Raw genomic sequence first — 54,296 nt, 5'->3', positions numbered from 1 at the left:
CCCACCACCGATGGCCCTGAAGTTCGCGGAGACCTGCGGGTGTTGGTTCTCGAACATCGTCGTGAGCTTGTCGACCGCGTCGGCCCCGTCGCCACCGGTCCACCCGTGAAGCACCTCCAGCGCCGCGCCCGACCCACCCCCGCCGCTCCCGCTACTGCCGTTCCCACTGCCGCCGCCGCTCCCGTTTCCGCCGCCGCTTCCGTTGCCGTTGTTTCCATCGCCCCCGCTCGTACAGCCGGCAAGCCCAGCCATTCCGATGGCGCTCGCCGCAGCTGCACGCCTCAGATACGTTCGCCGCGAATAGTCCGAATCTGTCATGATCCATCGGCTATTTGAAAGTCCGTGCTAAATGTCTTTCGTGATCATATTTCTAATCAAAGTATTAGTTCTAATATCAAACAGATCGAAGCCGGATTTTCCATCAAAATGAACGGCACCATAGAATCCAGAACCGTTCGCCCAGGATAATGTCGTACCGTTCTCGATGCCGCCCGCCTGTGCGCGTCGAACCGATACGAACAGTGTGCTATCGCTCGCTGTCGGGGACGACGACTACCTTGCCGAACCCCTCGCGCTCCTCGAGGAGTTCGTGGGCACGCGCGGCCTCGCTCATCGGGAGGGTCTCCCGGATCCGGGGTTCGAACGTCCCGTCCCAGACCAGCGAGAGCACGTCGTCGACCTCGCCCAGGGTGGCCATCGTCGAGCCCAGGATGTCGATCTGTTTCCAGAACACCCGGTTGATGTTGGTCTCGGCGATGGGGCCGGTGGTCGCCCCGCAGGTCACGAGCCGTCCGCCCTTCGCGAGACACTTCGTAGAGTCGTCCCAGGTCTCGGGGCCGACGTAATCGACCACCACGTCGACGCCGCGGCCCCCGGTCATCTCGCGCATCTCGCTCGCGAAGTCGTTCTCGGCGTAGTTGATGACGTGGTCGGCCCCGCACTCCTCGGCGTAGTCGAGCTTCTCGTCGGTGCTCGCGGTGGCGTAGACCTCCGCGCCCGCGTAGTCGGCGATCTGGACGGCGGCCTGGCCGACCCCGCCCGACGCCCCGAGCACGAGCACCGACTCGCCGGCCTCGATGTCGGCGCGGGTCATCAGCATTCGCCACGCGGTCTGGAAGACGAGCGGGGAGGCCGCGGCGGTCTCCCAGTCGACGTGGTCCGGTATCGGGACGAGGTTCGCGGCGGGGACGGCGGCGTACTCGGCGTGCACCCCGCGGACGTGCTCGCCGATGATGTGGTAGGACTCACACAGCGAGTGCTCGCCGTGGCGACAGAACTCGCACTCCCCACAGGAGACCCCCGCCGTCACTGCCACCCTATCGCCGGGGTCGACGCGACTGACGCTCTCCCCGACCTCCCGTACCACGCCGGCCGCGTCGCTTCCCGGGATGTGTGGCATCTCGAGGTCGACGCCCGGCAGCCCCCGGCGCGTGAAGACGTCGAGGTGGTTCAGCGCCCCCGCCTTCACCTCGATGACCGCTTCGTCGGGTTCGGGTTCGGGGTCCGGGAACTCGCCGTACTCGATGACGTCGCGGTCGCCGTGGTCCGTGAACTGGACTGCCTGCATGGCGCGCCGTTGGGTTCGACGTGGGGTAGTGGTTTCGGTAGCGTGTGCTACTGTGACATGGTGAGTGTACGGACGCCACAGCAAGGACGGTCGGGAGTCACGCTCTACGTGCGCACGAAGAACTCACCATGAGATCCTGCCCGATCTGCAAGACGAGCGAGAACGTCCAGCTGAGTTGGATGACGGGCTACCAGCGCCGCTGTGGGGAGTGTGGCGTGTTGTTCAACGATGACGGCGTCGGTGCGACGCTGTGAGCCACACAGCCACGTCCAAACGTCACGACCGCTCACGCACCCGATGAACGACGCAGTACGTGGCGAGGGGTTGGTGCTCGCCCGGTTCGCCCGCCCGGCCGGCCGGTCGACCACGTTCGCCGTCGTCGCCGACCCGCACGTCACCCCCGAGGCCGAGGGGACCTGGAAGGTCTTCCACCGGACCGAGGCCCGCCTTCGGGGCGCGGTCGCGAGCGCCAACCGACTCGGCGTCGACGCCGTCGTCTCGACCGGCGACCTCACGAGGGACGGCGCGCCCGCGGAGTTCGACCGGGTGGACTCGATCCTCGGCGACCTCGACGCCCCGCTCGTCGCGGTTCCGGGCAACCACGACGTCCCGAAGGCGATGGACGACCACGAGACGCCGTCGGTCGAACGGTTCGCGAAGCGGTACGGGGTGGGCACGCTACCGTACGTCATCGGCGTCGGCGGGGTCGATCTCGTTGGGATCGACACGGCCTCCGACGGGTCGCTGTTCGAGAGCCACGAGGGGGCGGTCTCGGCGGACCAGCTGGCGTGGCTCGACTCGGTGCTCGACGGGTGCGAGACGCCGGTCGTGGTCTGTCATCACCCCGTAGGGCGGGTGGCCGAACGCGTCGACGCGCTCGAACCCAGTCCACACTACCGGCTCCGAAACGCCGACGCGCTCGTGGACCTCCTGGCCGGCCACGGCGTCGGTCTCGTGCTCTCGGGACACGTCCACTGGCCGGCAGTCGACCGGGTGGGAGGGGTTCGCCAGGTCATCGCGCCGGCGGCGTGTTCGTTCCCGCCCGCCGCGCTGCTCGTCCACGTCGAACCCCGCGGGACGACGGTCTCGCTGTTGCCGCTCGCCGGCCGACGGGGGCTCGAAGAGGCCTACCGCCACGTCGGCGGCCAGGGTCGTGGGGCGGCGTTCGTCGCCGCCACGGAGGACGGCTACTTCCGAGGGTTCCCGCAGGTCGACGAGTCCGACGACGGCACAGCGCTCCGTCCCCGGGATCCCCCGGGCGCGCCGGCCCGCTCCCCGTCGAACGGGTTATAACGTCACGAGGACCGCCGCGACGAGTGCGGCCGCGAGCAACACACCGCTCCAGACCGCGACCCGGGTGGCGAACTGTCGGTTCGGGCTGGCGATCGTGAGAGCGACCTTGACGAGCACGCTCGACGCCGTCGCGAGCAGGACGGCGACCACCGCGGTCTCGTAGCCGAGGCTGCCGGTGCGATAGAGCGACACGGTCGAAGCGGTCGCGCCGGCGCTCGAAACCACACCCGAGAGGACCGCGGTCACGTAGAAACCGATCCGGCCGAACTCGGCCTGGGCGACCCCGCCCGCGACCACCACCACCGCGAACATCACGCCGAAGGCGAGCGCGTTCCGGAGGGAGAACGGGCTGTCGAGGTCCATCTCGACGGCTTCGTTCCAGTCGGCGGTGAGCGCGGCGACCACGATGCTCCCGATCACGATGACGACCAGGGGGATCAACGCGCCGACGAGGACCGTCGGAAAGGTGAACGCGAGCACGATGGCGAGGTTTCGGAGCGCCATCGCGGCGTCGGCCAGCAACACGGCGGCGACGGCGTAGGAGGCCGCCGAGGGGCGCTGGCGGACCGCGTCGAGCATCGATCCCACGACGGCTGTCGAGGAGGCGAGACCACCAAAGAAACCCGTGACGGCGATGCCCCGTCCCCCGTAATTCTTCACGATGGCGTAGTTCACGATGCCGATGGCGGCGACCGCGACCACCATCAGCCAGACCACCCGGGGTTCGATCTCGACCGCGAGGCGGCCCGAGCCGAGGGTGACGTCGCCACCGGGGAGCAGCGGATAGACCACGAACGCGAGGACCGCGAACTCGGTGGTCGAGCGGAGCTCCGCCCGCGAGAGCCCGCCGGCGAAGCTGTGGAGTTCGCGTTTGAGCACGAGCAGGAGCGAGGAGACCACCGCGACCGTCACGCCCTCGATGACGTAGCCCGCGGCGACCAGCGCGCCGACGCCGTAGGCCACCAGCATCGAGACCGAGGTGGTGAGCGAGAGCCCGAAATCCACGTCGCGGAGGCCTCTGATGGCGAGTACGGTCCCCAAAACGACGACGAGCAGGCCGCCGACCGCGAGGAGTTCGGGGTAATCGAGGATGGTGAAGACCGCCCCGAGGAGGCTGATCAGCGAGAATGTCCGGATGCCGGCGGGTTTGTCCGACCACTCGCGTTCGAGCCCGAGGAAGAGCCCGAGCGCGCCCGCGAGCACGATGTGCGCGACGGGGTTCGAGAGCGGGACCGCGAACTGCGCGACGGGGGTCACTGTTGGTGTGATCGAACCTCGGTGGGATATAAACCTCCGTCGACGCTGTGTCGTCCTCTCCCGCCAAGTCCCCGTCCGCCGTCACCGCTCGGTTCGCTTCTCGGAGGGCACGTTCGTCGCGACCAGCTCGTCGACTTCGTCTCGATTGTCGGCGTCGCTGTTGATCGCCCGCGCCGCACCCACGAGCGCCACGTCGAACCCCCGTCGTTCGTACCGCTCGGCCAGCACGCCGCTGTTGCTCAGGATGACGTCCACCCCCGCGTCGTCGAGCGCCGCCGCGGCGTCGAGGAGCCGGTCCTGGTCGTCCCGTCCGAACCCGCTCGCGCTGTACTCGGTGAACGACGCGGTCGGGCTCATCGGTTCGTACGGCGGGTCGAAGTAGACCAGATCGCCCGGTTCGGCCGCGTCGAGCACGTACTCGAAGTCCTCGTTTCGAACCTCGACGTCGGCGAGCACACGGCTCGCCGCCCGGATCGCGTCGTCTCGCACCCAGTCGGGGTCGGCGTACCGGCCGATGGGGACGTTGAATCTCCCGCTACGGTTCTCCCGATAGAGCCCGTTGTAGCCGGTCCGGTTGAGATAACACAGCAGGGCGGCCTCCTCGACCGGGTCGAACGCCTCGCCGGCCGGCCGGCGGTTGAACTGCGCGCGTTTCTGGTAGTAGTAGTTCTCGATCGGCTTTCCCTTGCGGTCGACGTCGGCGAACGGTTCGTCCGAGGTGGGGTCGGCCTCCGGGTCCGCGAACGATTCGAGGTGTGCGACGAGCCTGTTCGGACTATCCCGGACCTGCCGATAGAAGTTGACGAGGCGGGGGTTGGTGTCGTTGACCGTCCCGTCCTCGGGCGCGAGGTCGAAAAAGAGCGCGCCGCCGCCGAGGAACGGCTCGTGGTAGCGGTCGTAGCTCCGCGGGAACCGGTCGTAGATCGCATCGAGGATCTGGCGCTTCCCGCCGGCCCACTTCAGGATCGGTGTCGCCATTCGATGTCGGATCTGTCTCGCTCCACTCCATAAGCACCCGGTTCGAATCCTCGAACCGGAACCCGCCCTCAGGGTTCGCCTTCGTCGACGAACCCGAGCCCTGCGGGTGCGGCGGGCGCGACGAGCGGGCTCTCGGGCAGTCCTGCCTGTGGTTCCGGCGCGTTGTAGCCGCTGGGCGCGACGTCGTTCGGGCCGTCGGGATAGAACAGCGACGCCATCGTCTGGATGTGCTCGCGCCCCACGTCGAGTTCGAACTGGCCGCCACCGTAGCACTGGATGTCGCGTTCGAGCGCGTACTCGATGCTGTCGAGCAGCGACTCGACGGTGCCGAACCGCGAGGGTTTGACGTTGAGCCACTGCGGTTCGAACGGCAGCGATTCGATGGACTCCACGCTCGTGATGGGATGGTCCCAGCTCACCCTGCCCTCCTCGCCGTCGAAGAGTTCGCGGGTCTCCTCGGTGAGTCTGGGGTCCTCGATCACGCCCTCGGGGAAACCATCGAGCACGCGCCGGTAGTTCTCGCGGTCGACCGGGTTGTCGACCGCCGTTCCCTCGTAGTCACCCTTCAGGTCGAGGATGCGGACCGCGCCGGTGGCCGCGAGGGTCTCGACCAGGTCGTCGGTCCAGTCCGGTGTCGGGTCGAGTTTGAACTCCGCGTCGGGCTGGATCTCGAGCCACCGCTCGACGCGGTCGGCGGTCGGCGGCTCGCCGAGGCGGGTGCTGACGACGAACCGAACGGGGTTATACCGCCGGTCGAGCGCGCTGCCGAGGTCCGTTTCGGCCTGGCGGAGCGCCAGGTCGAGCGCGGCGCTTTCGAGCCCCCACCGGCGGTAGTACTGGAAGTCCACCCGGTCGGGCTCGCGACCGACGAACAGGTCGCGGTCGTCGAGCGCGTCCGAGAACGAATCCAGTGTGTACTCGCCGGCGAGGTTCCAGTTGGGGTTGGCCTCCTCGAGCGCGTCGTGTTCGTCGGTCTCGTAGGTCACGTCCTCGCCGCGACCCACGTGACCGTCGCCGGCGAGCGAGAACACCGTCGTCGCGCGGGCGAACCCGCTCGACGTCTCGCGCTCGCGGCGCTCGAACGAACAGCCCTCGACCGACAGCGGGAGGTCGGCGACCCGGTCGTAGAACGACATGGGTGGGATTCGGGGTACCGAAGCATGACGGTTCCGGCGGCTTCAGGACCTCGACACAACCGTCGTTCTCCGGGGTGCGCTTCGAAAGCCCCGACTCACACCGGCCACGCCTCCTCGGTGTAGGCCATCTCCCAGAAGGCGGCTTCGAGCCGCGCGCTCCGCTCGAACGTCGCCCGCATCGCGTCGCGTTCGCCCGGGTACTCCTCGGCACATCGGTCGACGAACGACCGCAGCCAGGCCACGGTCTCGCGGAACTCGTCGCCGGTGTACTTCTCGATGAAGGGCGTATAGCGGTGGTCGTCGGTCGCGAGCGTCGCCATGTGGTCGGCGATGTCCAGGTAGCCCTGGCCGCAGGGGTAGACCGCCGCGCTGATCTCGGCGAACGAACCCTGGTGGGCGACCCGGAGGAGGTAGTTCGTGTACGCGACGCAGGTCGGCGTCTTCTCGACCGTTTCGAGGTCGGCGGCCGTGAGCCCGTAGTCGGCGGCGAACGCTCGATGGAGGTCGAGTTCGGTCGCGAGGGTCGTGTGCGCGATCCCGAGCAGCCGCGTCATCGTCGCCTCGTCGCGGGCCCGAACGCCCGCGACGGCGAACGTGCGGGCGTAATCGAGGAGATACCGGTAGTCCTGTTCGACCCAGTGCCGGAAGGCGGCCTCGTCGAGGCTCCCCTCGGCGAGTTCGACCACGAACGGGTGGGCCCTCTGTGCGTCCCAGAGCGCCGCGTGCGAGTCGAGGAGGTCGTCACTGAACGCCATACGCGCACCTCGTAGCCGGTTCGTATATACGTTGATAATACCACTCGATTATATCGCTCGGAACCGCTGTAACACCGGTGAAAATACGTGATCTTCGGCACGTGCCGGCGAAATCTTTAGTAGTTGGCGGGGGACAACTGTGGTGTCATGACGGACTCATCGAAAGCGACGGACGAGACCGATCCGGTCACGATCGACGTCGAGACCGGCGAGAGCGAGAACGACGAGCCGGTCGCCGAGGAACCGGAATCGGAGGAGGGGCCGCGAGCGATCGCCTTCGAGAAGGCGGTCGAGAAACTGGCACCCGACTTCGAGATCGACGGTCGGAAGGGCGAGACCATCACGGACCTCGAGACCACCGAAACCGAGGACGGCCGCCAGGTCGTCGCCACCGTCGAGACGTCGCGCTCGACCATGCTGAGCCACCGGGTAGCGAGCGCGAAACGAACGGGTCGGCGGGCCGGCATCCGTGCCGTCCTCCTCGGGGCGCTGGCCGCGGTCGTCTATGCCGTATTCGCCGGACGACGGCGGGTCAGCGAGAGCGACGCCGACGAATCACCGTTCGACGAACCGATGGACGAATCGACGGACGACGACGTCTCCATCGAGTAATCGAACGGTATCGGCACCGAGTACGCTGTTTTGAGTCGGACGACGAACGACGGGAAGTGAGTACCACGGACTGGCATGACTGGATCGGCCTCACTCCCCGCCGAATCTTCACCGTTCCTCATCATAAAACCATCGTGTATACGGTAGCAATCAAATCGACTCTCGCCAGCGGGGGCCGGCCGACATATAAGTCGTCGTCGGCCGTGGGTAGGGTATGCCGATCTATACGGGCCGGGGCGACGAGGGGCGGACCGACCTCCGCACCATGGACCGCGTCCCGAAGACGAGCCCCCGGATCGAGAGCTACGGCACCGTAGACGAGGTGAACGCCCTCGTCGGGCGGGTTCGCCCGACGGGCTACGAGGACGTCGACGACCACCTCCGGGCGGTCCAGAACCACCTCCACGTGGTCCAGGCCGACTTCGCGAACCCCGAACCGGACGACGACGACCCACAGATGGACGGGGACCGGGTCGAGGCGTTGGAGACCTGGATGGACGCCTACGACGAGGAACTCGAACCTCTCCGGTCGTTCATCCTCCCCGGCGGCGGGGACAACGGCGCGCGACTCCACCACGCCCGGGCGGTCTGCCGGCGGGCCGAACGCCGCGCGGTCGCGCTCGCCGAGGCGGAGCCCGTCAACGAGCACGCGCTGGTCTACCTCAACCGACTCTCGGACCTCCTGTTCACCCTCGCGCGCGTAGTGAACCAGCGCGACGGGGTGGGCGAGGAAGCGCCCGACTACTGAAGACAACGCTTATGATTCGGGGTCGGAAAGGGCGTGTGAAGGGTCGGTGATCTAGGCTGGTTATGATACCTCCTTCACACGGAGGAAGTCGGCGGTTCAAATCCGCCCCGACCCATGAGCATTTTCGCGGAGCGCAGCGGAGCGAAAACGCGCAATGGGGAGGAAGGATTCGAGCCAGGGAGCGGGAGGTGAGCGAAGCGAACGGGAGCGACCGCGGTTCAAATCCGCCTTGCCCTACATCCACTTCGCAGAGTCGCTCGACACGAGACGGTGATGAGGAGTGCATGTTGAGAAGAGCGCTCCACAATACATTCTTCACGGGCCCACCCTTCATGCCGATTTCAGCAACGAACGAACATAAATAAGATGCCGGCCGTGGGAGTTGGAAACTCCACTGTGTTGCCGAACCGTTCGATTCCGATGGATCGCGGCGTAGTGCTCGGGATTCTCGGTGGCGTGGTGACCGCTCTCGTCGGACTTCTCAGATACGTCGTCGTTCCGCTCCTTACCGACGAGTACAACGCCGCTTCGCCCGCACTGGTTCCGTTCTACAAAGTCATCAGCGAGACACCGATCTACCACCTCGAAACACTGACCGTCCCCTCGTTTCTCGCGGTCTTCTTCGCGGTCGTCCTCCTGCGTCGGTGGGGTCGCTCGTCCCGGACGGACGATCTGAAGGTCGTCGGTGGTGTCCTCGCCGTCCCACTGCTGACGGCGTTCGGCTGCTATCTCGTCGGAGCGGTCTGGGTCGCGGTCTTCCCCCTTCGAACCGGAACCTCGCTCGATCCCGCCTCGCTCGTCGTGGTCTTGACGTATTTCACCGTCCTGGGGTTGGCCATCGGATTCGCCTTCGCCGTAGTCGCCTTCGCCGTCGTCGGTCTCACGGTCGGCATCGGTGTCGCTGCCGGCTACCTCTCCGCGTGGGCCGTTCTTCGAATCTCGTCCTGATCTTCGTTTCGTATCGCAACAGATCATTTATCGACCACTCGTCACTGGTTCCCCTATGGACGAATCCCACGGCTACGCCCACCTCTCGGACGTCGTCCTCCACTACGCCGAGGCGGGCGACCCCGAAGACCCGCTCGTCGTCCTCCTCCACGGCTTTCCGGAGTTCTGGTACGCCTGGCGACACCAGATCCACCACCTCGCGGCCGCGGGCTATCACGTGCTCGCGCCCGACATGCGGGGCTACAACCGCTCCTCGAAACCGCCCGGCATCGAACCGTATCGCCTGACCCACCTCACCCGGGACGTCGTCGAACTGATCCACGAAATGGGACCTGAGCGTGCCACGGTGGTCGGGCACGACTGGGGCGGTGTGGTGGCCTGGGAGCTCGCCCATCGGCATCCCGAAACCCTCGATCGGCTCGCGGTCTGCAACGCGCCGCACCTCGACGCGCTCGCGCGCGAACTCCGCTCGCCGCGACAGATCCGACGGTCGTGGTACGCCGGGGCCTTCCAGGTCCCGAAGCTCCCCGAGCTCTTTCTCGGTCGGGGCGAGTACGGCTGGCTCCGGCGGCTCCTCGAAACCGGGCCGGCGAACCCCGAGGCGTTCTCGGCGGGCGACATCCAGCGGTATCGCCGTGCGATAGCCCGGCCGGGCGCGCTTCGAGCGGCGCTCAACTACTACCGCGCGCTCGTCCGAACCCGGCTTCGTCGCCGACTCGGACGGCTCGACCCGCCCGTGCGGGCCACGCGAACGGACGTGCCGACGCTACTGATCTGGGGCGATCGCGACGCCGCGCTCGGGGTCGGTCTGACACGTGATCTCGACCGCTGGGTCTCGAACCTCCGCGTCGAGCACCTCTCGGAAGCGAGCCACTGGGTCCAGAACGACGCGCCGGACCGGGTGAACGACCTCTTGTGTGACTTCCTCGAAGCGGACGTATGAGCGACGAAAACGGCGTTCCACAGGCGTGGGAGACTTTGACCACCGAGACGGCCTACGACTGTTCGGCGTTCGAGGTGGTCCACGAGTCGGTTCGGCTGCCGGACGGCACCGAGACGGGGTTCGACACCGTTCGCGAACCCGAAGCGGTCGTGGTGCTGGCCTTCACGCCGGACGACGAGGTCGTCGTCATCGAGGAGTGGCGACAGGCGGTCGGGCGGACCAACCGTGGCCTGCCGGCGGGGACCCTCGAGCCCGACGAGGACCCGAAAACCGCGGCGAAGCGCGAACTGACGGAGGAGACGGGCTACGTCGCCGGGCGCGTCGAGCCCCTCACCACCGTCGAGCCGTCGAACGGGCTCGCGAACTCTGTCCATCACCACTTCGTGGCCCACGACTGTCGACCGACGGGCGAGCGGAACCTCGATGCGGACGAGTCGATCCGCGTCGAGACCGCCGACTACGACGACCTGCTCTCGGCGCTCGCCGTCGACGACCTCCGGGACGGCCGGAGCGCGCTCTGTCTGCTCTACTACGACCGGTTCGAGGGATCAGAACGGTAGCCTTAGACCGCGCGACGGTCGAACCCGGTCATGAACGACGTCTTCGAACTCCGACGCACCGACGTCGGGGGTCGCATCGGCGAGCTTCGAGTTCCCCGGTCGGGCGTGACTGTCGAAACGCCTGCGCTGATGCCGGTCATCAACCCCAACCTCCAGACGGTCGCCCCCAAACGACTCGAAACCGAGTTCGGCGCGGAGATATGTATCACTAACGGCTATATCATTTCGAAGAACGACGACCTCCGCGAGGCCGCCCTCGACGTCGGCCTCCACGAACTCCTCGATTTCTCCGGGGCGGTCATGACCGATTCGGGTTCGTTTCAGCTCGCCGAGTACGGCGAGATAGACACCACGAGCGCCGAGATCCTCGACTTTCAGTATCGAATCGGAGCCGACATCGGCACGCCAGTCGACCTCCCGACGCCGCCGGACGCCGACCGCGAGCGTGCCGAGGCCGACCTCGCGACCACTCAGTCGCGGCTCGAATCGGTGGAAGCGGTCGACACCGGCGAGATGTTGGTCAACGCCCCCGTCCAGGGGTCGACCTACCCCGACCTCCGCGAGGCGGCGGGCCGCGACGCCGCCGCGACCGGTCTCGACCTGTTCCCGGTCGGGGCCGTGGTCCCCCTCCTGAACAGCTACCGGTACGACGACATGGTGGACGTAGTCGCGGCCGCGAAGCGGGGGCTCGGCGCGGGCTCCCCCGTCCACCTCTTCGGCGCGGGCCACCCGATGATGTTCGCGCTCGCGGTCGCGCTCGGCTGTGACCTCTTCGATTCGGCGGCCTACGCGCTCTACGCCCGCGACGACCGCTACCTGACCGTGCGTGGCACCGAGCGTCTCGCCGACCTCGAGTACCTCCCGTGTGAGTGTCCAGTCTGTGTCGAGCACACCGCCGAGGCGATCGAGGGGATGGAAGACGACGAGCGCGAGACGCGTCTCGCCGAACACAACCTCCACGTGAGCTTCGGCGAGCTCCGGCGGATCAAGCAGGCGATCCGCCGCGGGAACCTCCTCGAACTCGTCGAGACGCGTGCGCGCGGCCACCCCGCGATGCTCGACGGCTACCGCGCGCTGCTCGACCACGCCGACCAGCTCGAAACCTCGGACCCCGCCTCGAAGGACGCCTTCTTCTACCTCTCGAGCGAGAGCGCGCGCCGGCCCGAGGTCCGCCGTCACCACGACCGGCTCTCGCGGCTCTCGGTCGCGGGACGGGTCCTGCTGACCGAGGGCGACGAGAACGACGCGTTCGACGACTCCTGGCGGGTGGTACCGCCGTTCGGCCCGTTCCCGCGGGCGCTCTCGGAGACCTACCCGCTCACCGCCGAGGTTCCCGACCGGCTCGACGACGCGGCCTACGAGCAGGCGGCGCGCGGGGTTCGGGAACTCGCCGAGGCGAACCCCGACGTCGAGTTCGTGCTCGCCCACCACGGCTGGCCGGCGCGCGCGCTCGACCGGGTTCCGGACCGCGTCGCGGTCGAGCGGCTGGGATCGACGGACGAATACGACGGGGAGGACGAGACGGAGCCATGACGGAGTTCTTCGAGGTTCACGAGCGCGACGGCGCGGCCCGGATCGGCGAACTCCGGCTCACCGAGTCGCTGACGACGCCCGCGCTCTGTGACGAAATCGTGGCGGATGCGGGGAGCCTCTGGTCCACGGAACGCGACGCCCCCGAGGGCGACCCGAGCGAGCTGACGGTGCTCCCCCACCGGGCGGCCCCGGCGGGCACCCCCGAGGAGGTCGAGACGGCCTTCGATACGGACCCGACCGACGTCGACGGTCCGAGCGCCGCGGTGGTCTCGACGACGACCGCGAGCGACCGCGGCACCGACGCCTACGTCCTCTCGGACGCACCCGGTCTCGTCGGCCACGCACGGGCCTTCGTCGAAGGGATCGTCGGGGTGAAGGACGCGACCCCCGCCGACACGGCGCTCTACTTCTCGGGGGTGGCGACGCCCGCGAACGCCGCATTGTTGGCCTACACGGGTGTCGACCTCCTCGACACCGCGCGCGCCGAGGTGAAAGGGACCGAAGGCAAGTACCTCACCCGCGAGGGCGAGCACTTCCTCGAAGACCTCACCGAACTCCCGTGCGCCTGTCCGGCGTGTCGGGGACCGAGGGACGAGTTCGACCAAGCTGACTGTGCCGCACACAACGTTAACGCGCTCCAGGCCGAACTCGGGGTGGTTCGCGAGCGGATCCGGCGGGGCCGACTCCGGGATTACCTGGAGGGTCAGGCGCGCCACGCGGCGTGGCTCACCGCCGCGTTCAGGCGTCTCGACCAGCAGTACGCCTACCTCGAAGAGCGTACGCCGGTGATCCGCCGTGCTGACCTGCTGGCGGCCTCGGAGGAGAGCCTCCGACGGGTCGAGATCCAGCGCTTCGCCGACCGGGTGACGACCCGCTACCGAAATCGCTTCTCGAACCCCCTCGTTCTCGTGCCGTGCTCGGCGACGAAACCCTACAGCGAATCCCAGAGCCACGGCCAGTTCCACGACGCGACGGGGTTCCGTGCCCACACCGTCTCGATGACCTCGCCCATCGGGGTCGTCCCGCAAGAGCTCGAAACCACCTACCCCGCCCAGCACTACGATTCGGTGGTGACAGGGGAGTGGACCGCGGGCGAGGTCGAGTTCGTGACGTCGGTCCTCGAAGCCTACCTCGAACGCAACGAGTACCCCCGTGTCATCGCCCACGTCCCCGACGACTACCGGGCGATCACCGAGCGGGTCGAGGACTCCCTGGACACCGAGTTCGAGTACACCGTCGAAGCCCATCCCACCACGGCCGATTCGCTCTCGAACCTCGCGAACGCGCTCGACGGCGAGCCGAAGTTCGGCAAACGCGAACGCGAGCACAACACCGTGCGCGCGCTCGCCGACTACCAGTTCGGTGCGGGGGCGGGCGATGCGCTGTTCGGGGAGATCACCACCGAGGGGCGCTACCCGAAGCTCCGCGTCAGCGAGGACGAGCACCTCGCCACGATGGTGCCCCAGTACGGGGTGCTCGCGCTCACGCTCGCCGGTGGCCGCCGGTGGGTCGAGAGCGAGGTCGAGACGAGAACCGTCGAGATCGACGGCTTCGTCCCCCACGGCAGCGTGCTCGCGCCGGGGATCGTCGACGCCACCGACGGGATCCGCGTCGGCGACGAGGTCGTGGTCTCGGGGCCGAAGGCGTTCGCGGTCGGGCGCGCCGAGATGAGCGGCCCCGAGATGACCGAGAGCACGCGCGGGATCGCCGTCGAGGTGCGCCACGTCGAGGAGCGCTGACGCGGCTCGCGTCCGCCGCCGGTCAGTTGGTCTCCTCGCGGACGGGCGCGTCGGTCGAGGCGCGCGAGATCGAGTAGAGAACGACCCCGAAGATGGCCCAGACCAGCACGATCGCCCAGTCCTTCGGCCAGACCAGCGCGGAGGGTGCGCCCGGGAGGTAGAGCGCGAAGAAGGCGACCGACCCGACGAGCGCGAGGCCGCCGAACAGATAGCCGACGGGGAGCTCGAACGGCCGGTCCATCTCGGGTTCGTCGTAGCGTAGGTAGATGAAGGAGGCGCTGACGAGGATCCACGCGAAGACGATCCCGAGCGAGTTGGCGTTGATGATCGAGGATATCATCTGGGACCCGAGCCAGGGCGCGAGCGCGGTGACCCCGCCGATGAGGAGCACCGCGCGCGAGGGGGTGTTGTACTCGGGGTGGACGGTCGCGAGCGAGCTGGGGAGCATCCCCGATTCGGCCATCGCGAAGATCACTCGACTCGCGCCGATCAGGAACGCGCTCCAGCTCGTCAGGAGGGCGGCGATACCCGCTATCGTCATGAGCCTCCCGGCCAGCGGGTCGTCGAACACCGCGGTCATCGCGGCGGCGGCGGGGACCGGACTCTCGCCGAGCACGGCCGCCGGGAGGACCTGACCCGCCGACCAGATGCTGACGATGTAGAACACGCCGACTGCGACCACCGTGAGCAGGAGGACGGTCGCGAGCGAGCGCGGCGAGGTATCGGCCTCCTCGGCGGCCTGTGGGATCACGTCGAACCCGACGAACAGCCCCGGTACCTGGATCGCCACGACCGAAGCCCCGGCGAGGCCGACGCCCGCGAAGGGTGGGTTCGAGACCTGCGGCGCGATCGTGAGCGAGCCGGTGACGAGTACCAGTCCGGCGAGCGCGACGACCGCCGCGAGCACGAGCTGGAGCTGGGCGGTCGGGCGGACGCCCCGGTAGTTGAGGGCGGTGACGCCGACGACGCCGAGCAATCCGACCGCGACCACGCTGCCGTAGACCGGCTGGCCGAGGATCGTCCAGAGTTCGAACATCCGAAAGCCCGGGATCAGATACGAGACCGCCACCCCGAGGGCGATCGACTGGAAGGCGACGACCCCCACGTAGCCGAGGAGCAGCCCCCAGCTACACGCGAACGAGACCTTCGGGCCGAACGCCCGGAGGCTGTAGTGGTGCTCGCCGCCCGTGTACGGCATCGCCGACACCAGCTCCGCGTAGACGAGGCTGACGAACACGACGAGCAGGCCGCCGCCGGCGAACGCCAGCGTCGCCCCCACCGGGCCGGCCGCGTCGATCCAGTAGCCCATCTGGATGATCCAACCCCACCCGACGATCGCCCCGAACCCGATGGCGAACAGCTGCCACCGGGAGAGGACCCCCTGCAGAACATCACTCGTGGATTCGTCCGACACGAACACCGGTTCGCCCGACGGTCGTTTAGTCTTTCGCCGACGAAATGATCGCAGGAATCACTTCCCGTCGAGCGGGCGGTACCGAGACGTTCGTCCTCCACGACAGGTCCGTTTCGGAAAGGGTCAGATGGATACGTTTCGCGTGTTCGTTCGGGTCGAGGAAGTCGTGCGGAAGCACGTTGGGGACGAGCCGGAGTGGTTCCACGGGTGACGTGGGTCGTCGACGCGAACGTCCTCGTCGCTACACTTATTCTTGGGATCTAAACGACCGTATAGAAACCGAGAGGAGCTCCGGGAGTTGTCCGGTCAACTTCCACACGAGTGGCCTCCGAGAGCACAACGGATGGTCCTGAAAGAGGATACGGCTTGAGTTAGTCCTCCGCTGACCTGTAGTAGAAACGGTCCTCGTCTTCCAGGTATCGAGCTTCGATATCCCCACTGTTCAAAAGCAGTTCGACCCTGACAGCGATGTACTCCCTATCGGGGAAGTCGCTGTTTTTCTCCTTGAACTCCACCATTATGTCACTGATGCTATGCGCTTTCGGATGATCGTTTTCCAAGAATCGCGAGATCTTTCCGACGATAGAGTTTCTTTTCATCCCATCTTCCTCCCAATCTTGTCCACTGACCGGCATGTCGGTGGTACTCTCACCGTAGCTAAAAGTCTGGCTTTCGGAGCGTGGTCCGGCTGCACTTCGACGGAGCGAAGCCCGGGAGACCGAAGGAAGAAGACGAGGGCCACGGGCTGAGACGATCGTTGAGCTACGGTACATTAATCATCAAGACTTCGTTACTTGTAGAACGCATGACCGTGGGGGGTCCGTGTCGTCACAAGTTCGAATCAACGGTCGGGCTGCCGGTACGATCTACGGACTACCTCTACGCCATCCGGCGAATCCGAGGTGACCCACGGAACGAGTGGGCGCTGTAGGATTTGAACCGGAGAGAGACGGTCCGCTCGCTTCGCTCGCGGCTGCGTCTCTCGGGATTCAAATCCTTCGCGGTCCATGATTCGCTCCTCACGTCCGCTTTCCGTGACTTCGCTTCGCTCGTCACGACGTTTCACTCACTTCGTTCGTGAAACCGTTGCAGAATCATGGGCGCTGCAGGATTTGAACCCGCGACAGCTTGGTCCGAAGCCAAGTACTCTGTCCAAACTGAGCTAAGCGCCCTCACCAGCCGTATCCGCGAGCCGTAGTTAAATCCCGCGGTCGGCGCGTTTCGGGTGGTTTATTCCGCCACCGGCGGGACCCCTCGTATGACCGGCGAGCGGGTTCGTGGCTTCGTCGAGATCACGCGTCCGATCAACGCCATCGCGGCGGGCGCGCTGACGTTCGTCGGCGCGTTCGTCGCGAGCGGGCTCGGACCCTGGGGGGCGGTCGGGGCGGCGGCCGGCGCGACCGTGCTCGCCACCGCCGCGGGCAACACCATCAACGATTACTTCGACCGGGAGATCGACCGGATCAACCAGCCCGATCGGCCGATCCCCCGCGGTGCGGTCACGGCCCGCGAAGCGCTCGGATTCAGCCTCCTCCTGTTCGTCGGGGCGGTCGTCCTCGCGCTCACCCTCCCGCCGCTCGCCATCGCCATCGCGGTCGTCAACCTCGTCGCGCTCGTGGCGTACACGGAGTTCTTCAAGGGACTCCCCGGTGTCGGCAACGTCGTCGTCGGCTACCTCGGTGGGAGCACCTTCCTGTTCGGCGCGGCGGCGGTGGGGCGGATCACGAGCGCGGTCGTCGTACTGTTCGCGCTCGCGGCGCTCTCGACGGTCGCCCGCGAGATAATCAAGGACGTCGAGGACGTCGCGGGCGACCGGCGCGAGGGGCTCAACACCCTCCCGATCGCGGTGGGCGAGCGGCCCGCGCTCTGGAGTGCCACCGTGCTCCTCGCGGTCGCGCTCCTCGCCAGCCCGCTTCCCTACCTCCAGGGGACCCTCGGCTGGCCCTACCTCGCGGTGGTCGCGGTCGCGGACCTCGTGATGGCTATCGCCGCCGTCAACAGTTTCACCGACCCGACGACGGGTCAAGAGCGGCTGAGCTACGCGATGTTCCTCGCGGGCGGCGCGTTCGTGGTCGGCCGGCTCGCGGTGGCGTTGTAGGGGATCTTTTTGTCGTCGCCCGACGTAGAAGGGGTATGCCAATCACGGACGACGACGAACTCGCGGCGATCCTCGACCTCGATACCGTGGCGGTCGTCGGCTGCTCGTCGACACCCGGCAAGGACGCCCACGAGATCCCGCGGTATCTCCTCGACCACGGCTACGACGTGGTCCCCGTCAATCCAACCGCCGACGAGGTATTCGACCGTCGGGCCTACGACTCGCTCGCCGACGTCGAGGCGGAGATCGACATCGTGAACGTGTTTCGCCCGAGCGACGAGGTGAGCGGGATCGTCGACGACGCGCTCGACCGCGACGACGCGGACGTCATCTGGACCCAGCTCGGCATCCGCGACCCCGAGGCGACCCAGCGCGCCGAGGACGCGGGTCGGCAGGTGGTCGAGGACAAGTGCATGAAGGTCGAACACCAGCGGCTCGGGTAGGGAGCACTACTCGGCGGCCGCGGTGTCGTCGGCGCTCGGCGCGTCGTCGGCCGTGCCGTCCGTCGCTTCGGCGTCGGCCACCGTCTTCCCGGGTTCGGCCTCCTCGATCGCGGCCGAGGCCGCGGCCGCGTCGACGTCGATCCCCTGTTCGCGTGCCAGCGCGTCGAGCACCGCACGCTGGTCGTCGAGGTCGCGTTCGATCCGTTCGACGCGCTGGCTCGTGGCCTCGACGTGCTCTCTGACCTCGTTGACCTGGCTCCGGAGTTCGTCGATCTTCTGATAGAGCGTCTCGGCCATGTCGGCCACACGCTGGAGTTTCTTCGCGGTGTTTCCGAGTCCCATACCCGCTCCCTTGGGACGGAGTTACCTGGCTTTTGTGTTCGCCCGCCGAACGCGCCGATTAAGACGCCGCCCACCGGAATCGAGCCCATGAACGCCTCGCGGGTCGCCCCGGTCGTCGGCATCGTCGGCTGTCTCGCGGTGCTGGTCGCGCTCGTCGTACCGTATCTCACCACCGAGGCGGGAGCCGCCGGCACCTACTACGCCACCGGCGCGATATCCCCGCTCGTCGGCGGGCTCTTCGCCGTCGTCGCCGTCGTCGTCTTCGCCGCCGGTCGGGCCGGTCGGACCGACCCCGCGACCGCCGCTGGCGTGACCCTCGTCTTCGGTATCGTGGTCGCGCTCGTCTCGTTGGTCTGGGCGCTTACGGTCCCGGAGGCCGTCGTCTTTCAGCTCTCGACCGACTCCGCCCTCGAATATCACCGCTGGGTGCTGGCGCTGTGTTCGCTGGTGATCCCCGCGAGTGGAGTGTGGTACGCCCGCACGCTTGGACTGGTGTAGCCGGGCGGTGCAGGCCTGGCGGATGAAGGGCGAAGCCCACGAACGGAGTGAGTGGGCTGAGGGCTTCGGCGGAGGCGGTGCTGTGCGGTTGCGGTCGCGGAGGTGGTCGGTGATCTCACCGCGAGCGAACGCAGTGAGCGAGCGGGCGCGAGGGTGACCATCGTTCTCGCGAGCGGAGCGAGCGAGATCGCTCGAAACGCCGGAGGCGTTTCGCGATGTGATCAGAACGCGGAGTGTTCTGATTGCAAGCAAGAACTCTCCGGGTTCTTGCACTGCCGAAAACGCGGAGCGTTTTCGAGCAGCACGGGAGAGCCTCGCTCTTCCGGTGGGAACCCGACGCGCTTTTGATCCACATTTTGCGAGTGAAGGAGCGAGCGGCGCGAGGTTCGACTGAAGGGAGAACCTCGGCTGCGAACGGGGAACGAAGTGAGCCGTGAGCGTAGCGACTGAGCGTAGCAAAAGGTGGGTATGTAGAAGGTGGGTATGTGGAAGTGGACGGCCCGGGATTGCCCGGCGTTCCGGCGCGGGGAAGCCCGCGTGCCTCCTCCACCCCGCGATCCGGCGAGCGACGGCTGTCCGGCGGTCCGCTGCTCACTTCCGTGCCTGACGGGCTGCCGCCGATTAACCGCGGCGGGTCGTCCCTGCAGACGAACAGCCGCGGACCGCCGCCCCCGACGGACGAGGCTTCGACGTTGGCTTGCGGGGCCCGCGCCGGTCGGCGCGGACGCACCCGGGGTTCGGCCCCCGCTGAAGACCGTAGTGCGGGTTGCGAGCAGGGCCTAACTGCCCGGCCTAGTCCGATCTCAGGGTAGCCGAGTCGCCCATAAGGACCTTTCGAAACCCACCTTTTGCTGCGCTCGTTCGCTCGCGATGCTCGCTCACTCGCTGGCAAAATGTGGATCAAAAGCCGTCGTCACCCCTTTCAGGGGTTCCTCGGCCCGCTCGCTCACTCCGTTCGCTCGCGGTGAGATCACCGACCACCTCCGCGAACAACTCCGCAACCGCCCCGCACAGCACCGCCGAAGCCCTCGCTCACGCCTTCGGCGTTCGCTCGCCCTTCATCCGCCAGGAATCGCGTCCCGCAACCGCGATCTCGGCTCGCTCCCGCTCACGGTTCACTTCGCTCACGGCTTCCTGCGGTCGCCGTTCGCCTCGTGGTCGTTCGAGAGAGCAAAGCTCTCTCGTGATCGTCAAAAGAGTCTCCGACTCTTTTGGACCTCGCGGAGCTTCGCNAGCAAAGCTCTCTCGTGATCGTCAAAAGAGTCTCCGACTCTTTTGGACCTCGCGGAGCTTCGCTCCGCTCAGTGACGAAAGTCGGAGATTTTCGAACCACCTCCCGATGGTCGGCCACTCCCCGTTCACCGTTCGCGTCGAACTACGACGGTGCGACCGTGACCTGACGATTTCGGTCGATGGCGGCTTCGAGCTCCTCTGCGATGGCGCTCCCACGCGAGACCTGCACCTCGCCGCCGCGCGAGACGGTCGCGGTGAAGAGATACTCGCCGTCGGCTTGGACTTCGACCGTGTTGCCCGCGTGGCCCTCCATCGGGATGACGACGTGACGTGCGGTGATCTCGGGGGTGACGATCTCGCCCGACGTGCTGCCGTTGGTGTTGCCACCGCTACTGCTGTCGCCACCGCCGGAGCCGCTCGATCCTCCCGATCGTCCACCCGGACGCTCGTCGAAGGTCCGAACGTCGATGTCGATCCCCAGCCGATTCTCGATGTCGGTGATCCGACCGCCGCCCTTGCCGATCACGGTCGCGATGTCCGACTCCTCGACGTAGACCACGGCGGTGTTCGACCCGCGGAGTTCGACCTCGCAGTTGCCGCGCGCGGCCGACCGGATCTCCCGCTCGATCTCCTGTTTCGCGATCCGATCCACCCCGGAGTCGTCCGACTCCTCGCCCACCGGCACCGTGACGACCTGCCGGTTGAAGCTGTAGATCTCGTAGGCCGGTTCGTTCGTCTCGGCGTCCATCACCCGAATGACGGGCCGCGCGAGGTCCTCTTCGACCAGGCCCTCGGGAACTTTGACCTCGGTCTTGATGTCGTAGATCGTCGCGATCTCGCCGGCCTCGACGTAGACCACGGTGTCGACGACCTGTGGGATCATCCCCAGCTCGACCCGCCCCACGAGTCGCCCCACCGCATCGATCGCACGCGTGGCGTGGACCACCCCGACCATCCCGACGCCCGCGAGCCGCATGTCCGCGAAGACCGAGAAGTCCTCGGTCTTCCTGACCTCGTCGTAGATGGTGTAGTCGGGCCGGACCATCAGGAGCGCGTCGGCGGTGTTCTCCATCCGACCGTCGAGCGCGGTGTACTGCGTCACGTCGGGACCCACCTGCAGGTCTCTGGGTTTCTCCATCGTCTTCACCGAGAAGTCCGAGTCGGCGAGGAAGCCCGCGACGGCCCCGGCGAGCGTGGACTTCCCCGCGCCCGGCGCACCCGCGACGAGCACCCCGCGCTGGTGGTCGAGCAGGCGCTCGCGGAGGTCGTCGGCGTACTGGTAGTCGTCGAGCTCGGTCGCCGCGATCGGCCGGACGGCGGTGATCTCGATCCCGTCGGCGAACGGCGGTCGTGCCACCGCGATCCGGTAGTCGCGGTACTGGACGATCGTCATTCCGTGCCTGTCGAGCTCCGTGAACCCCTCGCTCGACGTTCGCGCCGCCAGCTCTATCTCCTCGACCCACTCGGTGAGTTGGTCTTCGGAGAGCGGCTCCTCACCCACGGCCTCGAAGCGCATCCCGCCGATCGACCCCCGCTTCGCCATCGGCACCACGCCCGTCTTGAGGTGGACGCTCATCGTCTCGTCGTCGAAGAAGCGCTCGATGTCGAGGCCCTCGACCACCCTGACCTCGGGTTCGAGGTACTCGACGGTCAGCCCCTTCGCCCGCGCGACCTCGCTCTGGACGCGGTCGCTCGTGAGCAGCGTGGCGTCGTGCTCGGCGGCGAGGTCGCGGATCAACGCGTCGACGGCCCCCTCGCCGGCGCTCGTGCGCTCGGCCTCGGCGGGCCGCCGACCGACGTATTCGAGCTCGATCCGGTCGTCGGCCGCGAGCTCGACGAGGGCTTCGAGTTCGGCGAGGCCGTTCCAGCCCGTTTCGATCCCGTCGTTCGCCTGGGATTCGAGCTCGGCCACGACCGCCTCGGGGACCAGCACCGTCGCGCCGTCGGCCGCCCCGCTCTCGACGCGGTCGGACACGCGGCCGTCGATGACCGCGCTCGTGTCCGGGACGATAGTCATGCCCGCACATCGGCCCGCAGAACGGATAAGGATGTTCAACCACTTTTTTCCTCGTCGGGTTCGCCTTCGGCGAACCACTCCTCGCAAAAACCTGGACTAAAAACTCCCGCTCACTCGCGCTTCGCGCTCGTTCGCGGTACAATCACTCACCCTTCCGCCCCGCCACCGTCCCGCAACGGCCACACGCCTCCCCAGCCGACTGCGCTCCTCGGTCGTTCGCTTTGCTCACTCCCTGCGGTGCTCATCCCTCGCACAGTGTCCGCGGTCGCGCGCTCACGTCCGTTCGCGCACGACCGCGAGCGCGCGCCAACCGCTCCGACCGCAACCGCGACCGCACCACCTCCGACCGCTCCCGCCGCGGCGGATGAACAGGTTCGTCTCGTCCGACACCATCCTTATCACGCCGCTCGCCGACCCTCGACGGGATGGACGTCGCCGCCCTCACCCGCGACCTGGTCTCGATCCCGAGCCACGACGACGAGACCGCCGCCGGTGATTTCATCGAGGACTGGCTCCGTGCGGAAACCGATGCCGACGTCACGCGAGATACGGTCGGGAACGTTATCGCCCGCTACGGCGAGGCAGACACCCTCGCGCTCGTCGGCCACCACGACGTGGTCCCGCCGGACGAATCCCAGACCGACGGCGACGAGTACGTCATCGAAACCACCGAAAACCGACTCTACGGCCGTGGCGCGGCGGACATGAAGGGCGCGGTCGCCGCGGCGATGCTGGCCTTCCGCGATACCCCGGAGGACGGACTCGTCTTCGCGAGCTTCGTCGGCGAGGAACTCGGCGGCATCGGCGCGCGCCACGCCATCGACGAGGGCTTCGCGCCCGACTTCGCGGTGGTCGGCGAGGGCTCGACGGGCTACGCGACGGCGGGCGTGACGGACGTCGTGGTCGCCCACAAGGGCCGGCGCGCGAGCACCGTCACCGCCCACGGCACCGCCGTCCACGCCAGCGAACCCGAATCGGGTGAGAACGCGGTCTACCGGGCCTGCGACGCCGTCGACCTCATCAGAGATATCGACCCGCCGAGCGCGACGGTGCTCGACGAGCGCGTCTCCGGGAGCCTCGCCGTCACCGGGATCGAGGGCGGCTCGGCCTGGAACGTCGTTCCCGAATCGTGCGCCATCACCGTCGACGAGCGCACGGTCCCCGGCGAGCGCGCACCCCTCGGAACCGTCGAGGATATCGAGGGGGTCGAGTGGGAGATCGATCAGGACCTCCCGCCGATGGCCTGCGACGACGAGGCGTTCGCCGAAACCGTTCGAACGGTGGCCGACGAGTGTCAGGACGGAGATCCGGAGCTCGTCACGAAGCCCGCCGCGACCGACGGCGGCTGGCTCGCGGCGGCGGACGTGACCTGTGTGGTCTGTGGGCCCTCCGAACTCGGGGAAGCCCACACCAAGGACGAGAGCGTCTCGCTCGCCGCCCTCGACCGCTGCTATCGGATCTACGCCGAGATAGTCGACGCCGTAGGGGAGAATTGATAGGCCGGCGACCCGGGCTTCCCGTATGGCAGCCGACCCCACGGACGACGCCTACGACGACCTCACACGACGCTACGAACGCATCTCGAACATCGAGGGCGCGGCGGGCATCCTGAGCTGGGACCAGGAGGTGATGATGCCGGAGGGCGGCACGCCGGCCCGCTCCGGCCAGCTCTCGGCGCTCTCTGCCGTGAGCCACGACCTCCTCACCGACGAGGGGATGGGCGAGGCGCTCGACGCGCTCGAAAGCAGTGACCTCGACGACCGCGAGGCGGCGGTCGTCCGCGAGGTCCGCCGACAGTACGAGCGCTCGACGCGCGTCCCCACCGACCTCGTCGAGGAGATCTCGCGAACGACCAGCGAGGCGCTCCCGGTCTGGAAGGAAGCGAGGGCGGAAGACGACTTCTCGAAGTTCGCGCCCGTCGTCGAGGACCTCGTCGACCTCAAGCGCGAGTACGCCGAACACATCGACCCGGATAGACCTGCCTACGAGGTGCTCTTCGAGGATTACGAACCCTACCTCGGGCTCGACACCACCGAGCGAATTCTCGAACGCCTCCGCGAGGAGCTCGTCCCGCTCATCGACGAGGTGCGTGAGAGCGACGTCGACCTCGCCACGCCCTTCTCCGGCACCTTCGACACCGACACCCAGGAAGCGCTCTCGCGCGACGCGCTCGACACTCTCGGCTACGACTGGGATCGCGGCCGGCTCGACGTCGCGCCACACCCCTTCTCGATGGGGACCACCTTCGACGCGCGGGTCATGACGCGCTACGACGAGGCGGACATGCTCGGCGCGCTCACCAGCACCGTCCACGAGTTCGGCCACGCGACCTACACCCTCGGCCTCCCGGACGAGGAGTACGGCACGCCGCTCGGCGAGAATCGAAACCTCTCGGTCCACGAATCCCAGTCGAGACTCTGGGAGAACCACGTCGCTCGCTCGCAGCCGTTCTGGGAGCTCTTCCTGCCCCAGGTCAAAGAGCGCTTTTCGGGCCTCGACGACGCGACCCCGCGGGACGCCTACGAGGCCGCGAACACCGTCCACGAGGACAATCTCATTCGCGTCGAGGCGGACGAGCTCACCTACCACATGCACATCGTGCTCCGCTTCGAGATCGAGCGCGAACTCATCGAGGGCGACCTCGACGTCGCGGAAGTACCGCAGGTCTGGAACGACAAGATGGAGGAGTACCTCGGCGTGCGACCCGAAACGGACGCCGAGGGCTGTCTGCAGGACATCCACTGGTCGCACGGCACGTTCGGCTACTTCCCGACCTACTCCCTGGGAAGCGTGCTCGCCGCCCAGCTCTACGCCAGCGCCGACGACGAGATCGACGGCCTCGAGGGCGAGATCGGGTCCGGGAACTTCGACCCGCTCCACGACTGGCTCACCGAGAACGTCCACCGTCACGGCAAGCGCTACACCACCCCCGACCTGATCGAGGAGGCCACCGGGGAACCGTTCGCCGCCGACGACTTCCTCGACTACGTCACCGCGAAGTACGGCGCGCTCTACGACCTCTGAACGGGCCGAACGACTTCCGTTCAGGTGTTGTATACTGCACTGATCGGCGGTTCCTGTGACCACCAATAGACCTATGTCGTGGCGTGCCATACCGTGGCACGTATGGCAACCACACCGAACGAACCCGACATCGACGAGTTCCTCGCCGGACGCGGTCACGAGACGGAGTCGCCGGGGTGGGAGGAGAGTTACAACAAGAAGCAGTGTCCCGACTGCGGCGGGCTCCACGCCGCCGACGCAACCGTCTGTTCGGTGTGTGGCTGGTCGCCGCGACCGTAGGGCGAGCGAAGCGAGTAAGTGAGCGCGCGTTCCAGTCAGCCCGTGGGCATCCTCAACACGCTCGGGCTCGTGGCGACGCTGGCGCTCGCGCTCCCGGTGGCGCTGCTCGGGGTCAACCTCCTCGTCACGGGGCGCACCACGATGGGTGCGGCGCTCTGTATCGTCGCCGGGCTGATGATCCTGCTCAAGCAGTACGTCACGACCCCCGACGACGTGCCGACGGCGGCGGCCGAGAAGGCGGTCGGGGCGGTGGCGAAGGACGAGGAGAACGAGTAATCGGCGCTCAGTCGGCGGCGGGGACTTCGGCCTCGGCGAGGACGTCCTCGACGGTGATCCCCGACGGTTCGTTGTCGAGGAGGACGTCGACCGGGAGCGTCGGCGCGCCGCTCACGAGGTTTTCGAGTATCACGAGGCGTTCACGCGCCCGGCTCATCCCGACGTAGAACACCCGGCGCTCGTTGTCCGTCAGCAGGGGGACCGGGTCGGTGCTCTCAGCGAACGCTGCAGCGTCGGCGGATCCCTCCTCGACGGAGGCGGCCATCTGTTCGACCACCTTCTCGGTGAGGTCGGTCGCCACGAAGACGTGGTCGGCCTCGCGACCCTTCGCGGAGTGGATCGTCCCCACTCGAACCCGGTCACGGTCGACGTCCTGGTAGTCGCCCCCGAAGTAGGCCTTCACCGACTTCTTCTGGAACTGCGAGGTCTTTCTGAGCATGTCCTCGGCGGAGGCGGGGCCGGGCATGAACGGCGCGTGCTCCTTGACGAGGTCGGGCTCGATCGTGAGGTCGACGAACTCCTCGACCCCGGCCTCCTCCTTCAGGTCGTCGAGCGTCTCGTAGAGCGCGTCGCGGCTGTTGGTGCCGAAGGCGGTGTTCATCAGCATGTCCGCGAGCCGGCGGGCTTCGAGCCCGGTGATGGCCTCGCCGGCGGCGACCTTCTCGACGGCGTTGACGTAGTCGTTGAGCCGGTCGGTCCACATCCGCTGGTCGGTGAGCGCCTGGAACGGGATCCCCTCGCCGATGAACTCGTCCATGAACTGGAAGAGCTGGTAGCGCGCCCGGAAGAGCACCATCACGGTCTCGTCGGTGTTCTCGACCGTGGCCCGGACGTTGCGCACGAGGTCGAGCATCGTGGGGCTCTCGACGGCCTCGACGCTCCCGCCCTCGGTCCGGGGCCGGAGGTTCTTCTCCTGGCGTTTCTCGATGTGGCGAACCTCGCGGTTGACGACCGAGAGCACCCGCGATGGCAGCCGGTAGGACGTATCGAGGATCACGTCCTCGCCGCCCTCGTCGAGGAGGAGCTGTGGGTCCGCACCCTGCCAGGCGTAGACCACCTGGTCGTCGTCGCCCGCGATCAGGACGCGCTCGACGTGGGGTTTCCACTCCTCGTAGACGCGGTACTGGAGGGTCGTGATGTCCTGGAACTCGTCGATCACGAGGTAGTCGACGTTCGGGATGAGCGAGCGCTGCTCGACGCGTTCGAGCATATCCGCGAAGCCCACGAGCCCCTCCTCGCCCTTGTAGGCGCGCCAGGCCCGGATCGCCTCGGGGATGTCGAGGCGGTCGTCGTCGCTCGGCCACGTCGGGGTGTACTTGTTGCCCTGCTGGGCGTTGTCGTCGATCTCGGGCGGCAGCCGGACCTCCTCGTCGTTCCACTGGAAGGGGACGTCGTACCAGTCGGCCACGTCCCTGGTCGTGCGCTGGAGCCACTGGCTCGTCGCGATGACCTTGTTGCCGATGGTGGTCGAGCGCGCGCTCCGACGGCGCGACCCTTCGTACTCGTCCTCGAACTCGAGCCCGAAGTCCTCACAGAACCCCTCCTTGTCGCGTTCGCCCACGACGTCGCCGCGCGAGAGGTCGAGGAGTTCGTAGGCCTTCGCGTGCATCGTGGCGACGTTGCCCCGGAGCGAGCGCGGGCTGACGTCGAGGCGCTCGGCGAGGCGCTCGCGGATCTCGGTGGCCGCCGCCCGGGTGTACGAGACGACGAGGACGTCGTCGACGTCGACGCCCGGCTGGTCGAGGATCTCCTCCACCCGGTCGAGCAGCGCCGTCGTCTTCCCGCTTCCCGGGCCGCCGAACAGCCGCGTCACGTGCGAATCCGTGGACATTGCCCACAGCAGGGACCGGTCCACTATAAGCGACGTGGCTCCCGGCCGGCGGCGAACGCCAGCCTCATTCGCCCGGCAACCGTACCGCGACCATGTTCACCGGCATCGTCGAGACCACGGGGGACGTCACCGACGTCCGCGACGAGGAGGGCGGGCGGCGGATCGTCGTCGAGTGCGATCTGGAGGGACTGACCCGCGGCGCGAGCATCGCGGTCGACGGCGCGTGTCTCACCGTCGAGGCCGTTCGGGAAACGGGCTTCGAGCTGTTCTGCTCGACCGAGACCCTCGACCGGACGACGTTGTCGGAGATCGAAGCGGGCACCACAGTGAACCTCGAACGGGCGCTGCCCGCCGACGGTCGGCTCGACGGCCACTTCGTGCAGGGCCACGTCGACGCCACAGCCGAAGTCGTTGGAGTCGAGCAGGTCGGTGACGACTGGGCGTTCGAATTTTCGGTGCCCGAGAGCATCGCACGGTACGTGGTCGAGAAGGGGTCGATAGCGCTCGACGGGGTGAGCCTCACCGTGGCCGAACGCCGCGAGGGAACGATCACTGTGGCGGTGATCCCGACGACCTACGAGTTGACGACGATGCACGACCTCGAACCCGGAGATGGGGTGAACGTCGAGGTCGACGTGATCGCGAAGTACGTCGAACGACTGCTCGACGGCCATCGCTGACGACGGAACAGGGGTGGTGTAGTAGATGGCGGATGCTGTGGCGCGCGCTCGCGGTCGTGTGTGAGTGAACACGAACACCGACCGCGGACACTGTGCGAGGTCTGCGCGAGCGTAGCGAGTGCAGGCTCGGCAGAGCGAAGCTCTGCCGGTGGATGAGCGGAGTGAGTGGAACGAACGGAGCGAATCGGCTGGGGAGGCGTGTGGCGGCTGCGGAGTGGTTGGGGGTGGAGGCGGTAGCTGGTTAGCGATTGTACTGCGAGCGACCGGAGGGAGCGAGCAGCCCTTTTCAGTCCAGGTTTTTGGGCGGGGGTTGAGCGCGAGCGAAGCGAGCGCGATTCCCCCGTCGAAAAAAGTGGGTTAGCAAGATTCTTTGACGCCCACCGACAGGACTCTCCAATGTACGATTTCGTCGTCGCCGGGGCGGGCCCCGCGGGCTGTCGGTTCTCCCGGCGCGCCGCGGAGGCGGGTCACGACGTGCTGGTGCTCGAACGTGGCGAGGTCGGCACGCCGCTCGCGTGTTCGGGCCACGTCAGTACGGACATCTGGCAGTTCACGCCCGAGGGCGCGCGCGAGGAGCTGTTGGAGAACGAGATCTCGGGCGCACGATTTCACGTCGGCGGGCCGGGCGGCGACGGCCACCTGTTCTACAAGGACGAGACCATCTCGAACGTCATCAATCGGGTCGAGCTCGACCGGACGCTCGCCCGCGCCGCACGCGAGGCCGGGGCCGACCTCCGAGAACAGCACAGCGTGATCGGCGTCGAGGAGGGCGCGCGCTCGGCGACGGTGACCGCCCGAACGCCCGATGGAACCGAGGAGTTCGAGACCCGGCTGGTGGCGGGCTGTGACGGGCCCGTCTCGCGCGTCCGGCGCGAACTCGGGATGCCCGAACCCGGCGAGAAACTCCAGGGCGTGCTCGGGTTCTCCACCGAGGACGACCCCGGCGACCACGTCGACGTCCACCTCACGGTCCCGGAGTTCTTCGCGTGGCGTATCCCTCGCGGCTCGGCGGGCGTTGAGTACGGCCTCGCGGCCGCACCGGGCGAGAACGCGACCCAGCTGTTCGACGAGTTCGTCGGCGACTACGGGGTCGAGACCGGCGAGACCCACGCCGGGATGATCCCGATCGGCCCGGCCGACCGCGTCACGAGCTACCGCGGCTTCCTCGTGGGAGACGCCGCCGCCCAGACCAAGCCGTTCACCGGCGGCGGCCTCGTCTACGGGATGACCGCTGCCGACCACGCCGCCCGCGAGGTCGACCCGCACGACCCGGGGACGCTGAAGAACTACGAGGACGCGTGGCGGGCGGACCTCGCGCACGACATCCGGCTGGGTCACTGGGTCCGGCGGGCGTACTCGCTGCCCGAACCCGTCAAACGAGCGGGCCTCGCGACGCTCTCGGGCGAGATCGGGGTTCACATGGACAAACCCACCACGCTGTTCTCGCCGGAGAGCCTGAAGACGCTCCTCTCGCGCTCTTGAACCCCTACTCGTAGGTCGGCAGTCGGGCCGACCGGTCGCTACCCTCGACGAACGGGAGGGGTTCGACGCGTGCCGTTCGTTCCTCGCCGTCGATCCTGACCGTCAGGCCGTCGGTATCGAGGTCGAACTCGACCAGCGCGAGCGCGAGCGGTTCGTCGCGGGTCGGGCTCTCGACCGCGCGGGTGACCTCGCCCACCGTCGAATCGCCGGCGAAGACCGCCGCGCCGGGGTCGGGGAGCGCCTCACAGGCGAGCCCCACCAGCCGACGACTCGGTTGCCCCCGGTTCTCGACGCGCGAGACGACCTCCTGGCCGACGTAACAGCCCTTCTCGAAGTCGAGGGCGTTCCGCAGTCCGAGGACGTTCGGGATCTCGCCACGGAGTTCGGTATCGAACAGCGGCGTGCCCGCCTCCAGGGTGAGGCTCTCCCAGGTTCGCACGCCGAAGGGGGCGGCGTTGAGGCCGTTGTTGATCAAAGCGTCGAACACCGACTCGGCCACGTCCGCTGCACAGACCACCTCGTACCCCTCCTCGCCGGCGAGCCCGTCGCCCCGGATCACGGTGACGCCGGCCTCGTCGATCGAGCCCCGGACGAACGAGAGGTGGCTCTCGGAGGGCGTCGCGTTCGTGAGCACGCTCGCGACCTTCTCGGTCGCCTGCGCACCGTGGACGCCGAAGACGCCGAACGACTCGGTGGCGTTCTCGATATCGACGTCCTGGATGAACGTCTTCTCCGACCACTCGCTCGCGACCGCCTCGGCGCGGTCCGGCGGGGTGAACACCAGCAGGCGGTCGGTGGTGGTGTAGATGTAGAGGTCGGTCTCGATCCGACCCTGTGGGTCGAGGAGGAGCGCGTAGCAACCCCGGCCGTCCTCGGCGGGCACGCGGTTGGTGACGGCGTTGTCGACGAACTCGATCCTGTCCTCGCCGGTGATCGTGAGCACGCCGTAGGCCATCTCGGTGACGCCGGCGACGTTTCTGACCGCGCGGTGGGCGGTCTCGGGGCGGCCGTAGTGGTCGGCGACGCGCGTGCCGCCGCGCTCTACGAACGTCGCGCCGTGGGTCTCGTGAACGGCTTCGACCAACGTCATTGTGGAATTTCGGGTGCGGTGGCGGATAAAGCGTGTGTCTACCGCCCGAACCGGTCGCGGAGCCGCTCGAAGAACGATTCGTCGGTTTCGTCCTCGGGCTCGTCGGGCACGACGCGGTCGTCGGGCATGATATGCAATCGCCCGCTCTCGGTTTCGGTCTCGATGAGGTCGTCCTCCTTGAGCGCCGCGAGGGCGTCCTCGAGGGCGTCGATGCCGATGTCGGCGTGGGTCCGGAGTTCGAACACCGTCATCCCGTCGGGATGCTCCACCAGCGCGTCGAGGACCGCCACCTCCGTGGGGTTGCGGTCCCGGAACGCCCGCTTCGCTTTCATGTTTGCCCGTTCGCTTGGATCGCTCTTATACTGTCGGTCGGGCCGGTTCCGCCTCGCTCGACCGTTCGGTCAACATATCGCCGCTCGAACACGGACGTTTATATCGACCGCTATAGAAACACGTATCGATGGGAGTCATGTGTTCGTTGCTCGGGCACGATTACGGCGACCCCGAGGTCGAGCGCGAGCGCGTCGAGAACGGCGACGAGGTGGTTCTGACCGCGAAACGTGTCGAACGGTGCCGGAGCTGCGGGCACGAACGGGTCATCTCCGAGAACACCGAGGTCACGGCGCTCTCGGCCGCCGCCGGCGTGGTTCGCGAACCCGACGGCACCGTCGTCATCGCGCCGGACGGCTCGGACGAGGGGACCGGTGACGCGTCCGACACTCCGGACCGGACGGTGACGGCCGTCGAGACCATGGGGGACGACCCCGCCGAAGCGGAGCCCGAACCGGCCGTCCGAAACGGCGGGTCGCGGGAGGTCGCCGAGGCCGAGCGCGACGGGACGGAGCCAGCCGACGCCACGGAGCCGACGGACGAGACCGATCGAGGGGTCCGTGACGACGGGGCCGCCCCCGTCGACCCCGCGACCGACTCGTCCGGGTCGGGGGGCATCGAGATCGCGGAGTCGGTGACGGCCACGAGCGCGCTCGACCGGTCGACGAACGGGGGCGAACCGGCGGACGACTCAGCCGACGACGCCGGGTCGATCGACCGCATCGGCGACGAGCCGACGCGCCGCGACCCCTCGGAGCGCGCACCCGGGGAGTGGCCGTCCGAGCCGGAGGGTCCCGGACCGGTGACGACCGGGGCAGGACGGTCGGACGGGAGCACCGCATCGACGGCCCAGTGGCCCGACGATACCGGTCGCGACGACGGGTCGGCGACCGACGAGCCGGACGAGGAGCCAGAACGGCTCACCGGTGGCTCGTTCGGCTGCACGTCGTGCGGGTTCGACGCCGCGGTCATCGACTCGCCCCACCGGGCGGGCGACATCTGTCCCAACTGCCACCGCGGCTATCTGGCGTGGGAAACGCGAAAGGGCTAACCCTCCGGCTCGCAAACGAGCGCTCCATGCGCGAATACAAGATGCGCCGCGGAGAGCACTTGGAAGAGCGGATCCCCGACATGGAGGGTACGATCGAGTCCTACTTCGGGCCGCCGACCGCGACCGAGAGCTACAACGGGAGCGACCTCTACGTCGTCGAGGAGCCCGAGAACCCGGTCTTCGAGCGCGTAGTCGCCGGCGCGGTCGACTACGGTTCGAAGAAGGATACGTTGGCTGTGGACTTCGCCGAGCGCCCCGCCGAGGAGGTCATCGCCGAGGGTAACGCCGACGCCGCCGCCGACGCGGTCGACGCGAAGAACGAGTTCCTGCTCGAAGCCACCGGCCGCGACGCCAAAAGCCGTCGTGAATCCATGAAACGCACCGTGGAAGACGACGCCGAAACGCCCGACGGCGTCTGAGAACTACCGCCCGAGCTTGGTGCGGCTGATGCCGACCGAGCCGGGGGTGATGATGAGCTGGTCGTCGGCCTTCTGGACGATGTCCCCGCCGACCTCGCGGACGATCCCCTGGAGGTCCTGGGTGATCCGCTCCATCGTGCGGTCGGTGGTCGAGTGGCGGGTGATATCGGCGACCACGATGTCGCCGTCGTAGATCGCGTTCTTGATATCTATCACGTCGCGCTGGCCCTCTATCTGGGCGATATGCACCTTCGTCGCCGGCTCGTCCGCCGAGGCCTCGATGTCGTCGGGGCCGAGTTCGACGTAGTCGCCGCCGGGCCCCGGTCGGCGGCTGCGTGACCCGCCACCGCCGAGGATGTCGTCCATCAATCCCATGCGGCCACGCCGGTCGGACCCGGTATATCTCTTACGGCAAGGTCGCCGCGGGGGTGGCTTTTTCCGCTCACCGCCCGATGAAGGGACATGGCAGACGACGTACTCATCTACGGGTCGTACGGCTACACCGGTGCGCTGGTCGTCGAGCGCGCCGCCGAGGCGGGACTGTCGCCGACGCTCGCGGGTCGACGTGCCGAACCGCTCGAACGCCAGGCCACCGACCACGACCTCGACTATCGGGTGTTCACCCTCGATCGTCCCTCGGTCGTCGCGAACCGGATCGAGGAGTTCGACGCCGTGTTGAACTGTGCGGGGCCGTTCTCCGCGACCGCCGACGCGCTGGTGGCGGCGTGTCTCGAAACGGGTACTGACTACCTCGACATCACCGGCGAGATCGACGCCTTCGAGGCGACCGCCGAGCGCGACCGCGACGCCGAGAAGGCCGACGTGACCCTCCTGCCGGGGGTTGGCTTCGACGTAGTTCCCACCGACTGCCTCGCGGCGTACCTCGCGGGGAAACTCCACGACGCGACCCACCTTCGGCTCGCGATCGACGGGCTCAGCACGTTCTCGCCCGGTACGCTGAAATCGGTGGTCGAGGGGCTCTCGCAGGGCGGGGCGGCCCGGATCGATGGCCAGATCGAGACCGTACCGCCGGCGTGGAAGACCCGGCGGATCGACCTCGGGGCGGGCCCGAAGCCCGCGGTGACGATCCCGTGGGGTGACGTCTCGACCGCCTACTACTCGACGGGGATCGGGAACATCGAGACCTACGCCGCCGTGCCGGGGTTCGCGGCACGGGTGATGCGTCGAACCGACCGTCTCGCACCGCTGCTCGGAACGCCACCGGTTCAGACCGCTCTGAAGGAACTCGTGGACGCGACCGTCACCGGGCCGACCGCCGCCCAGCGCGCCCTGAGCACCACCCGTGTCTGGGGAGAGGTGGAGAACGACGACGGTGAGCGGGTTGCCGCACGGCTCGAACTCCCCGACACCTACGACTTCACCGCGCGTACGGCCTGCGAGGTCGTCCGGCAGGTGCTCGACGGCGAGGTCGAGTCCGGATTCCAGACGCCGGCATCGGCCTTCGGAGCGGATTTCGTGCTCGACTTCGACGGGGTCCTCCGGACGGACATCGACGGCTGACGAACTCAGCGGCCAGTCAAAAGACCCATGCGACTCCTCGGAGAAGCCCGAGGAGATCACCGATGGCTTCGCGTCCCGGCAGCCGACCGAGCACCGACAGGCGGTCGTTTCTGGCAGCTACCGGCGCGACCCTCGCCGGCGGCGTGCTCGCGACCGGCACGGCGAGCGCGGTCGAATCGGCTCCGTACCACCTCTCTCAGGGCGACCAGTGCGTGCCGCTCCAGCCCCTTCGGGGCGACGACCCGGTAGAGGCGTTCTACGACTACCGGCGGGACCGTGACAGCTCCTACGGGACCCGCTCGCTCCAGCAGCCGAACACAAGCGTGCTGTTCCTCTACGAGGGCTCGGACGGCGTGAGCCTCGTGGTCGTCCACGGTGCGCTCGGCGGCAACGGCGACGGCGGCTCGATCACCTTCGAGCTATCCGGACTCCCGTCCTCGGGCGACTGGGTCGTCCGGGACGACAGCTACGACGGCCCGAACCGCTACGACCGGTGGGATATCGATGGGTCCTCGGCCACCGTGGACTGGACCTGGGACGGCCGGCGGGCCGACGGCGCGGTCTACGGCCCGCTCGGCGACGACGTCTCGATCGGGATCGATCCGGCGTTCAACGAACGGGCCGCGCTCTACGGCGACCACTACGAGGGCAAAGTTTCGAACTGGCAGGCGCTCTCGGGCGACCTCGACGACCCGACGCGGACCTCGCTCGACCGTTCTACCCCGGTTCGGATCGAGTCCGGGTCGTGTCCGACCGCGGCCACTGCCGCGACCCGGACCACCGGCGAGACCACGACGGCGGGCTCGACGTCGGGGGAGTCGACGACCGCTGCAGGGACGGAGACGACGGGGAGCGAAAGTTCGGGGAACGGAGACGAACTCCAGCGGTTCCTCGACGGCCTCTCGCGTCTGTTCGACTGGCTCTCTCGGCTCTTCGGCCGGCTGTCCCGTCTGGTCGAACGCTACCTCTGAGCGGTCGGGTTCGGCCATCCGGTTCGGACGATATCCCCCCGTATGTGGGTGGTTTTATGCCCTTGGTCACGTATCAGGTGTATGGATTTCGACCTGCCGGGCGAACATCGGATGATGCGCGAGACGGTGCGGGAGTTCTGTGAGGCGGAGATCGCGCCGCTCGCCCAGGAGATCGAGGACGAGCACCGCTATCCCGCCGAGGTCTTCGACCAGCTCGCCGACCTCGACGTGATGGGCGTGCCGGTGACGGAGGAGTATGGAGGACTGGGTGGCGACCAGCTGCTCTACGCGCTCGTCACCGAGGAGCTCGGCCGAGTGTCCGGCTCGATCGGGCTCTCGTACGCCGCCCACATCAGCCTCGCCTCGAAGCCCATCGAGAACTTCGGGACCCACGAGCAGAAAGAGGAGTGGCTCCGACCGCTCGCCGAGGGCGAGCACATCGGGGCGTGGGCGCTCACGGAACCCGGCAGCGGCTCGGACGCCTCGAACATGGACACGACGGCCGAGAAGGACGGCGACGAGTGGGTGCTCGACGGGACGAAGCAGTTCATCACCAACGCCAGCGAGGCGGGCTCGGTGCTCGTGAAGGCCGTCACGGACCCCGGCGCGGGCTACGGTGGGGTCTCGACCTTCATCGTCGACCCCGCGGACGACGGCTTCGAGGTTTCGACGATCTGGGAGAAGATGGGGCTCAACGCCTCGCCGACGTGTGAGATCCAGCTCGACGACGTTCGACTCCCCGAGGACCGACTGCTCGGGGAGGAGGGCGAAGGCTGGGAACAGACGAAGAAAACGCTCGACGGCGGGCGGATCTCGATCGCGGCGCTCTCGGTCGGACTCGGTCAGGGAGCCTACGAGGCCGCGAAGTCCTACGCGACCGAGCGCGAGCAGTTCGGCCAGCCCATCTCGGAGTTCGACGCGGTGCGGAACAAGATCGTCGACATGGACCGGAAACTGGAGCGCGCGCGACTCCTGACCCACAAGGCCGCGACGACCTACGACGCGGGCGAGGACGTCACCCGACTGAGCGCGCTCGCGAAGCTCGACGCCAGCGAGGCCAGCCGCGAGATCGCCGAGGACGCCGTCCAGGTGTTGGGCGGCTACGGCTACACCACCGACTTCGCGCCCCAGCGCTTCTACCGCGACGCAAAACTCATGGAGATCGGTGAGGGGACCAGCGAGATCCAGCACCTCGTGATCGGACGCGAGATCGGGTTATAAGTCGCGCCACTCGTCTTCGAGCAGGCCGTAGCGGTGGACATCGACGTACTCGCCGTCGACGAAGCACTCCTCGCGACCGACGCCTTCCTCGGTGAACCCGACCTTTTCGAGCACCCGCCGGGAGCCAGCGTTGTAGTCGAACGCCTCGGCACGGACCTTGTGAAGCCGGAGTTGGTCGAACGCGTGGCCCACGAGGAGTCGTGTGGCGGCCGTCGCGTAGCCCTCGCCCCACTCGTCGGGGGCTATCCAGTAGCCGAGGGTGCCACGACCCCAGCCTTCGTCGATCCGCATGAGGCTGATGGTTCCCACGGCCTCGTCATCGACACAGATCAGGAGCGAGACGTCGTCGCCCTCGTTCAGCGATTCGAACCAGTCGCGTTCCTCGGCTTCGTTCACCGGAGCGGACGAGCCAATAGGTGTTCGGACTGCGGGGTCGTTGATGTGGCGCTGGAGGAACTCGATGTCCTCCTCTTCGATGGTTCTGAGCCTGACCGGCTCGCCGTCGAGGAAGACCGGACCGGGCATGACACGACCGATCCCACCCGTCGTATTCAGGATTGTGTCGCGGCGGCTGCGGTGCGGCCGCCGTGCGGTTGCGGTGCGATGACGGCAGCGGTACCTGATGTCTCGACGAGTGAACGCGAGTCGAGGCTCAGGAGAGCCGTGCTCTCCTGGTGGATGAAGGGCGAGCGAAGCGAGGCGCGAGCAACGCGAGCGCCTCGATACGAACGGCGAACGGAGTGAGCCGTGAGCGAAGCGAGGGCTTCGGCGGTGGCGGTGCTGTGCGGGTGCGGTAGTGGCTCGGTAGGGGCTAGTGACCCTACCGCGAGCGACTGAAAGGAGCGAGCGGGCCAAGGAACCTCCGAAGGAGGTGACGCAGGCTTTTGATCCACATTTTGCCAGGGGCGAGCGGCGCGAGGTTCGACCGAAGGGAGAACCTCGGATGCGAACGGCGAACGGAGTGACCCGTGAGCGAAGCGAGCGACCGTGGTTCGAGACGGCGAAGCCGTCTCGTCATCCTCGGAAACGGCTTCGCCGTTTCCGGTTGCAGCAAGACCTCCGGTCTTGCCATGCTCACGGAAGGCGCTCTGCGCCTTCCGAACGACAGCAAAAGGTGGGATCTACCCGATATACCGGAGGTCGTCGTCGGTGGCGGCCTGGCCGCCCTCCATCTGCTGGATCTTCTGCACCACTTCCTCCATCTCGTCGGCGCGCTCTTCGAGGGAGTCGAAGTCGACCTCGAAGCCGACGATGTCCTCGAGGATCTCGAGCACCGCGCGGGCGCTCTTGGGGTCGACGAGGTAGCCGCTGGTTTCGCCCATCAGGCAGGCCGCGGGGAGGTCGCGGCGTTCGGCGAGGCCGAGGAGCAGGCCACTGACGCCGACGATGCCGCCGGCGGGTTCGCCCTCGCGGAACTCGACGCCCGCGGCTTCGAGCTCCTCGATGGACTCGTCGCCCGTCGCCGCGCCGATGACGTCGTACTCGTCGATGAGTTCGCCGGTCGGGACGCCGCCGAGCGCGAACACCCGCTCGACGTCGAACTCCGCGGCGATGTCGAGGAATCGGTCGGTGAGTCGGTAGTGACCGGCCGCGTCCTGGGCCTGGTGGTCGCCGGTGAGCACCAGCAGGTCCCGGCCGTCGGCCTCGACGGCGTGGAGTTCGGCCGAGGCGAGCTTCGCGCGGCCCTCGTCGATGTCGACCTGCGGCGGGAAGTGCTCGGAGTAGACGCGACGAACCGGTTCGCCGTCGAGCTCTTCGAGGAGGTGCTCGGCGACGAGCTTGCCGACGTGGCCCACGCCGGGGAGCCCCTCGACGAGCACGGGGTCGGACAGCTCCGGCTCCGCGAGCGTCTCGATATCGAATTCGTCCATGCCCTACCCGGACTCGCGGCGCTTAAGAGCGCGTCGGTACTCCCCATGCGGGTCCTCGGGGTTGTACGGCGCGGGCGCGCTGTTGACGGCCGATCCACCACACTCGGGACACGTCTCGGTGAGGGTATACACGGGGGTGTCGTGCGTGGATTCCCAGTCGGCACAGACGCGAATCGCGGATTTCATCGAGAATTACTCGTCGTCGCTTCGGCGCTCGCGGTGGAACTCCGCGCTCCCGCCGTGTTCGCCGACGGCGGCGGCCGCGCGGTCGGCGCTGGCTTCGAGTTCGGCCTCGGCGGTCTTGTAGTCGGGTGCCTCGACGCGGATGCGGTACTCCGGCGAGCCGACGTAGGTCACGTCGAGGTCGACCCCGTCGGGGAGGTCGCCGTTGCCCTCCGCGGCGTGGAGCGCCTCGCGGATGGCGTCGACGCCGGCGGCCTCGGGGCTCCGGAGGTCGACGTAGCCCGAGACCGCGACGTAGGGTACCGAGACGTTCTCGCGGGCGGTCTCGACGATGGCGTCGATCTCCTCCGCCGAGAGGTCGGTCCCGTTGAGCGCGTCCGCGCCGCGGATGGCGGCCTCCTCGAAGCCCGCATAGAGCGTGCCGAACTCGGTGAGGAACTCGTTCGCGACTGCGGTGTACTGTGCGTCGTCGATGTCCTCACCGAAGGCGATCGTCATCCAGTTGTCGGCGCGCTTGGCGGCCTTCCACTCCTGGACCTTCTCGGAGCGCTGGTGGTCGTTGACGTCCTTGAGCGAGAGGTCGATCTGCTGGGAGCCCTCGTCGACCGAGAGGACTTTGGCCACCACCGTCTGGCCGACGCCGACGTGGTCGCGGACGTTCTTGATCCAGCCCGAGGCGACCTCGGAGATGTGGACGAGGCCCCGTTTGTCCTCGTACTCCGAGAGGTCGACGAAGACGCCGAAGTCGGCGATCTCGTCGACCTTCCCGATCACGAGTTCGCTCGGGTCCGGCCAGCCACTGTAGTTCATCAGCTCGATCCCGTGAGATCGTCGGGTGCCTCACGGCGCTCGACGGTGTCGAGCACCTCGCCCTCGAAGACCGCTTTGCCACCGGTCGCGTGCGCGAGCGTCGAACCACAGACCGCACACGCGACCTGCGTCGCGGCCTTCCCGAAGACGACCTGCTCGTTCTCACAGTCCGGACATTCCACGGTGTAGAAGTTGCCTGCCATGCTTACTCCTGAAGGGTGAGTCGGCCGGCGCGCCATCCGGGACGGAGGTGGGCCTTGCCGCAGTCGCCACACCGGTACTTGAGGTTGGTCTTCTTGGTCGGCTTGTCGCCACCCGGCACCTTCGAGAACTTGCCGGCGTTGCCGATGACCGACGTCCCGCGTTCGGTCTGTCGGTCGATCCACTTCATGCCGGTCTCGCGACCGTGGCGGACCTTCTCGATCTCGTGTTGGTGGTGTTCGTTGCAGTGAGGGCAGTACGTGTTGAACCGACGAGGCATCTCCATGGTTGCTGAGGCCCGATAACGGACGCGCGGGTAAAACCCGTTTGGTCTGCCGTGACGAGCCCTCTCCTCACGGCGCGACGTTCGGGACCACGACCACCGACCACTGACCGGCTTTCGTTTGCCGGTGAAACCGTTTAGTCGGTTCGTCCCCGACCTCCGCCGCCAATGAGCGCACCCGACTTCGAATGCCGTATCTGCAACAAGTCCTTCGGCACCGAGGAATCGCTCAACGACCACATGGAGGAAGAGCATCCCGAACAGGGGATGGCCTGACCACGAGTTCTCGACGAACCGACACGAGGTCCGAAGCGCTTAGGTCCGCGTCGGTCGACCCTCCAGCATGAAGCGGCTCATCATCCACGGCGATCCGGGGGTTCGCAAGGGCGGCCGGATCGAGTACGACGGCGACGAAGTGGTCTGTTTCGGCATCAGCAAGTTCGGCGAGTGGCACGGTCCCGACCGCCCGCAGCTCTGGTGTACGGTCGGCGAGCGCGACGAGATCGAGACCTTCGAGCGCCGCGAGTACATCCCGATGCATCTCGACGTCGAGTCGGTCGACGCCGAGGCCGTCACCGTCCTCGAACGGAAGGGCGAGCTCACGACATAGACCCCCACCTTTTGCTGCGGTCGTTCGGCGCGTCGCGCCTCACTCCCTGGCAAAATGTGGATCAAAAGCGCTGCGCGCTCCCGTTGGTCGCGCTTGCGCCCGCTCACTCACTTCGTTCGTTCGCGGTACAATCACTGACACCTCCGCAACCGCACGGCACTGCACCGTACCGCCGAAGCCCTCGCCGCGCGCTCCTTTCAGTCGCTACTCACTCGCGCCTTCGGCGCTCGTTCGCGCGCCTCGCCCTTCATCCACCAGGAGAGCACAGCGCTCCTGAGCCTCGGCTCACATTCGTTCGCCGAGACACCAGGAACCGCAAACCACACCCCAAACCGCGACCGCCACGGTCGCACCCGCACCGCGACCGCCGCACCGTCTATCGAGCAGATGGTTTAGAAGTCTCCGACCCCTACTTCTCCCCGGCATGAACGTACTCATCGCGGGCGCACACGGCGGCGTCGGCCAGCACATCACCGAGATCCTCGCCGAGAGCGACCACGACGCGACGGCGATGGTCCGCACGGAATCACAGGTCGACGAGATGGCCGACTTCGGTGTCGAGACGGCCGTCGCGGACCTCACCGAGGACGTGAGCCACGCGGTGCCGGGCCACGACGCGATCGTCTTCGCGGCGGGGTCGAGCGGCGCGGACGTCGAAGGCGTCGACCGCGACGGGGCGAACAAACTCGTCGACGCCGCCGAAGCGGAGGGCGTCGACCGATTCGTAATGTTGAGCGCGATGAACGCCGACGAACCCGAGAACAGTCCCGACGGGCTCTACGACTACCTCGTCGCGAAACAAGCCGCCGACGAATATCTCCAATCCAGCGACCTCACGTACACCATCGTCCGCCCGGGGGCGCTCACCGACGACCCCGCGACCGGCCGAGTGAAAACCGCCCGAAAGCTCGACCGCGGCGAGATCACCCGGGCCGACGTCGCCCACGTGCTTGTGGCCGCGCTCGACACCGAATCGACCCACGGAACGACCTTCGAACTCCTCGAAGGCGAGGAGTCGATCGAGGACGCGCTCGCGAACCCGACCGACGAGTCGTAACGCGGCTACGCCTCGAACTCGGCTTCGGTCACTCTGACGACCATCGTCCTGTCGAGTTCGTCCCGGTCGTCGCGGCTTGGGGTCTCGTGCGTTCGGACGACGTGTTCCGGCTCGGTGAGTTCGCCGTCAACCACACCGTAGAGCGCGAGGTGGCGGCCCGTCTCGTCGGGGTCGACACGCTCGTCGCGCACCGCGGTCGCGAGGTCGCGCGAGAACCACTCGTCGGGGTCGATCGCGGGTTCGCGAACGAACGCCGCCGAGGCGAACCGGACGAGATACCAGTTGAGGTCGTTGAGCAACGCCACCGCCGCCCCGAGGCTCACGGTGCGGAGCGCGAGGGTGTTCTCGTAGGGCGCGGTGAGGTCGTAGGTCGCGAGCGCGTCGCGGGCGGTCTCGCGCGAGAGGAGTTCGTAGCGGAGTTCGACTTCCGGCGCGCCGACGATGCAGACCTCCGTCACGCGAAACCGAACAGTCCACCCGGCTAAAGTCGTTTCGACAGGGAAGCTTCTTGGCTCGATGAACCATCGACGGTCACATGGCCACCCGATACGACGCCGTCTTCTGGGACATCGGCGGGGTCGTCCTCGACCTCGACTCCGTCCGGCGGGGGCACCGCGCGTTCGTCGAGACCCTCGGCGAGCGGTTCGACCTCGGCGACGACGCGCTCGAAACCTGGCGCGAGGAGCTCGGGGCGCACTTCCGCGACCGCGACGGCGCGGAGTTCGCGAGCGCCCGCGAGGGCTACGCGCGAGCGGTCGCGGCGATGGTCGGCCGCGAGGTTTCGGCGGACGAGTGGCTCCCGGCGTTCGAGCGCGCGACCGCCGAGGTGCTCGAACCGATCCCGGAGACCGTCGAGACCATCCGCCGGCTCGACGGTCGGCTCCACCAGGGTGTCGTCAGCGACATCGACACTTGGGAGGCCGAACGCCTCCTCGACCAGTTCGGGGTCGCGCCCCACCTCGACGCGATGACGACCTCCGAGGAAGTCGGCCGGACCAAACCCGACCCCGCGATGTTCGAGACGGCGCTCGAAAAGGCCGACGTTGAACCTGAACGGGCGGTGATGGTCGGCGACCGCTACCGAAACGACATGGAGGGCGCGTCGGGCGTCGGGCTCCACACCGTGGCGTTCGGCGGGAGCGCGGCGGACGCCACCCCCGACGACCCCGTCGTCGACTACCGGATCGAGAACCCGCTCGAACTCCTCGATATCGTCGGTGTCGAACGCGAATAACCGGCTCAACCTATTTCCGGTCCACCGTTGAAGGACGGTCATGGACGACCCCTCGGAGCCCTACGGCGAACATCGCCAGCAGAACGTCTACGCGTCGGGGATGCTCGCCGACCAGCCCCCGGACGGGCCGGTGCGGTATTCGGACCTCGAACGGCGAGCCTTGGAGACGATGAGCGACGAGGCGGCGGCCTACGTCGCGGGCGGGGCCGGCACCGAGGACACCGTCGCCGAGAACCGTCGTGCGTTCGCCGACTGGCGGATCGTCCCCCGGATGCTCCGGGACGTCTCCGAACGCGACCTCCGCGTGAGCCCCTTCGACCGCGAGTTCGACGTCCCCGTCATGTTGGCCACGCTCGGCGTGCTCTCGATCGTCCACGACGAGGGCGAACTCGCGGTGGCGCGTGCCGCCGCCGACCTCGACGTTCCCATGTGTCTGAGTTCGGCGTCCTCGTACACCCTCGAAGCCGTTGCCGACGAACTCGGTGAGGTTCCAAAGTGGTTCCAGCTCTACTGGTCGGCCGACCCCGCCATCGCGTCGAGCTTCGTCGAACGCGCCGAGAACGCGGGCTACGACGGCATCGTGGTCACGCTCGACACGCCCCTCCTGGGCTGGCGCGAGCGCGACATCGAGCAGGGCTACCTCCCCTTCCTCGACGGCGAGGGCGTGGCGAACTACTTCTCGGACCCCGCGTTCCGCGACCGGCTCGACCAACCACCGGAGGAGAACGAGGCCGCGGCCGTGATGGAGTTCGTCGACGTCTTCGGCGACCCGTCGCTGACGTGGGACGATCTGGCCGATCTCCGGGAGGAGACGGACCTCCCGCTGGTCGTCAAGGGCGTCCTCCATCCCGACGACGCGAAACGGGCGGTCGAGTGCGGCGCGGACGGGGTGATCGTCTCGAACCACGGCGGCCGCCAGGTCGACGGCGCGGTCGGCGCGCTCGCGGCGCTGCCCGGGATCGTCGACGCGGTCGACGTACCCACGCTGTTCGACAGCGGAATACGTGGGGGCGCGGACGTCGTCACGGCGCTCGCGCTCGGGGCCGACTGCACCCTTCTCGGCCGACCCTACGCCTACGGGCTGGCGCTCGACGGCGAGGCAGGGGTCGAGAACGTGGTCGAGAACCTCCGTGCCGACCTCGACCTGACCCTCGCGCTCGCGGGCCACACGAGCTTCGACGACCTCGATCGGTCCGTGCTCGCCGACCGCCGTCCGAACGGAGGCGATTGAACGGGCCGGTCAGTCGCCGAACACTGCCGCATCCGCCTCCCGAAGTCGGTCGAGATCGCCGTCCCCGTAGCCGGCCTCGCGGAGCACCGACGCCGTGTGCTCGCCGTGGCCCGGAACGCCCGCTCCGGGTTCGGCGGGGGCGGACGACCGCGCCGGAAACCCGATCCGTGCCGGTCCCGAACCCCGTTCGACGAGCCCGCGTGAGGCGGTCTGGGGGTGGGAGAGCGCCTCGCCGAGGGTTCGAACGGGTTCGACGGTGGCGTCCGTCTCCGCGAACAGCCCCTCCCACTCCTCGCGGGTTCGGTCGGCGAACAGAGCGTCGAGTTCCTCGCGGAGCGCCGCCCGCGTGGGCTCGTCGTCGGTTCCATGACACTCCGCGAGGTCGGGTCGGTCGACGGTCTCGCAGAATCGCTCCCAGAAGACGGGTTCGAGCGCCGCGAGACTGAGGTACTCCCCGTCGGCGGTCTCGTACACCCCGTACCACGGGAGTGCGCCCGCGAGCGCGGTCTCGCCCGGTCGCGGGGGTTCGTCCCCGAAGGCGGCCGGCGCGAGCGACTGCGAGACCGAGAGCAGTACGTCGGTGATGGCGACATCGAGGTGCTCGCCGCCGGTGTTGCCGAGCGCGCGCGAACAGAGCGCGCCGGTGATCGAGAAGGCGGCGAACAGCCCACCGGTCATATCGCCGACCTGGAGGCCGGGGATCCGCGGGGCTTCGGACTCGCTCGCGCGGTTCGTATCGAGCAACCCCGCGAACGCGACGTAGTTGAGGTCGTGGCCAGCACGGGTCTCGTAGGGCCCGGTCGCGCCGTAGCCCGACAGCGAGCAGTAGACGACATCCGGTACTTCTTCGCTGACTGCCTCGTAGCCGACCCCCAGACGGTCGGCGACGCCCGGTCGAAAGCCCTCGATGACCACGTCGGCATCGCGTGCGAGGTCGAGGAACGCCACCGTCCCGGCCTCGCTCTTCAGGTCGAGCGCGACGCTTCGCTTGCCCCGGTTGACCGCGTCGAACAGCGTTCCGTCGGCCGAGTCGGGTTCGAAGCCGAGGTGGCGGGCCGGGTCGCCCGTGGGGTCTTCGATCTTGATGACGTCGGCCCCGGCGTCGGCGAGGAGCTGGGTCGCGTAGGGACCGGGGAGGTAGCGCGTGAGGTCGAGAACGCGAACGCCGTCGAGTCGCATATCGCTCCCTCCAGCGCCGTCCGCATAACCCTTCGTCGGCGGGACGCTTTTGCCGCTGGGTCTCCAGATCCCGGGTATGACGGTCACGCTCTACCGCCTCGAAGGCTGCCCGCACTGCGAACAGGTCGTCGACCGACTCGACGAGCTGGAGATCGAGTTCGAGAGCGAGTGGGTCGAGGCGCTCCACTCGAAGCGCGACGAGGTCAAGCGCGTCTCGGGCCAGCGCGACGTCCCGGTACTGGTCGACGACGAGCGCGGCATCACGATGGGCGAGTCCGACCGCATCGTCGAGTACCTCGACACCTCCTACGCCGCGGCCTGAGGCGACTCGAACCGGCGTCGCCACTCGGTTTATGCTCCGGGCGAGCGTAGCTTCCCTATGGAGGAAACCCTTTTCGAGATCGAGGAGCCCCGAAGCCGCGCCGAGATCGCCCGCGTCCTCGGTGCGGCGGCGGCTGAACTCGCCGGCGACGGCCCGGTGACGCTGGAGTCCGACGGCCAGTCCGTCACCGTCCAGCCGCCGGAGCGCCCGACCTTCGAGGTCGAGGTCGAACGCGAGGTCGAGGACGACGCCACCGAGACCAGCATCGAGTTCGAGATCGAGTGGGGGGAGACGGGCGACGAAACCCGGCCCGAAGCGGACGCCGAAGAAGCCGTCGACGTCGCGCCACGCCCCCCGGAAAGCCTCGCGCGGTTCGAGGTCTTCCGCGACCGGGCCGACGAGCACCGCTGGCGGCTGGTCCATCGCAACGGCAACATCATCGCCACCAGCGGCGAGGGCTACACGACGAAAGCGAACGCACTGAAGGGCGCACGGAGCGTGATGCGGAACGCGCCGGGCGCGGAGTTCGTCTCGAAGTAAGGCGAGGATACGAGAAGCGCTACGACCGGGCGGGATCCCGCGCTGTCGCCCCGCCGTTGACCGCCGCCGCCAGTCGCGGGAGGAGGTCGGCGGCGTCGGCCCGGAAGTCGTACTCGGCGCGACCGGAGAGCCGGGTCCGGTCGAGGTTCACGACCACCATCGTCGCGCCCTGGTCGGCGGCCGTTCCGGGCAGCGACGCCGCGGGCTCGACCGAGAGCGACGACCCCACGACGAGAAAGACGTCGGCACTCTCGGCGAGCGCGTGGGATTCGAACAACGCCGCCTGGGGGAGCTGCTCGCCGAACAGCACCACGTCGGGTTTGAGCACCCCGCCACACTCCGCACAGCGGGGCGGCGTTTCCCCACCGCGGACCCGCTCGCGAACCGGGGCCGCCGCGAGCCGCCGCCCGCAGTCGTCACAGACGACGCGTTCGCTCGAGCCGTGGAGTTCGATGACGTGCTCGGAGCCCGCCTTCGTGTGGAGACCGTCGATGTTCTGGGTGATCAGCGCATCGAGCGTCCCTCGGGTTTCGAGGTCGGCGAGCGCCTCGTGAGCGGGGTTCGGTGCGACGTGCTCGCCGTGGCGGGCGGCATCGATTTCGAGCCGGTCGCGCCAGAAGTCCCCTGGATTCGCCTCGAACCGCGAGCGGTGGAAGTCGGCGGGGTCGTGGGTCTTCCAGAGCCCGTTCTCGCCCCGAAAATCCGGGATCCCCGAACCGGTGCTCACCCCCGCCCCGGTCATCGCGACCGCGCACTCGGCCTCGCGGATGGCCTGTGCGGCGAATCGGAGGTCGTCGTCCATGTGGATGGGTGGCGTCGAACGAAGAAAAGTCCATGGCACACTCATCAAATACTCGATCAGGTAGGTATCCGGGGTTTTAATACGTCGAATTAATAACAGCAATATGATGGATAGTCTCTCTAACTCGCGTCTCCGTGCCGTCTCCATTGCCGTAGTTCTTGCCGCAATTTCGAGTCTTATCAGTGCTACTCAACCGGTGGTCCTTCGCTCCGTGGTTGGTCCACTGATCACCGAGTCTAGCCTGTCTCCCGTCTCGCTTGTAGTGAACTTCCTGTACAACTACGGACTAGCGCTCGTTGTGGGGATTCTGCTTCTGTATCTCTCCGGCAGAGGAGTCGCCTATTTCGACGTGAGACCACTGACGAGACGAGGTGTTGGTTACGCCGTAGCGGGTGTTCTGATACGTCTCGTTGCGGAGGTCGGCATTGAGATCGCCAATTCCCTGTTCGGTCTCACAACCTCAGGGAGCGACAGTGTCGCCCTGATTCTGTCCGGAGGCACCGCAACCATCGCAGCGGGATTTCTACTGATCGTCTTCTTCGCCGTGCCCGCTGAGGAGTTGTTCTACCGGAATATCATCCAAAAACGGCTCGAAGAAGGCTTTCCGAGTTCAGTAGCCGTCGTTCTCGCGGCTACGTTGTTCGCGCTCTCACACGTACCAACGTACTACAGTTCGAATCCGATACTGATGGCCAGTCCGTTTGCAAGCAACCTCGTTGGAGGTCTCGTGTACGGTTCGGTCTACGCTCGAACGAAGAACATCGCTCCTGCGGTGCTCGCTCATGCGCTCTACAACACGATCGGGTTCGGATTAGCCGTGGTCTGAATCCACTACCGACCTCGTTTTGCACGCGGAACGACCGAAACGAGTTATCTGAATTCGCGCTGATAGCGAGAACGATCAGAGGGACGGTTCACCCGATGACGGTCGTTCCCGTGGCCTCCGATACGGGATCAGCAGTGGGATACGATCCGAATCAGTCGGCGGACTCCCCGAACCGCGGCAACGATTCGAGTTCCTCGGGACGAACGGCGTCCTCGTCGAACGCGTCGCGCGCGATGGTGCGCTTGTGGACCTCGTCCGTGCCGTCGATGATCCGGAAGGCACGCACCGCTTCGTAGAAGTCGGCGAGCGGCAGGTCCCGACTGATCCCGGCTCCGCCACAACACTGCACTGCCAGATCGATGGTCTCCTGGGCGACGCGCGCGGCGAAGACCTTGCTCATCGAGACCTCGACGCGGGCCTCCTCACCCCGCGCGATCTTCTCGGCGGCGTCCCGGACCATCGTCCGGGCGGCGTGGAGCTGGGTTTCGGCCTCCGCGACGGCGAAGCGCTGGGCCTGCTTGTCCGCGACCGACGACCCGAACGCCTCGCGGTCGCTCATGTAGGTCTTCGCCACCGTGAGCGCCCGGTCCGCCATCCCCGAGAATCGCATACAGTGGGTCAGTCGTGCGGGCCCGAGGCGCTGCTGGGCGATCGTGAACCCCTCGTTCTCCTCGCCGAGCAGGTTCTCCGCGGGCACGCGAACGTCGTCGAACCGGACCTCGGCGTGGCCCTCCGAGGAGCTCGCCGGGCCGAGGTGGGGGATGTCGCGGACGATCTCGACGCCCTCGGTGTCGGTGGGCACGAGGATGATCGAACAGCCCGCGTAGGGGTGGGCCTCCTCGTCCGTCCGCGCCATCAGGAGGATGACGTCGGCGGCGCTCCCCTGCGTGGTCCACCACTTGTGACCGTCGATGACCCACTCGTCGCCTGCGCGCCCGCTGGCACGTTCGGCCGTCGTTCGGAGCATCTTCGGGTCCGACCCGCCGCCGGGGGCTGGCTCGGTCATCCCGAACGCGGAGTTGACCTCGCCCGCGACCAGCGGTCGGAGCCACTCGTCCTTCTGGGCCTCCGTCCCGACGAGTTCGAGGGTGTGCATGTTGCCCTCGTCGGGCGCGTCGACCCGCATCGCGGGCGCGCCGAGCAGGCTTCTCCCCGCCTCCTCGAAGAGCGGCAGCACGTCCCGGAGCCCGAGTCCCATTCCTCCGTACTCCTCCGGGATCTGGGGCGCGTAGACGTCGTACTCCCGGGCGGACTCCCGGAGGTCGGCGATGGTCTCGTGCGGCACGACCTCGCCCCCGTCGTGGGCGCGTTCGGCGGGCAGGACGACCTCCTCCATGAAGTCGTGGGCGCGCTGCCTGAGGTCGGCCGCCGTCGCGGAATCGTTGTACTCCATAGCCACCCTTGCCCGCACACCATTGTAAAACGATAGGCCCGGAGTGTCGACCAGTGGCGGCGTGACCCGCAGTTATTCGTACCCCGGACCACAACCTCCCTACCAATGGTAACGAAATCGCCGACTTACCCCTCTCGAACCGACCATGAGTGACGAGTACTTCTCGCGGATCGTCGACGAGGAATCCCTCGCGGGCTACTTCGAATCGGAACTGGGACCGGTCGAGGCGTACGACATCAGCCACCACCAGGAGGGGCACTCGAACGAGACCCTGTTCGTGGAGTGGGGCGACCGCGACCTCGTGGTCCGCCGCCCGCCGCCGGGCGAGGTCGCCGACACCGCTCACGACGTCCTCCGGGAGTATCACGTGATGGACGCGCTCCAGGACTCCCAGGTTCGAGTCCCGCCGACGGTGCTCGCCAGCGAGGACCACTCGATCCTGGGGTGTGACTTCTACGTGATGGAGCGCGTCGCGGGCGACGTGCTCCGGGACGACGAACCCGAACGCTTCGCCGCGCCCGACCATCGAAAGCGAGTGGGCGAGGAGCTCGTCGACGGGCTCGCCGAGATCCACGCCGTCGACTACGAGGCAGTGGGACTCGGCGAGTTCGGCTATCCCGGCGGGTTCACCGAGCGCCAGGTGAAGCGGTGGTCCGAGCAGTTGACGTGGGCGTTCGACGTCACGAGCGCGGAGCGCGAGGTGCCCGAACTCTACGACGTGATGGAGTGGCTCACGGAGAACACCCCGAAGGCCCCCGAACACACCCTCGTGCAGGGTGACTACAAGCTCGACAACGTGATGTTCGGGCCGGACACGCCCCCGGAGGTCGTCGCGGTGTTCGACTGGGAGCTGAGCACCCTCGGCAACCCGCTCGTGGATCTGGGATGGATGCTGTCGTACTGGTGGGACGGGAAGGACCCTGCACCACCCGACGCGACCGACTCGCTCAACGCGACGTTCATGACCCGCGAGGGCTACCCCACCCGGCAGGAACTCGTCGAACGCTACGAGGCGAAGACCGGGATCGAGTACGAGAACGACCGCTTCTACCGTGCGCTCGCGGTCTACAAGCTCGCGGGACTCGGCGAGATGTTCTTCCGGCGCTACCTGGAGGGCAACGCCGACGACCCGCTCTACCCCGAGATGGAGGCCGGGGTCCCGGAGCTCGCCGAACGCGCGGTCCGGATCATCGAGGGCGACGAACCGCTGTAGTTCCGTCCCCGTCGTTCGGGCGAACGACCACCGTCGTTAACTACATCGGGCGAAACGGTTACGTATGGAAACCGACGACATCAGCCAGGTGGCGGTGCTCGGCGCGGGCAACATGGGCCACGGCATCACCGAGGTGGTCGCGATGGCGGGTTACGACGTGGTGATGCGCGACATCGAGGACGAGTTCGTCGACTCGGGCTACGAGAACATCGAGTGGAGCCTCGGAAAGCTCGCCGACGGGGGAAAGATCGACGACCCCGACGCGGTGCTCGACCGGATCGAGACCACCACCGACCTCGAAACCGCGGTCGACGACGCGGACGTCGTGATCGAGGTCGCGCCCGAACGGATGGCGCTCAAAAAGGAGATCTATACAGAACTCGACGAGCTCGCGCCCGAGTACGCGATCCTCGCTTCCAACACCTCCTCGCTCTCGATCACCGAGATCGCGAGCGCGACCGACCGGGAGGACCAGGTCGTCGGCACTCACTTCTTCAACCCCCCCGTGAAGATGGGGCTGGTCGAAGTCATCTACGGCGAGCACACCGCGGACGAGACCGCCGAGGTCGCCTACGGGTTCGCGGAGTCGCTCGGCAAGACGCCGATCTACGTTCGCAAGGACGTCCAGGGCTTCGTGGTCAACTCGGTGCTCGGCCCGTTCATGACCGAACCCGCGTGGATGGTCTCGAACGACGAGGCCACAGTGAAAGAAGCCGACGCCGCGATGGTCCACCAGCGTGGCTATCCGATGGGGCCGTTCGAGCTCGCCGACCTGACGGGGATCGACATCGGCTACTCGGTCCGCGAGGAGGCGGGCATCACCAACCCGCCGTTCATCGAGGCGAAGGTCGAGGCCGGCGACCTCGGTCGGAAGACCGGGAAGGGCTACTACGACTACGAAGAGGGCGACGGCCCGGACTACGCGGAGGGCGACGGTGAGGGGTTCGATACCCTCCGGGTGGAGGCCCGGATGGTGAACGAGGCCGCGAAACTCATCGGAGGGGAGGTAGCGACGCCCGACGCGGTCGACACCGGGATGCGCCTCGGCGCGGGCTTCTCGGAGGGCCCGTGCCGCCGGGCCGACCGCGAGGGGCTCGATTCGATGCTCGACAAACTCGAAACCCTCCACGAGGAAACCGGCGAGGAGCGCTTCCAACCCGCCGACTACCTCCGAGCACTCGTCGAGGACGGTCACACCGGCGTCGAGGCGGGCGCGGGCTTCTACGAGTACGACGAGCACGGCGAACCGGTCGAGGGACGATGACCGGCCTCTCGGCCGACCAGCGGGCGGGGTTCGAGTCGGTCGTCGACGAGCACGGCCTCTTCTCGTGGCTCGGGATCGAACTCGAAGCCGTCGAGGACGGCCGCGTGGTGCTCCGGGTGCCCTACGACGAGAAGTTCGCGAACCTCGTGGCCGGCGGCGAGGGCAACGTCCACGGCGGCGTCACCGCCACCCTCGTCGACACCGCGAGCGGCTTCGCGCTCCGTTCGACCTTCGAGGACCCCGCGGCGGCGCGGCTCACCACCACCGACCTCGACGTCTCGTATCTCCGTCCGGCGACCGACGACCTCACGGTCGAGGCCGAGGTGCTCCGGGCCGGCGGGTCGATGGGCGTCACCGACGCGACGGTCTCCAGCACCGCGCCGAACGGCGAGCGAAAGGACGTCGCGGTCGGCCGGACGAGCTACCGGCTGTTCCGGGGGTCCGGGTGACGACCTTCGAGTCGCTCTCGGTCGGCGACACCTACGAGACGGCGCGGCGGACGGTCACGGAAGCCGATGTGACGAACTTCGCGGGCGTGAGCGGCGACTTCAACCACCACCACACCGACGCCGAGCGGATGGCGGGGACCGAGTACGGCGAGCGGATCGTCCACGGCGCGTTCGTCTTCTCGGCGATGACGGGGCTGCTCTGGCAGTCCCGGAGCCCGGCCGAACGCGACGACGTCATCGCCTTCTACGGGGTGGACTCGTTGCGGTTCACCGCTCCGACCTCCATCGGCGATACGATCCACGTCGCGGTCGAGGTGCTCGAGAAGACCGAGCGCGAGCACCCGCGTGCGAGCGGGACGATCCGCTACGGTGTGACGGTCGAGACGGCCGAGGGCGAGACCGTGCTCGCGTGCGAACTCCTCTCGCTGGTTCGGTAGATCGCCACTCGGGCGGCAGGTTCTTCCATGCGGCTGTGAAACACCCACACGTGACGAAACGTGTTCTCGTGCCGTTCGACGATTCGAGGCAGGCACGCAGCGCGCTCGACCACGCGCTCGCCGAGTATCCGGACGACGAGATCACCGCGATCCACGTTCTCGACCCCGCCGAGTGGGGCTACGACTCGGCCGAGGGCGGCCTCGGGAAGCGCTGGCACGACGAGGCGATCGAGAAGAGCGAGGCGGTCGAGGGGGCGGCGACCGAGATGGCCGACGAACGGGGGGTCGACATCACCACCGTCGTCGAGGACGGCGTCCCGAGCGAGACCGTCGTCGAGTACGCGGACGAACACGACATCGACCACATCGTGGTCGGCAGCCACGGCCGCTCGGGCGCGACACGCCTCCTGCTCGGCAGCGTCGCCGAGGCGATCGCTCGAAACACCTCGCTCCCCGTGACGATCGTCGGCTGACCCAGGGGAGGGATCGCCTCGTCTCCTTCGACCCCGAGCCGCTGGTCCGTCGGGAACCGAACCGGTCGGGCCCGCCGAAGCTCCGTCGGTATCGCTAGTACGAACTCGGCGATCTCTAAAGAAGTACAGTGAGGATTAAGGTGTATGGGAACGGTAGGGGAGGCATGGTGGAAACCCGAAAGGTTCAGCGGTTGGGGCCGTCGACGTTGGCGATGACCCTCCCGGCGGAGTGGGCCCGCGCCCACAGCGTCGAGAAGGGCGACGAGGTATCGCTCCGCACCGGGGGAAAGGGCACCCTGACGGTGCTCCCCGAGTCGGCCGAGGCCGAGGAGTCCCAGGCGACGATCCACGCCGAGAACATGGACGCGACCGCGGTCGAGCGCGCGATCGTCGCCCAGTACGTCCTCGGCCGGCGGGTGATCCACGTCGAGGTCGCCGAGGGGACCCTCGACTCCGAGCACATCAACGCGGTCTACAACGCCGAAACCCAGCTCATGGGCCTCGGCGTGATCGAGGAGACCCCCGAACGGATCGCGATCCGGTGTTCGGTCGACGCCGAGGACTTCACGCTCGACAACCTCCTCGAACGGCTCGAATCCACGGGCGCGACGATGCGCGACGAGGCGATCCAGGCGCTGGCGCTCGGCAACCCCGACTTCGCCGAGCGCGCGCTCAACCGCGAGCGCCAGGCCAACAAGATATTCGTCCTCCTCCTGCGGCTGATCTTCACCGCCTACCAGAACCCCAACCTCGCCCGCTCGGTCGGTCTCGACGACGGCTTCCCGCTCATCGGCTACCGCTCGATCGCGAAGAACCTCGAACTCACCGCCGACAACGCCGAGGACATCGCCGAGATCGCGCTCGAAGCCCCCGACCACACCCTCGAGATCGACGACCCGACGATGCGACGGATCCGGGAGTTCACCGACCAGGTCGACGAGATCTCCGAACTCGCCGTCCGGGCGGCGGTCGAACGGGACTTCGAGCTCACGCTCACGGTCCGCGAACGCTTCGCCGAGATCAACGACGTCGAGGGCGAGATCCTCGCGGACCTCCCCGAGATGAACAACGAGGCGCTGTTGCGGGTGCGCGACGTGCTCGTCAGCCTCGCCCAAACCGCGCAGTACGCCGTCCGCAACGCCGAGATCGCGACGAACCTCGCGCTCAACGAGGAGTCGGTCCACACGACGATCACGTAACCGTCCGGACGGCGCTCGAAGCCCGCCGACCCTCGATCTTCGTCAGTTCCCGCCCACCCGTTCGGCGGCGACGATCCGCCCGTTCGGAGCCTCGACCAGCACCGTGTCGCCGCCGTCGTTGATCACCGGATAGAGGAAGCCGGCGTAGAGGTCGCCGCGGGTGTCGTCGCCCCGGCCGGTGTGAACCGTGACGTTCGCTCCCGCTCCGAGGGAGTAGGGCGGCAGGGCGTAGCGCTGGCCGTCGTCGAAGTCCACCGCGTAGCCATCGAGGTTCACCCGCCGCTGGCCCGCGTTGCGAAGCAGGACGGTCTCGTTCGCGGCATCGACCGACGCGAGCGCGAGCGCCCTCGATCCTGACCCGTTCCCCGCTGCGGTCGCCGTCGGGGGCCGCGACGGGGTTCGTGTCGTCGACGGGAGCCTCGTCGTCGGT

General features: G+C 67.7%; 62 protein-coding genes, 2 tRNA genes and 1 other RNA gene (1 of these 65 running past the window's edge). 38 read left to right on the top strand and 27 right to left on the bottom strand.

The features are described 5' to 3' along the window. Nucleotides 1-252, bottom strand: the 5' end (the start) of a protein-coding gene (locus C447_RS16055) for an ABC transporter substrate-binding protein (protein WP_007695787.1). 1,050 nt of this gene lie to the left of the window's left edge; only the first 252 of its 1,302 coding nucleotides appear in the window; its start codon is at nt 250-252; its stop codon lies off the left edge, out of view. 274 nt (nt 253-526) lie between these two features. Then, complete coding sequence (locus C447_RS16050) at nt 527-1,567, bottom strand: zinc-binding dehydrogenase (protein ID WP_007695786.1); 1,041 nt, start codon at nt 1,565-1,567, stop codon at nt 527-529. Between the two features lie 128 nt (nt 1,568-1,695). Between C447_RS16050 and C447_RS18840 the strand changes: the two genes are divergently transcribed. Continuing rightward, complete coding sequence (locus C447_RS18840; RefSeq protein WP_272942165.1) at nt 1,696-1,821, top strand: hypothetical protein; 126 nt, start codon at nt 1,696-1,698, stop codon at nt 1,819-1,821. Nucleotides 1,822-1,864: 43 nt separating this feature from the next. Beyond that, nucleotides 1,865-2,860 carry a metallophosphoesterase family protein gene (locus C447_RS16045; protein ID WP_007695784.1) on the top strand — a complete coding sequence of 332 codons (996 nt, stop codon included), beginning with the start codon at nt 1,865-1,867 and terminating at the stop codon, nt 2,858-2,860. On the opposite strand, the gene C447_RS16040 is transcribed toward C447_RS16045, so the two are convergent. The 4 genes from C447_RS16040 to tenA form a co-directional block, all read right to left on the bottom strand. Continuing rightward, entirely contained in the window at nt 2,855-4,117 is a 1,263-nt protein-coding gene (locus C447_RS16040; RefSeq protein WP_007695782.1) for an MgtC/SapB family protein, read from the bottom strand. The genes C447_RS16045 and C447_RS16040 overlap by 6 nt on opposite strands. 81 nt (nt 4,118-4,198) lie before the next feature. Beyond that, nucleotides 4,199-5,095 (bottom strand): DNA adenine methylase, encoded by an 897-nt coding sequence (locus C447_RS16035; protein ID WP_007695780.1) that lies wholly within the window; start codon nt 5,093-5,095, stop codon nt 4,199-4,201. A gap of 68 nt (nt 5,096-5,163) precedes the next feature. After that, nucleotides 5,164-6,231 (bottom strand): enolase-like domain-containing protein, encoded by a 1,068-nt coding sequence (locus C447_RS16030; protein WP_007695778.1) that lies wholly within the window; start codon nt 6,229-6,231, stop codon nt 5,164-5,166. A 95-nt stretch (nt 6,232-6,326) separates the two neighbouring features. Beyond that, nucleotides 6,327-6,986 carry a thiaminase II gene (gene tenA / locus C447_RS16025; protein ID WP_007695777.1) on the bottom strand — a complete coding sequence of 220 codons (660 nt, stop codon included), beginning with the start codon at nt 6,984-6,986 and terminating at the stop codon, nt 6,327-6,329. A 147-nt stretch (nt 6,987-7,133) separates the two neighbouring features. On the opposite strand from tenA, the gene C447_RS16020 reads away from it, so the two are divergent. From C447_RS16020 to arcS, 8 genes are all read left to right on the top strand, one after another. Next, the gene (locus tag C447_RS16020) at nt 7,134-7,598 is read left to right on the top strand and encodes a hypothetical protein (protein WP_007695776.1); all 465 of its coding nucleotides are present in this window, start codon (nt 7,134-7,136) and stop codon (nt 7,596-7,598) included. 214 nt (nt 7,599-7,812) lie between these two features. Further along, the gene (locus tag C447_RS16015) at nt 7,813-8,346 is read left to right on the top strand and encodes a cob(I)yrinic acid a,c-diamide adenosyltransferase (protein WP_007695775.1); all 534 of its coding nucleotides are present in this window, start codon (nt 7,813-7,815) and stop codon (nt 8,344-8,346) included. A gap of 40 nt (nt 8,347-8,386) precedes the next feature. Further along, nucleotides 8,387-8,461, top strand: a tRNA-Val gene (locus tag C447_RS16010). A gap of 305 nt (nt 8,462-8,766) precedes the next feature. After that, a complete protein-coding gene (locus C447_RS16005) occupies nt 8,767-9,294 on the top strand; it encodes a hypothetical protein (RefSeq protein WP_007695774.1) in 528 nt (175 codons plus the stop codon). Between the two features lie 55 nt (nt 9,295-9,349). Beyond that, nucleotides 9,350-10,237 carry an alpha/beta fold hydrolase gene (locus tag C447_RS16000; RefSeq protein ID WP_007695773.1) on the top strand — a complete coding sequence of 296 codons (888 nt, stop codon included), beginning with the start codon at nt 9,350-9,352 and terminating at the stop codon, nt 10,235-10,237. Then, a complete protein-coding gene (locus C447_RS15995; RefSeq protein ID WP_007695772.1) occupies nt 10,234-10,797 on the top strand; it encodes an NUDIX hydrolase in 564 nt (187 codons plus the stop codon). Before C447_RS16000 ends, C447_RS15995 begins: the two co-directional genes overlap by 4 nt. A 30-nt stretch (nt 10,798-10,827) precedes the next feature. After that, nucleotides 10,828-12,330, top strand: coding sequence for a tRNA guanosine(15) transglycosylase TgtA (tgtA, locus tag C447_RS15990; RefSeq protein WP_007695771.1), 1,503 nt, complete (start codon nt 10,828-10,830; stop codon nt 12,328-12,330). After that, on the top strand, nt 12,327-14,069 hold the full coding sequence (arcS, locus tag C447_RS15985; protein ID WP_007695770.1) for an archaeosine synthase subunit alpha: 1,743 nt from the start codon (nt 12,327-12,329) through the stop codon (nt 14,067-14,069). Before tgtA ends, arcS begins: the two co-directional genes overlap by 4 nt. Before the next feature lie 22 nt (nt 14,070-14,091). Here arcS and C447_RS15980 read toward each other — a convergent pair whose 3' ends face one another. From C447_RS15980 to C447_RS15965, 3 genes are all read right to left on the bottom strand, one after another. Further along, the gene (locus C447_RS15980) at nt 14,092-15,483 is read right to left on the bottom strand and encodes an APC family permease (protein WP_029601945.1); all 1,392 of its coding nucleotides are present in this window, start codon (nt 15,481-15,483) and stop codon (nt 14,092-14,094) included. A gap of 371 nt (nt 15,484-15,854) precedes the next feature. After that, nucleotides 15,855-16,118, bottom strand: a complete 264-nt coding sequence (locus tag C447_RS15970) for a hypothetical protein (RefSeq protein ID WP_007695765.1) — start codon at nt 16,116-16,118, stop codon at nt 15,855-15,857. 462 nt (nt 16,119-16,580) lie between these two features. Next, a tRNA-Arg gene (locus tag C447_RS15965) sits at nt 16,581-16,655 on the bottom strand. A gap of 86 nt (nt 16,656-16,741) precedes the next feature. Between C447_RS15965 and C447_RS15960 the strand changes: the two genes are divergently transcribed. After that, nucleotides 16,742-17,581 (top strand): geranylgeranylglycerol-phosphate geranylgeranyltransferase, encoded by an 840-nt coding sequence (locus C447_RS15960; protein WP_007695763.1) that lies wholly within the window; start codon nt 16,742-16,744, stop codon nt 17,579-17,581. Between the two features lie 35 nt (nt 17,582-17,616). Then, a complete protein-coding gene (locus tag C447_RS15955) occupies nt 17,617-18,024 on the top strand; it encodes a CoA-binding protein (protein ID WP_007695761.1) in 408 nt (135 codons plus the stop codon). A gap of 6 nt (nt 18,025-18,030) precedes the next feature. Here C447_RS15955 and C447_RS15950 read toward each other — a convergent pair whose 3' ends face one another. Continuing rightward, nucleotides 18,031-18,366: a DUF5798 family protein gene (locus C447_RS15950; protein WP_007695759.1), complete on the bottom strand. Its 336-nt coding sequence runs from the start codon at nt 18,364-18,366 to the stop codon at nt 18,031-18,033. A gap of 87 nt (nt 18,367-18,453) precedes the next feature. On the opposite strand from C447_RS15950, the gene C447_RS15945 reads away from it, so the two are divergent. Continuing rightward, nucleotides 18,454-18,864: a DUF7548 family protein gene (locus tag C447_RS15945; protein WP_007695758.1), complete on the top strand. Its 411-nt coding sequence runs from the start codon at nt 18,454-18,456 to the stop codon at nt 18,862-18,864. 489 nt (nt 18,865-19,353) lie between these two features. On the opposite strand, the gene ffs is transcribed toward C447_RS15945, so the two are convergent. Then, nucleotides 19,354-19,667, bottom strand: an RNA gene (ffs, locus tag C447_RS17485) — signal recognition particle sRNA. 572 nt (nt 19,668-20,239) lie between these two features. Next, the gene (locus tag C447_RS15940; protein ID WP_007695757.1) at nt 20,240-22,114 is read right to left on the bottom strand and encodes a PINc/VapC family ATPase; all 1,875 of its coding nucleotides are present in this window, start codon (nt 22,112-22,114) and stop codon (nt 20,240-20,242) included. A 425-nt stretch (nt 22,115-22,539) separates the two neighbouring features. On the opposite strand from C447_RS15940, the gene C447_RS15935 reads away from it, so the two are divergent. From C447_RS15935 to C447_RS15925, 4 genes are all read left to right on the top strand, one after another. Then, complete coding sequence (locus tag C447_RS15935) at nt 22,540-23,610, top strand: M20 family metallopeptidase (RefSeq protein WP_007695756.1); 1,071 nt, start codon at nt 22,540-22,542, stop codon at nt 23,608-23,610. Nucleotides 23,611-23,635: 25 nt separating this feature from the next. After that, complete coding sequence (locus C447_RS15930; protein ID WP_007695755.1) at nt 23,636-25,138, top strand: carboxypeptidase M32; 1,503 nt, start codon at nt 23,636-23,638, stop codon at nt 25,136-25,138. Between the two features lie 102 nt (nt 25,139-25,240). Then, nucleotides 25,241-25,417 (top strand): HVO_0416 family zinc finger protein, encoded by a 177-nt coding sequence (locus C447_RS18280; protein WP_007695754.1) that lies wholly within the window; start codon nt 25,241-25,243, stop codon nt 25,415-25,417. An 18-nt stretch (nt 25,418-25,435) separates the two neighbouring features. Further along, nucleotides 25,436-25,693 (top strand): DUF7533 family protein, encoded by a 258-nt coding sequence (locus tag C447_RS15925; RefSeq protein ID WP_394295093.1) that lies wholly within the window; start codon nt 25,436-25,438, stop codon nt 25,691-25,693. 7 nt (nt 25,694-25,700) lie between these two features. Here C447_RS15925 and C447_RS15920 read toward each other — a convergent pair whose 3' ends face one another. Then, nucleotides 25,701-27,524: a UvrD-helicase domain-containing protein gene (locus C447_RS15920; protein WP_007695752.1), complete on the bottom strand. Its 1,824-nt coding sequence runs from the start codon at nt 27,522-27,524 to the stop codon at nt 25,701-25,703. A 92-nt stretch (nt 27,525-27,616) separates the two neighbouring features. Here C447_RS15920 and C447_RS15915 point away from each other — a divergent pair, with 92 nt between their 5' ends. After that, the gene (locus C447_RS15915) at nt 27,617-28,204 is read left to right on the top strand and encodes a riboflavin synthase (protein WP_007695751.1); all 588 of its coding nucleotides are present in this window, start codon (nt 27,617-27,619) and stop codon (nt 28,202-28,204) included. Between the two features lie 396 nt (nt 28,205-28,600). Next, a complete protein-coding gene (locus C447_RS15910) occupies nt 28,601-29,686 on the top strand; it encodes a geranylgeranyl reductase family protein (protein WP_007695749.1) in 1,086 nt (361 codons plus the stop codon). Nucleotides 29,687-29,690: 4 nt separating this feature from the next. On the opposite strand, the gene ygfZ is transcribed toward C447_RS15910, so the two are convergent. Together ygfZ and C447_RS15900 are read right to left on the bottom strand one after the other, a co-directional pair. Next, nucleotides 29,691-30,776 carry a CAF17-like 4Fe-4S cluster assembly/insertion protein YgfZ gene (gene ygfZ / locus C447_RS15905; RefSeq protein WP_007695747.1) on the bottom strand — a complete coding sequence of 362 codons (1,086 nt, stop codon included), beginning with the start codon at nt 30,774-30,776 and terminating at the stop codon, nt 29,691-29,693. Nucleotides 30,777-30,814: 38 nt separating this feature from the next. Next, entirely contained in the window at nt 30,815-31,108 is a 294-nt protein-coding gene (locus C447_RS15900) for a DUF6432 family protein (RefSeq protein ID WP_007695745.1), read from the bottom strand. A gap of 128 nt (nt 31,109-31,236) precedes the next feature. Here C447_RS15900 and C447_RS15895 point away from each other — a divergent pair, with 128 nt between their 5' ends. Continuing rightward, nucleotides 31,237-32,157: a DUF7093 family protein gene (locus C447_RS15895; protein ID WP_010612697.1), complete on the top strand. Its 921-nt coding sequence runs from the start codon at nt 31,237-31,239 to the stop codon at nt 32,155-32,157. A gap of 26 nt (nt 32,158-32,183) precedes the next feature. Further along, the gene (locus C447_RS15890) at nt 32,184-32,576 is read left to right on the top strand and encodes a DUF5611 family protein (RefSeq protein ID WP_007695743.1); all 393 of its coding nucleotides are present in this window, start codon (nt 32,184-32,186) and stop codon (nt 32,574-32,576) included. Nucleotides 32,577-32,579: 3 nt separating this feature from the next. Here C447_RS15890 and C447_RS15885 read toward each other — a convergent pair whose 3' ends face one another. Then, nucleotides 32,580-32,951, bottom strand: coding sequence for a cell division protein SepF (locus tag C447_RS15885; RefSeq protein ID WP_029602007.1), 372 nt, complete (start codon nt 32,949-32,951; stop codon nt 32,580-32,582). Nucleotides 32,952-33,038: 87 nt separating this feature from the next. Between C447_RS15885 and C447_RS15880 the strand changes: the two genes are divergently transcribed. The 3 genes from C447_RS15880 to C447_RS15870 all read left to right on the top strand — a co-directional run bounded on the left by C447_RS15880 (nt 33,039) and on the right by C447_RS15870 (nt 36,289). Further along, nucleotides 33,039-34,097, top strand: a complete 1,059-nt coding sequence (locus C447_RS15880) for a saccharopine dehydrogenase family protein (protein WP_007695740.1) — start codon at nt 33,039-33,041, stop codon at nt 34,095-34,097. 62 nt (nt 34,098-34,159) lie between these two features. Beyond that, entirely contained in the window at nt 34,160-35,068 is a 909-nt protein-coding gene (locus C447_RS15875) for a hypothetical protein (protein WP_007695739.1), read from the top strand. 81 nt (nt 35,069-35,149) lie between these two features. After that, complete coding sequence (locus C447_RS15870; RefSeq protein ID WP_007695738.1) at nt 35,150-36,289, top strand: acyl-CoA dehydrogenase family protein; 1,140 nt, start codon at nt 35,150-35,152, stop codon at nt 36,287-36,289. Here the strand turns inward: C447_RS15870 and C447_RS15865 are convergent. The 6 genes from C447_RS15865 to C447_RS15845 all read right to left on the bottom strand — a co-directional run bounded on the left by C447_RS15865 (nt 36,284) and on the right by C447_RS15845 (nt 39,640). Then, the gene (locus tag C447_RS15865) at nt 36,284-36,814 is read right to left on the bottom strand and encodes a GNAT family N-acetyltransferase (RefSeq protein ID WP_007695737.1); all 531 of its coding nucleotides are present in this window, start codon (nt 36,812-36,814) and stop codon (nt 36,284-36,286) included. The two genes, C447_RS15870 and C447_RS15865, sit on opposite strands and share 6 nt — an antisense overlap. Nucleotides 36,815-37,410: 596 nt before the next feature. Next, a complete protein-coding gene (locus C447_RS15860) occupies nt 37,411-38,160 on the bottom strand; it encodes a proteasome assembly chaperone family protein (RefSeq protein ID WP_007695736.1) in 750 nt (249 codons plus the stop codon). A gap of 3 nt (nt 38,161-38,163) precedes the next feature. Further along, complete coding sequence (locus C447_RS17480) at nt 38,164-38,346, bottom strand: RNA-protein complex protein Nop10 (RefSeq protein ID WP_007695734.1); 183 nt, start codon at nt 38,344-38,346, stop codon at nt 38,164-38,166. Nucleotides 38,347-38,352: 6 nt separating this feature from the next. Next, the gene (locus C447_RS15855) at nt 38,353-39,153 is read right to left on the bottom strand and encodes a translation initiation factor IF-2 subunit alpha (protein WP_007695732.1); all 801 of its coding nucleotides are present in this window, start codon (nt 39,151-39,153) and stop codon (nt 38,353-38,355) included. Next, the gene (locus C447_RS15850; protein WP_007695730.1) at nt 39,153-39,356 is read right to left on the bottom strand and encodes a 30S ribosomal protein S27e; all 204 of its coding nucleotides are present in this window, start codon (nt 39,354-39,356) and stop codon (nt 39,153-39,155) included. The genes C447_RS15855 and C447_RS15850 overlap by 1 nt, the downstream gene beginning before the upstream one ends. A 2-nt stretch (nt 39,357-39,358) precedes the next feature. Continuing rightward, complete coding sequence (locus C447_RS15845) at nt 39,359-39,640, bottom strand: 50S ribosomal protein L44e (RefSeq protein WP_007695729.1); 282 nt, start codon at nt 39,638-39,640, stop codon at nt 39,359-39,361. A 165-nt stretch (nt 39,641-39,805) separates the two neighbouring features. On the opposite strand from C447_RS15845, the gene C447_RS17475 reads away from it, so the two are divergent. The 3 genes from C447_RS17475 (at nt 39,806) to C447_RS15835 (ending at nt 41,304) form a co-directional block, all read left to right on the top strand. Further along, nucleotides 39,806-39,913 (top strand): C2H2-type zinc finger protein, encoded by a 108-nt coding sequence (locus tag C447_RS17475; RefSeq protein ID WP_079255085.1) that lies wholly within the window; start codon nt 39,806-39,808, stop codon nt 39,911-39,913. 67 nt (nt 39,914-39,980) lie between these two features. Beyond that, nucleotides 39,981-40,247, top strand: a complete 267-nt coding sequence (locus C447_RS15840) for an HAH_0734 family protein (protein ID WP_007695728.1) — start codon at nt 39,981-39,983, stop codon at nt 40,245-40,247. Nucleotides 40,248-40,671: 424 nt separating this feature from the next. Beyond that, nucleotides 40,672-41,304, top strand: a complete 633-nt coding sequence (locus C447_RS15835) for an SDR family oxidoreductase (RefSeq protein WP_007695727.1) — start codon at nt 40,672-40,674, stop codon at nt 41,302-41,304. 5 nt (nt 41,305-41,309) lie between these two features. On the opposite strand, the gene C447_RS15830 is transcribed toward C447_RS15835, so the two are convergent. Next, complete coding sequence (locus C447_RS15830) at nt 41,310-41,762, bottom strand: DUF5804 family protein (protein ID WP_007695725.1); 453 nt, start codon at nt 41,760-41,762, stop codon at nt 41,310-41,312. Nucleotides 41,763-41,839: 77 nt separating this feature from the next. Here C447_RS15830 and C447_RS15825 point away from each other — a divergent pair, with 77 nt between their 5' ends. Beyond that, on the top strand, nt 41,840-42,538 hold the full coding sequence (locus C447_RS15825; protein WP_007695723.1) for an HAD family hydrolase: 699 nt from the start codon (nt 41,840-41,842) through the stop codon (nt 42,536-42,538). A 40-nt stretch (nt 42,539-42,578) separates the two neighbouring features. After that, complete coding sequence (locus C447_RS15820) at nt 42,579-43,769, top strand: alpha-hydroxy-acid oxidizing protein (protein ID WP_007695721.1); 1,191 nt, start codon at nt 42,579-42,581, stop codon at nt 43,767-43,769. Between the two features lie 9 nt (nt 43,770-43,778). Here C447_RS15820 and C447_RS15815 read toward each other — a convergent pair whose 3' ends face one another. Then, nucleotides 43,779-44,948: a CaiB/BaiF CoA transferase family protein gene (locus tag C447_RS15815; protein ID WP_007695719.1), complete on the bottom strand. Its 1,170-nt coding sequence runs from the start codon at nt 44,946-44,948 to the stop codon at nt 43,779-43,781. A 76-nt stretch (nt 44,949-45,024) separates the two neighbouring features. Here C447_RS15815 and C447_RS15810 point away from each other — a divergent pair, with 76 nt between their 5' ends. Then, nucleotides 45,025-45,270: a glutaredoxin family protein gene (locus tag C447_RS15810; protein WP_007695716.1), complete on the top strand. Its 246-nt coding sequence runs from the start codon at nt 45,025-45,027 to the stop codon at nt 45,268-45,270. 57 nt (nt 45,271-45,327) lie between these two features. Beyond that, nucleotides 45,328-45,810 (top strand): amphi-Trp domain-containing protein, encoded by a 483-nt coding sequence (locus tag C447_RS15805; protein ID WP_007695714.1) that lies wholly within the window; start codon nt 45,328-45,330, stop codon nt 45,808-45,810. A 19-nt stretch (nt 45,811-45,829) separates the two neighbouring features. Here C447_RS15805 and C447_RS15800 read toward each other — a convergent pair whose 3' ends face one another. Next, nucleotides 45,830-46,612, bottom strand: coding sequence for an SIR2 family NAD-dependent protein deacylase (locus tag C447_RS15800; protein ID WP_007695711.1), 783 nt, complete (start codon nt 46,610-46,612; stop codon nt 45,830-45,832). A gap of 103 nt (nt 46,613-46,715) precedes the next feature. Here C447_RS15800 and C447_RS15795 point away from each other — a divergent pair, with 103 nt between their 5' ends. Then, nucleotides 46,716-47,438 (top strand): CPBP family intramembrane glutamic endopeptidase, encoded by a 723-nt coding sequence (locus tag C447_RS15795; protein WP_007695709.1) that lies wholly within the window; start codon nt 46,716-46,718, stop codon nt 47,436-47,438. Nucleotides 47,439-47,589: 151 nt separating this feature from the next. Here the strand turns inward: C447_RS15795 and C447_RS15790 are convergent, their stop codons facing one another. After that, nucleotides 47,590-48,831, bottom strand: coding sequence for an acyl-CoA dehydrogenase family protein (locus C447_RS15790; protein ID WP_007695707.1), 1,242 nt, complete (start codon nt 48,829-48,831; stop codon nt 47,590-47,592). Between the two features lie 145 nt (nt 48,832-48,976). Here C447_RS15790 and C447_RS15785 point away from each other — a divergent pair, with 145 nt between their 5' ends. The 6 genes from C447_RS15785 to C447_RS15760 all read left to right on the top strand — a co-directional run bounded on the left by C447_RS15785 (nt 48,977) and on the right by C447_RS15760 (nt 53,866). Further along, entirely contained in the window at nt 48,977-50,044 is a 1,068-nt protein-coding gene (locus C447_RS15785; protein ID WP_007695706.1) for a phosphotransferase family protein, read from the top strand. Nucleotides 50,045-50,108: 64 nt separating this feature from the next. Continuing rightward, on the top strand, nt 50,109-51,308 hold the full coding sequence (locus tag C447_RS15780) for a 3-hydroxyacyl-CoA dehydrogenase (RefSeq protein WP_007695705.1): 1,200 nt from the start codon (nt 50,109-50,111) through the stop codon (nt 51,306-51,308). After that, nucleotides 51,305-51,757: a PaaI family thioesterase gene (locus C447_RS15775; protein WP_007695704.1), complete on the top strand. Its 453-nt coding sequence runs from the start codon at nt 51,305-51,307 to the stop codon at nt 51,755-51,757. The genes C447_RS15780 and C447_RS15775 overlap by 4 nt, the downstream gene beginning before the upstream one ends. Next, complete coding sequence (locus tag C447_RS15770) at nt 51,754-52,194, top strand: MaoC/PaaZ C-terminal domain-containing protein (protein WP_007695703.1); 441 nt, start codon at nt 51,754-51,756, stop codon at nt 52,192-52,194. Before C447_RS15775 ends, C447_RS15770 begins: the two co-directional genes overlap by 4 nt. A 50-nt stretch (nt 52,195-52,244) precedes the next feature. Next, on the top strand, nt 52,245-52,667 hold the full coding sequence (locus tag C447_RS15765; RefSeq protein WP_029601924.1) for a universal stress protein: 423 nt from the start codon (nt 52,245-52,247) through the stop codon (nt 52,665-52,667). 167 nt (nt 52,668-52,834) lie between these two features. Beyond that, nucleotides 52,835-53,866, top strand: a complete 1,032-nt coding sequence (locus C447_RS15760) for a phosphate signaling complex PhoU family protein (RefSeq protein WP_007695701.1) — start codon at nt 52,835-52,837, stop codon at nt 53,864-53,866. A 42-nt stretch (nt 53,867-53,908) separates the two neighbouring features. Here C447_RS15760 and C447_RS15755 read toward each other — a convergent pair. Further along, nucleotides 53,909-54,296, bottom strand: a 388-nt coding sequence (locus tag C447_RS15755) for a lamin tail domain-containing protein (protein WP_007695694.1), incomplete at its 5' end; no start/stop codon positions are given.

This window comes from Halococcus hamelinensis 100A6, from assembly GCF_000336675.1.
GTDB classification, from domain to species: Archaea; Halobacteriota; Halobacteria; order Halobacteriales; family Halococcaceae; genus Halococcus; species Halococcus hamelinensis.
This window is presented reverse-complemented; position numbering and strand designations above follow the sequence as displayed.

Coding starts and splice junctions, on each gene's coding strand:
- C447_RS15915 (WP_007695751.1), top strand. CDS start 27,617: ATGTTCACCGGCATCGTCGAGACCACGGGGGACGTCACCGACGTCCGC.
- C447_RS15865 (WP_007695737.1), bottom strand. CDS start 36,814: ATGCCCGGTCCGGTCTTCCTCGACGGCGAGCCGGTCAGGCTCAGAACC.
- C447_RS15785 (WP_007695706.1), top strand. CDS start 48,977: ATGAGTGACGAGTACTTCTCGCGGATCGTCGACGAGGAATCCCTCGCG.
- C447_RS15945 (WP_007695758.1), top strand. CDS start 18,454: ATGAACGCCTCGCGGGTCGCCCCGGTCGTCGGCATCGTCGGCTGTCTC.
- C447_RS15895 (WP_010612697.1), top strand. CDS start 31,237: ATGGGAGTCATGTGTTCGTTGCTCGGGCACGATTACGGCGACCCCGAG.
- C447_RS16045 (WP_007695784.1), top strand. CDS start 1,865: ATGAACGACGCAGTACGTGGCGAGGGGTTGGTGCTCGCCCGGTTCGCC.
- C447_RS15935 (WP_007695756.1), top strand. CDS start 22,540: ATGGACGTCGCCGCCCTCACCCGCGACCTGGTCTCGATCCCGAGCCAC.
- C447_RS15995 (WP_007695772.1), top strand. CDS start 10,234: ATGAGCGACGAAAACGGCGTTCCACAGGCGTGGGAGACTTTGACCACC.
- C447_RS15815 (WP_007695719.1), bottom strand. CDS start 44,948: ATGCGACTCGACGGCGTTCGCGTTCTCGACCTCACGCGCTACCTCCCC.
- C447_RS16000 (WP_007695773.1), top strand. CDS start 9,350: ATGGACGAATCCCACGGCTACGCCCACCTCTCGGACGTCGTCCTCCAC.
- C447_RS15890 (WP_007695743.1), top strand. CDS start 32,184: ATGCGCGAATACAAGATGCGCCGCGGAGAGCACTTGGAAGAGCGGATC.
- C447_RS15835 (WP_007695727.1), top strand. CDS start 40,672: ATGAACGTACTCATCGCGGGCGCACACGGCGGCGTCGGCCAGCACATC.
- C447_RS15855 (WP_007695732.1), bottom strand. CDS start 39,153: ATGAACTACAGTGGCTGGCCGGACCCGAGCGAACTCGTGATCGGGAAG.
- C447_RS16030 (WP_007695778.1), bottom strand. CDS start 6,231: ATGTCGTTCTACGACCGGGTCGCCGACCTCCCGCTGTCGGTCGAGGGC.
- ygfZ (WP_007695747.1), bottom strand. CDS start 30,776: ATGACGTTGGTCGAAGCCGTTCACGAGACCCACGGCGCGACGTTCGTA.
- C447_RS15810 (WP_007695716.1), top strand. CDS start 45,025: ATGACGGTCACGCTCTACCGCCTCGAAGGCTGCCCGCACTGCGAACAG.
- C447_RS18840 (WP_272942165.1), top strand. CDS start 1,696: ATGAGATCCTGCCCGATCTGCAAGACGAGCGAGAACGTCCAGCTGAGT.
- C447_RS16020 (WP_007695776.1), top strand. CDS start 7,134: ATGACGGACTCATCGAAAGCGACGGACGAGACCGATCCGGTCACGATC.
- C447_RS15860 (WP_007695736.1), bottom strand. CDS start 38,160: ATGGACGAATTCGATATCGAGACGCTCGCGGAGCCGGAGCTGTCCGAC.
- C447_RS15850 (WP_007695730.1), bottom strand. CDS start 39,356: ATGGCAGGCAACTTCTACACCGTGGAATGTCCGGACTGTGAGAACGAG.
- C447_RS15900 (WP_007695745.1), bottom strand. CDS start 31,108: ATGAAAGCGAAGCGGGCGTTCCGGGACCGCAACCCCACGGAGGTGGCG.
- C447_RS16015 (WP_007695775.1), top strand. CDS start 7,813: ATGCCGATCTATACGGGCCGGGGCGACGAGGGGCGGACCGACCTCCGC.
- C447_RS15795 (WP_007695709.1), top strand. CDS start 46,716: ATGATGGATAGTCTCTCTAACTCGCGTCTCCGTGCCGTCTCCATTGCC.
- C447_RS16005 (WP_007695774.1), top strand. CDS start 8,767: ATGGATCGCGGCGTAGTGCTCGGGATTCTCGGTGGCGTGGTGACCGCT.
- C447_RS15825 (WP_007695723.1), top strand. CDS start 41,840: ATGGCCACCCGATACGACGCCGTCTTCTGGGACATCGGCGGGGTCGTC.
- C447_RS15950 (WP_007695759.1), bottom strand. CDS start 18,366: ATGGGACTCGGAAACACCGCGAAGAAACTCCAGCGTGTGGCCGACATG.
- C447_RS15930 (WP_007695755.1), top strand. CDS start 23,636: ATGGCAGCCGACCCCACGGACGACGCCTACGACGACCTCACACGACGC.
- C447_RS15940 (WP_007695757.1), bottom strand. CDS start 22,114: ATGACTATCGTCCCGGACACGAGCGCGGTCATCGACGGCCGCGTGTCC.
- C447_RS15840 (WP_007695728.1), top strand. CDS start 39,981: ATGAAGCGGCTCATCATCCACGGCGATCCGGGGGTTCGCAAGGGCGGC.
- C447_RS15805 (WP_007695714.1), top strand. CDS start 45,328: ATGGAGGAAACCCTTTTCGAGATCGAGGAGCCCCGAAGCCGCGCCGAG.
- C447_RS15960 (WP_007695763.1), top strand. CDS start 16,742: ATGACCGGCGAGCGGGTTCGTGGCTTCGTCGAGATCACGCGTCCGATC.
- C447_RS15880 (WP_007695740.1), top strand. CDS start 33,039: ATGGCAGACGACGTACTCATCTACGGGTCGTACGGCTACACCGGTGCG.
- arcS (WP_007695770.1), top strand. CDS start 12,327: ATGACGGAGTTCTTCGAGGTTCACGAGCGCGACGGCGCGGCCCGGATC.
- C447_RS15955 (WP_007695761.1), top strand. CDS start 17,617: ATGCCAATCACGGACGACGACGAACTCGCGGCGATCCTCGACCTCGAT.
- tgtA (WP_007695771.1), top strand. CDS start 10,828: ATGAACGACGTCTTCGAACTCCGACGCACCGACGTCGGGGGTCGCATC.
- C447_RS17475 (WP_079255085.1), top strand. CDS start 39,806: ATGAGCGCACCCGACTTCGAATGCCGTATCTGCAACAAGTCCTTCGGC.
- C447_RS16050 (WP_007695786.1), bottom strand. CDS start 1,567: ATGCAGGCAGTCCAGTTCACGGACCACGGCGACCGCGACGTCATCGAG.
- C447_RS15800 (WP_007695711.1), bottom strand. CDS start 46,612: ATGGACGACGACCTCCGATTCGCCGCACAGGCCATCCGCGAGGCCGAG.
- C447_RS15970 (WP_007695765.1), bottom strand. CDS start 16,118: ATGCCGGTCAGTGGACAAGATTGGGAGGAAGATGGGATGAAAAGAAAC.
- tenA (WP_007695777.1), bottom strand. CDS start 6,986: ATGGCGTTCAGTGACGACCTCCTCGACTCGCACGCGGCGCTCTGGGAC.
- C447_RS15780 (WP_007695705.1), top strand. CDS start 50,109: ATGGAAACCGACGACATCAGCCAGGTGGCGGTGCTCGGCGCGGGCAAC.
- C447_RS15875 (WP_007695739.1), top strand. CDS start 34,160: ATGGCTTCGCGTCCCGGCAGCCGACCGAGCACCGACAGGCGGTCGTTT.
- C447_RS15870 (WP_007695738.1), top strand. CDS start 35,150: ATGGATTTCGACCTGCCGGGCGAACATCGGATGATGCGCGAGACGGTG.
- C447_RS15920 (WP_007695752.1), bottom strand. CDS start 27,524: ATGTCCACGGATTCGCACGTGACGCGGCTGTTCGGCGGCCCGGGAAGC.
- C447_RS15820 (WP_007695721.1), top strand. CDS start 42,579: ATGGACGACCCCTCGGAGCCCTACGGCGAACATCGCCAGCAGAACGTC.
- C447_RS15775 (WP_007695704.1), top strand. CDS start 51,305: ATGACCGGCCTCTCGGCCGACCAGCGGGCGGGGTTCGAGTCGGTCGTC.
- C447_RS15910 (WP_007695749.1), top strand. CDS start 28,601: ATGTACGATTTCGTCGTCGCCGGGGCGGGCCCCGCGGGCTGTCGGTTC.
- C447_RS15790 (WP_007695707.1), bottom strand. CDS start 48,831: ATGGAGTACAACGATTCCGCGACGGCGGCCGACCTCAGGCAGCGCGCC.
- C447_RS16035 (WP_007695780.1), bottom strand. CDS start 5,095: ATGGCGACACCGATCCTGAAGTGGGCCGGCGGGAAGCGCCAGATCCTC.
- C447_RS18280 (WP_007695754.1), top strand. CDS start 25,241: ATGGCAACCACACCGAACGAACCCGACATCGACGAGTTCCTCGCCGGA.
- C447_RS15845 (WP_007695729.1), bottom strand. CDS start 39,640: ATGGAGATGCCTCGTCGGTTCAACACGTACTGCCCTCACTGCAACGAA.
- C447_RS17480 (WP_007695734.1), bottom strand. CDS start 38,346: ATGAAATCCGCGATTCGCGTCTGTGCCGACTGGGAATCCACGCACGAC.
- C447_RS15885 (WP_029602007.1), bottom strand. CDS start 32,951: ATGGGATTGATGGACGACATCCTCGGCGGTGGCGGGTCACGCAGCCGC.